Here is a 43,938-nt window from a genome sequence, read left to right as displayed (position 1 = left end):
GGTGCCGACGTTGACGTGCGGCTTGGTCCGTTCGAATTTACCTTTTGCCATTTTGAACTCCTAATGATTTGATTAGATTGCTCAGGCACACGCCCGACGGTCTGGTTTGAATTGCTTCTGTGCTGCCTGCTGCGAATTCTGGTGCCCTTGACGTGGATCGAACACGTGGCCTCTCCCTTACCAAGGGAGTGCTCTACCACTGAGCTACAAGGGCTGTAATTTGTTGCATGCGATGCATCAAGCATCTGAACGGAAACTGGAGCGGGTGAAGGGAATCGAACCCTCGTCGTAAGCTTGGAAGGCTTCTGCTCTACCATTGAGCTACACCCGCGAGGTATCGTTCACTTTTCTTCACTTGCTTTTTGCTACTACCCAGTTTTCCTTGCAAAAACTTGGTGGAGGGGGCTGGATTCGAACCAGCGTACTCATAGAGAACAGATTTACAGTCTGTCGCCTTTAACCACTCGGCCACCCCTCCGCGGGAACCGCAGAGTATGAAGCATCTACTCACAACTGTCAACCTTATTTACTGATGCCTGACTGCTGCATTTGCGTATAAAGAAGAAGTTGGCTGCTTCGGGGCGTGATTATAAGCTCCCGATTTGAGAATGTGCAAGGGTTGGCGCGAAAAAGTCGACTTTTTTCGCATTTTTTTTATCCGGCCTACCTGCAAGCCGCATTTTTCCGTCATTCGCCCCGCATTTTCCTGTTTACCTGGCGTCAGGCGGATGCATCCAGGAGTTGCCCAGGGGCTTATATTTGCGCAACAACTGCTGATGCAGGCCCGACAGCACGGGCAATTTGGGGTTGCGCGGGTCCAAACGGCGTACGCCGGCGATAAATGTCAACGCCTGCTGCCCCATGCGCTCATCCCAGCCCTCGTGCTCCAGGCATTTCAGCACGGCCACGGCCGCATTGAAGACTACTTGCGGATTATCGGGCAGGCGCGTGACGGCCTCGCCCATCAGGTCGACGGCGCCGCGGAAATCGCCCTCTCCCGCCCGGGCCGCGCCGGCCGCCACCATATCGGCCACTTCCTGGCGGCTTTGCCGCGCCAGCGCCTTGGCCAGCTCCTCGCGCCCCGCCTGTTCGAACACGGCCATGGCGCGCGTCATGGCGGCACTGTCGGGTGCGTTGCGCATGACTTCGCGCATCACCTCGGCCGCGCCATCCTCGCGTCCATGCGCCAGACAGTGGCGCGCCAGTTCCGTTTTCAGCATGTTCGAGCCGCCCACGCTGTGGCGGTTGGCGGCCAGCGCCGCGTCCAGCGATTGCTGCAGGCGCTCTTCGTTGCCCGTATGCGCATGCAGCATGGCGCTGCACAGGGCGCTGCACAGTTCCGCATTCTTTTGCCCGCCCATCGACTTGTCGAGGTCGCGGATCACGGCGCCCGCCTGCAATGGGTCGCCCTTGCGGACCAGGGTCTGCACGAGGCGCACATGGTCTTCCGGATCGCGGAATTCCGAATACTTGGCCTTGCTGACGACCAGTTTCAGGGATTTTTCCGCCATGTCGATATCGTCGGCCGCCAGCGCCGCCTCGCCCAGGCGGCGCAAGCGGCGCACGGCGTGCGGCGACAGGGCCACCGCTTCGCTCAGGGCTGCCTGCGCCAGTTCCGGCTTGCCTTGCGCCAAGTGCGTGCGCGCCAGCCAGTCATAGGCGTCGAGAAAACGCTTGTTGTTTTCCAGCAGCCCTTCCAACATGCCCTGCGCCGCTTCGTATTCGCCCAGCAGGAACTGCGTCTTGGCCTGCCCCAGGCGCGCCCAGCCGATGGACTTGCTCTCGTACAGGGCCGCGTAGATCGGCTCGGCGTCGGCCGCCTCGCCCAGCAGCAAATGCAGTTCCGCGCGCAGGCGCAGGAAATCCGTGGCGTAGCGGGGATACAGGCTGGCGCCCTCGGCGCAGGCAGCAATCGCCGCGCGCTCATTGCCCACGTCGATCAGTTCATACACGGGCACGAAGGCGTTGCGCTTGTCCAGCGCGCGGCCGATGCGCTCGAGCATGTTGTCAGCGGTGAATGGCTTGAGGATGTAATCGGTGGGCAACAGCTCGACGGCGCTGACCACCTTGGCGAAGCTGCCTTCGCCCGTGACCATGAAGAACATGGTCGATGCGTGCATCAACTTGTGGTGGCGCAAGTCTTCCAGCATCTGCTGGCCATCCTGCCCGCCGTCGAGGTCGTATTCGCACAGGATCAGATCATACGATTTGCTGCCCAGCATGCGGATCGCCTGACCCGAGCTGGCCGCGTCGTCGATCTTCGCCAGGCCGCACAGGTTGAGCATATTGTGCAGGCTGGCGCGCATGCCCGGATGCGGTTCGATGATCAGTGCGCTGAGGCCCTTGAGTTCTTTCATGTCGTGATGTCCGAAAACTCCGCGGCGCGCCACACTGGTGCGTGGCGCCGGCCAGCATGAGGCTGCCGAGTATATGACGGCGCCGCGCGCAAGGGAATGGCGGCGTGCCGAAAAGCGCCAACGAAGTTGCAACTCAAGCGGTGGCGCGCTCCGGATGCCACAGTTGCGGTTCGTTGTCGATCAGGTCCAGCAGCGCCGTCACCACTTCCGGATCGAACTGGCTGCCGCTGCGCTGCTCGATGTATTCGCGCACCTGCGGATATGGCCACGGCTCCTTGTAGGGCCGCTCATGCAGCAAGGCATCGAAGACGTCGACCACGGCAACGATGCGCGCGGCCACGGGAATGTCACGCCCCTTCAGGCCATTCGGGTAGCCGGCGCCATCGAAGTGTTCGTGGTGGCCGCCGGCGATCTGCGCGCCATACGTCAGGTAGCTGACGCCGTCGACCATGTTGGCGGCCCGCTCGAGGATGGTACGCCCGACGCTGGCATGCAGCTGCATCTGCGTGCGCTCCTCGTCCGTATGCTTGCCTGGTTTTAATAGCACGGCGTCCGGCGTGGCCACCTTGCCCACGTCGTGCAGGATGCTGGCCAGGCCGATCATGTCGAGCAGCTGCGGGCTGAGCTCGTCGGCATACACGCCGCGCTGCTGCATGCGCTGGGCGATGGCGTCGGACAAGAGCTGCACGCGCCGCACGTGGCCACCCGTGTCGCTGTCGCGGAACTCGGCCAGGTCGGCCAGCGCCACGACGGTCGCTTCCTGCGCCTTGCGCAGCTGGCCGAACATGTACAGGTTGTCGAACGCGGCGGCGATGCGTTGGCAAAACACTTCCAGCAGATCGCGCTGGATCTGCGCCAGCGGCCACGGCGGCGTGACGGAGATGGCCAGTTCGCGGTTGCCTTCCGTGTGGATGAACAACACATTGGCGGGATGCTCGAACTGGCTGCGCTTTTCCGCGAACGCCTTGTCGATGGTGGGCGTGAGCGCGTGATCTGCCGGCATGGCTTCGGACTCGGCCAGCACGGCATACGTGCCCGTGGCCGCCACCACTTCGGGACGCCCGGCGCCGCCCTGCATCAGGCACAGCACGCCATCGGCGCCCACGTCGAGGATGGCGCTGACCTGGTTCAGCACGCCGGAAGCGAATTCGCGCAGCGAATGAATCTGGTACAGATTGGTGGCGCCGGCGAGGATCTTGCCCAGGCCGATGCGGCTGCGCTCGAGCATCATCAGGCTCTCGTAGGCGCGCAGGGCCGAAATGACGGTGGTAAACAGCTTTTGCGTCGTCAGTTCCGTCTTGGCCTTGTAATCGTTGATGTCGTATTCGATGATGACGCGCTGCTCGGGCGCCTGGCCCGGCTGGCCCGTGCGCAGCACGACGCGCACAATGGAGTTGTTCAGGTCGGCGCGGATGCGCTTGGCGAGGATCAGGCCCGCGTCATCCGTTTCCATCACCACGTCGAGCAGCACCAGCGCGATATCGGGCGTGTCGCGCAGGATCTCGTACCCTTCGCGGCCGCTGTAGGCGGAAAACAGTTCCAGTTCACGGCCCTTGAAACTGACATTGCGCAGCGCCAGCCGCGTGACGGCATGCACATCGACGTCGTCATCGACGATCAGCACACGCCACAGGCGCTGGTCGGGCGCGGCCAGCCCGGAGGGACTGGCCACCGGCTCATCTTCGTCGAGCAGCCAGTTATCATCTGCATCGGCTTTGAGGTCGGTCATGAATACTCCTAAGGGATAAGTTCGATGTGGACGCTGCGTTGACGCATATCAAGCATAATCAGATTAGATGCTGCTTACAACAGGATTCTGCGTACCGCCCTCTCCCGCCGCAGGCGCTGGCGCCGGTATCGACGCGCCGCTGCGCGGGGCGCCGCCGCAATTGTCCTGGCCGGGCCCGACGGCCTGGTAGCGCACTTCGTACTTGCCCGCGCTGAGCTGCTCCACCGTCAGCTTGTCATTGGCCAGGATGTACAGATAGCGCACATTCGAACGCCGCTCCTGGTCATACAGCTTGACGAAGACGGGGGCCGTGTTGCTGCTGTTGTCGATGGTCAAGCTCAGTTCATCACCCTTGTTACCGATCGGGAAGCCATCGACATAGCCGGACCGCGCCGGCCAAGGCTCGCCATTCGGCGCCACCAGCGCTGCCGATTCGGCCTGGCTGGCGCCATCGCAGACGGGCCGGCTGGCTTTCAGGCTCAGCTGCGCCACGGCCAGCACGCGGATCTCGGGCGCCTTCGCTTGCGCAGGCTCGGCCGCATACGGCTTGCCTACCGCCCAGCTATCGATGGCCACGGCCTCGTTTTTTGCCGGCGACGTGGCGGCGCTGTCCGCCGTTGCCGTGTCCGGGTGCGCCCTGGCGCCATCGCGGGCCAGCCCGCTCCAGGCCGATGCCAGCGCGGCAGGCACGGGCTGCGAGGTATCGAGCATCAGCAAGGCGCCCAGCCAGCCCAGCAGCAGGCAAACAAGCAGACTCAACCACCAGCGCCAGTTGCGCCAGACAGGTTGCAAGCCGCGCCGCGGCTTGCCCTTCGGCGGCGGCACATCCTGCGCCCAGGCGTGCTCATGCGGCTGGGCATGGCCTTTCGCGCGGCCATCGCGGGTCTTGCCTTCTTCGTGGTGGGTGCTTTCCAGCCATTCGATTTCCCACTCCTCGGCGGCGATCCACTCGTCGTGTTCCTTGCGGCGTTGTGGATCGGACAAGGTGCCGTAGGCACTGTTGAGAATCGCCATGATGCGGGCGGCCTTTTCGTCGCCGGGATTCTTGTCGGGATGGTATTTCTGGCTGAGGGCTTTGTACGCGGCACGTATGACTTCCTGCGGCGCCAGGCGCGCCACTTTCAGGTTGTCATAGTGTGTATGTATCTTTCCCATCGTTCTATCTTGAAATCGGTGCGCGGCGACGGGTTCTTGCAGGATGGAACCGTGCTGTGTCGGTCATCATATACGATATGACAAGATAATAACCACCGGCGGACAGGAAATTGCAGGGCGGAACTGCCCCGCCTTGATATTGCCGGCGCTTACAGGCGGTGACTGCGGTCACTCGACAACAGCGCTTCCGGCAACGCCACCTGGTGCCCCACCACCAGCACCTTGAACAATTCCCCCATCTCGGCCGGCGACACCAGCTTTTGTACGGCGCTGGCCTGCGGCAAGTACGTTTTGACCTGCTCGGGGTCGGTGCGCAGCAGCAAGTCGCCGATACCGGAGCCCAGCAGGAAGGACGCCTGGTTCATATAGGCAAGCACGTCAAGGCCCGCGTCCTGCGCCGCCACCGCCATGGCCGTAAAATCCACGTGGGCCGTGATGTCCTGCAAGCCGGGCAGATAAAACGGTTCCGCGTGGGCGTGATGGCGGTAGTGGCACATCAAGGTGCCCGTGGCGCGCAAGTCCAGGTAATACTCGTGCGCAGGAAAACCGTAATCGAACAGCACGGCCGCGCCACCCTTGCCATTCGTCAGCATCTGCGCCAGCGAGCGCATGAAGCCGCAGGCCACGCCGTGGATCTCGCTGACATAACCGACCGGCAAGTCATCGGCATCGGGCACCTGGGCGGCGATCTGCGCGGCCACATCGGCGCCGGCCAGGCGCTCGACAAACACGAACTGGCCGTCGGCAATGCTGACATCGAGTTCGCACCAGCCGGCCGGCGTCTTGCTGATCAGGTTGACGGGCATGGCGTCGAGCACTTCATTGCCGAACACGGCGCCTTCGAAACTGTCGGGGAAACCGTCGAGCCATACCACCTGCGGGAAGGCGGCCAGCGCCAGCTCCTGGCGCGCGCGCAATTCGCCGGACAATTCGACGATCGCATACTGTTCGATCGCGATGCCGGTCTGCGCCGCTTCCGTCAGGATATCGAAGGCCAGCTTGCCCGTGCCGGCGCCGAATTCGAGGATGCGCGGGGCCGTTTGCGCCATAATAGCGGCTGCCACATGGGCCAGGGTGGCGCCGAACAGGGGCGAAATCTCCGGCGCAGTTGTAAAATCGCCATCTTTTCCCAGCTTCGCGGCACCGCCGCTGTAATAGCCGAGGTCAGGCGCGTACAGCGCCAGCTCCATGAAGCGGACAAAGGGAATGGCGCCGTCATTGCGCGCGATTTCGGCGGCAATCTGGTGCTGCAAGGCATGGGACGCGGCCAGCGCGTCGCTATCGGGTGCGGGAAGAGACATTCCCGCATTGTAGCGAATCGGCGGCGCATGCCGCCAGTGTGGCGTCCACCGAATATCTCAACCATAGCAAAGACATGACAGAAGCAACGACAACGCCATTCGACAGCACTCCCCGCGTCGCCCTCGTCACGGGCGCGGCGCGCCGCATCGGCCGCGCCATCGCGCTGGGCCTGGCGCGCGACGGCTGGGATATCGCCGTCCATTACCGCGACTCGCGCGACGAAGCCCTCAGTCTGGTGGCGGAAATCACGGCGCTGGGCCGCCGCGCGCAAGCGTTCCCCTGCGACCTGGCGCAGGAAGTGGCCGTGCGCCAGCTGCTGCCGCAGGCACAGGCGGCGCTGGGGCCAGTAACTTGCGTGGTCAACAACGCATCGTTGTTTGCATACGACAATGCGGGCGATTTTTCCTTCACCGCGCTCGACGCCCACATGCACGCCAACCTGGCCGCCCCCATCCTGCTGGCGCAAGCGCTGTACCAGGCCACCCCAAGCGGCGGGCAAGCCGTGGTCATCAACTTGCTGGATCAAAAACTGTACAATCTCAATCCTGATTTTTTGTCGTACACCCTGTCCAAGGCGGCGCTGCTGTCGGCGACCACCATGCTGGCCCAGGCGCTGGCGCCGAAAGTGCGCGTGGTGGGCATTGCCCCTGGCATCACCATGGTCTCCGGCGAACAGACGGAAGCGAACTTTGCCAAGGCACATGAAAACACGCCGCTGGGACGCTCCAGCACGCCCGAGGATGTGGCCGACAGCGTCTGTTACGTGGCCGGCGCGCGCGCGCTGACGGGTACGACCCTGCTCGTCGATGGCGGCCAGCATTTGATCGGTTTGCCGCGCGACGTCATGTTTTTGACCAAATAATCAGCAGCCACACCAAACAACCAGCATTCCAGCATCCCCTAAAAGGTAAAACTATGTCGTCCGCCCTGTCCCACCCTCGCCTGGCCGATTGCCGCCGGCTGTTCCTGCGCAATTACGAAGTCCTCATCAACATCGGCGTCTACGACTTCGAGAAAAAGGGCGAACAGCGCGTCCTCATCAACGTCGACCTGTACATTCCCCTGGCCCTGTCGACGCCGAAGGATGATCAGCTGGAAGAGGTGGTCGACTACGACTTCATGCGCGAAACCATCGCCAAGCGCATGGCTCAAGGCCATGTGCAACTGCAGGAAAGTCTGGTCGACGACGTGCTCGCCGCCATGCTGGCGCACCCGCGCGTGCGCGCTGCGCGCGTGTCGAGCATGAAACCGGACGTGTATCCCGACTGCGAAGGCGTGGGCGTGGAAGTATTCAAGATCAAGGATGAAGCATGAGTAATATGAACGACACCGCAGTCATGGAAACGACGACCACGGCCGTGGAATTCCCGGCCAACGTGGAAGCGCAGAAACTGGCGCGCAAGAAGGCGGAAAAGATCGCCCTGGAAAACAACAAGCTGCACAAGCGCCTGTGCCGCCTGGTGGGACAAGCCATCGGCGACTTCAACATGATCGAAGACGGCGACAAGGTGATGGTCTGCCTGTCCGGCGGCAAGGATAGCTACGCGCTGCTGGACATTTTGATGACCTTGCGCGAACGCGCGCCGATTCACTTCGACATCGTCGCCGTCAACCTGGACCAGAAGCAGCCGAACTTCCCGCCGGAAATCCTGCCCGCCTACCTGACGGAACTGGGCGTGGCTTTCCACATCGAAAACCAGGATACCTACAGCATCGTCAAGCGTTTGATCCCGGAAGGCAAGACGACTTGTTCGCTGTGCTCGCGCCTGCGCCGCGGCATCCTGTACCGCGTGGCCGACGAGCTGGGCGCCAACAAGATCGCCCTGGGCCACCACCGCGACGACATCCTGGAAACGTTCTTCCTGAATATGTTCTTCGGCGGCAAGCTGAAAGGCATGCCGGCCAAGCTGCAATCGGACGACGGCAAGCACATCGTCATCCGCCCGATGGCCTACGTGAAGGAAGAGGACACGCAGCGCTACGCGGAAGTCAAGGGCTTCCCCATCATTCCATGCGACCTGTGCGGTTCGCAGGAAAACCTGCAGCGCAAGCAGATCAAGGGCCTGATGCGCGAATGGGACAAGAAATTCCCCGGCCGCGTGGAAAGCATCTTCTCGGCCCTGTCGAACGTGGCGCCGTCGCATTTGATGGACCCGAAACTGTTCGGCTTCAAGGATTTGAAAGCGGACGGCGTGGCCAGCCCCATGGGCGACATCGCTTTCGATGAAGAGCCGTGCTCGACGCCGACGACGTTCGGCACGATCCCGCTGCAAGCGCTGTAAGCCGCTGTTGTAAACTCCTGCCGTTTCGCCGCCACCGCCCAGGTGGCGGCATCCCCCTCTTTCCCCCTGCGTCCATTTGATGTACCGTAGTCAGCTCTGCCGGTACGCGATGTGTCACGCACGCATTCCTGCCCGGCGGTCAGCACGCATTCTTCCGACAACCTCACTGGAATGAACCATGACGCCATCCGCGCTCAAGCGCCCCCTGCTGTTCTCCCTGCTGGCCTTCAGCCTCGCCACCGCCTCTGCCGCCCCTGCTCCTTCCGACCGCCAAGCGGACCGCTGGGATTTGACGGCGCTGTATCAAAACGACGCCGCGTTCGACGCCGACGCGAAAAAGCTGTCGGCCCAGCTGCAGCAACTGGGCGCCTGCAAGGGGCAATTGGGCGCTCGCCTGAAAAGCTGCCTGGACCTGTACGCCGAGGCGCGCAAGCGCGTCAACACGCTCACCACCTATGCGGCGCAATATTACGACCAGGATACGGGCGACAGCAAGGGCAACCAGCTGAACCAGCGCGCCGCCCTGCTGGGCAACGACTTCAGCCAGGCGACGACCTTTTTGCAGCCGGAAATCCTCGCCCTGGGCAGCAAGCGCATCGACGCCATGCTGGCGAAAGACAAGGGCTTGCAGCTGTACCGCTTTCAATTGAGTAACATGCTGCGCAGCGCGCCGCATACGCTGGACGCGGCAGGCGAACAACTGGTGGCGCAATTCGGCCTGGCGACTGGCTCGGCCGCCAGCGTCTACCGCACCCTGGCCAATGCGGAAATCCCGTGGCCAACAGTCAAATTATCGGACGGCAAGGAAGTGCGCCTCGACCAGGCGGCCTATACCAAGTACCGCGACGACGACAATCGCGCGGACCGCAAGCTGGTGTTCGACGCCTTTTTCGGCAAGTGGAAGGAATATGAACGCACGTTCGGCGAAACCCTGTACGGCCAGTTGAAGACGGACGCCGCCTACGCGAAGGTGCGCCGCTACGCCGACTCGCAAAGCGCCGCGCTCGACGCCGACAATTTGCCGCCGGCCGTCTACCAGACCCTAATCGCGCAAACCAACGCCAACCTGCCCACCTTGCACCGCTACTTCAAGCTGCGCGCGCGCATGCTGGGCATCAAGGACCTGGCCTACTACGACATCTATGCGCCGCTGCTGAAAAGCGACCGCAGCTTCCCGCTGGCCGAAGGCAAGCAGATGATGCTCGACTCCGCCGCGCCGCTGGGCCCCGACTACGTCAAGTCGCTCACTGCCGCCGTGGACGCGCGCTGGATGGATGTGTATCCGCGCCCGCGCAAGGTGGCGGGCGCCTACATGAATGGCGACGCGTACGACGTGCATCCGTTCGTGCTGCTCAATTACACGGACAATTACGAAGCCGTCAGCACCCTGACGCACGAATGGGGCCACGCCATGCATTCGGTGCTGGCCAACAAGGCGCAGCCGTCGATCTATGCGCCCTACAGCATCTTCGTTGCGGAAATCGCTTCGACGACGAACGAGGCGCTGCTGCTCGACGCGCGCCTGAAGCAGGCAAAGGATGACGACGAGCGACTGCTGTACCTGGGCGCGGCGCTGGAAAACCTGCGCGGCACCTTCTTCCGCCAGGCCATGTTCGCCGAATTCGAGGCGGCCATCCACGGCAAGGTGGACAAGGGAGAATCGCTGACGGGCGAAGAGATCACGGCCATCTACGCGGGCATCCTCAAGCGCTACCACGGCGAAGCGCAGGGTGTCATGAGCATCGACCCCGCCTACGCGCTGGAATGGGCCTACGTGCCGCACTTCTATCACGGCTACTATGTGTTCCAGTACGCCACCTCGATCGCGGCGGCGCAGGATTTCGCGCAGCGCATCCTCGACAAGGAACCGGGCGCGCTGGCCGCCTACCTGAAGATGCTCGGTGCGGGCGGCTCGGCCTATCCGTACGAGCTGGTGAAGGCAGCCGGCGTCGACCTGGCCTCGCCGAAACCGTACCAGGCGCTGGTGGCCCGCATGAACGGCATCATGGACCAGATCGAGGCGATTGAGAGCCGCCGGGGCAAATAGAGCTGAGGCCAACCGTAGGTCGGCTTAGCGCAAAGCGCGTAAGCCGACACCACCAATAACGCCAACAAATGGTGTCGGATTACGCGGCTTCGCCGCTAATCCGACCTACCGTTTTCCACTTCCGCCGCCGCAAACGCCGCCGCATCGCTCTCGAACATGTCTTCCAGCTCCTCGCGCGCCTGGCGCGTGAGGGACATGACTTTTTGCTGGTCCTGGAAGTGCGGCGCCACTTCCAGCAAGGTCTTGAGGTTATGCCGGCCAAAGATGCCGGCCGCGCGCTGCGCCCGCTCCGCGCTGAAGCCCACCTGCTGCAAGGTCTGCTCGCCCAGCAGCAGGGCGGCGGCAAACGTCTCGCGCTCGATCAGGGTCACGCCCCGCTTCATCAATTCATAGTAATGCGTGACGTTGCGCGCGCGCGCCAGAATCGTCAGTTCGGGCAGGCGCAGGCGCACGGCGTCGACCAGCGCCAGGCTGTCGTCCACGTTGTCGATGGCGATCACCAGCGCCCTGGCTTTTTCGATACCGGCCGCCACCAGTAAATCCACGCGCGTGGCGTCGCCATAAAACACTTTGAAGCCGAATTTGCGCAGCAGGTCGATCTGGTCCGGATCGTGATCGAGCACCGTCACGCCGATCTTGTTGGCCGCCAGCAGGCGGCCGATGATCTGGCCGAAGCGCCCAAAGCCGGCGATGACGATGGGGTTGTCCTGCGCCTCGATATGGTCGTCGGGACGGCGCTTCTTTTCGCCTTGCAGGCGCGGCGCGACGAATTTATCATGCGCCAGCAGCAGCAAGGGCGTGGCCACCATCGACAGGGTCACCACCACGACCAGCAGTGCGGCCGTCTCCGGCGCAAACACGTGCGCGGCCTCGGCGGCGGCAAACACGACGAAGGCGAATTCGCCGCCCTGCGACAGCAGCAGCGCAAAAAACAGCTGCTGGCCGCGGGGAATGTCGACGAACTTCGACAGCAGGTACAGCAAGGCGATCTTGACCACCAGCAGGCCCGCCACCAGGGCCAGGATCAGCAAGGGCTGGGCGCGCAGCACGCCGAAATCGACGGACATGCCCACGGCAATGAAGAACAGGCCCAGGAGCAGCCCCTTGAACGGCTCCAGATCGCTGATCAGCTCATGCCGATATTCTGAATCGGCCAGCAGCACGCCGGCCATGAAGGTACCCAGCGCCATCGACAGGCCCACCGATTCCATCAGCACGCAAATGGCGATCACCAGCAGCAGGGCGAAAGCCGTGAAAATTTCGCGCAAGTCCGTCCGGGCGATGAAGCGCAGGATGGGGTTGACGAGGAAGCGCCCGCCGATCACCAGCGCCGCCAGCACGGCGGCCAGCTTGGCCACGCGCAGCCAGCCCGGTTCGCCGCTATGCGTGACGAGGCCGCCCAGCAGCGGCACCAGCGCGATCATGGGAATGGCGGCGATATCCTGGAACAGCAAAATCGAAAAGCCGGCGGAACCGGCCGGCGTGCTCATTAATTTACGTTCACCCAGGGTGGCCAGCACGATGGCCGTCGACGACAGCGACAGCCCCAGCGCGCCGACCAGCGCCGTGCGCCAGTCCACGCCGAAGGCCATGGCCACGGCGCACAGTCCCGCGCTGACGACGCCCACCTGCGCCCCGCCCCAGCCGAAGATCGGCCGGCGCAGCAGCCACAATCGCTTCGGTTCGAGCTCCAGGCCGATCAGGAACAGCAGCAGCACCACGCCGAATTCGGAAAAGCTGAGGATCACCTCGACATTCTTGATCAGGCCCAGGCCCCACGGTCCGATGACGACGCCGGCCACCAAGTAGCCCAGCACGGCGCCCATGCCCAGGCGCTTGGCCAGCGGCACCATGATGATGGCGGCGACCAGGTAAAACAGTATGTTGATGAGAAAGCTGTGGTGTTCCATGCGGATTCCGGAAAAACGTGATTGGAATCGCAATCATGCCTGAAGTGGCGCGCCAGCGGGGATCAGGGCTGCGGAGAGTCGATGCGCGCACGTATCTCGTCGACATTTACGCGTTTGAGGTAGCTTTCGATATTTTTCCACACGGCGTGATAGCCGTAACCGCCGTTTTTCAACTCGTCGATCGCCTTCTCGCGCGGCCAGCCCTGGTACAGCATGCGGTACATGGCGGCCATCATGCCCGTGCGGTCGGCGCCGTGCAGGCAATGCAGCAGCACGGGGCCCTGCTGCTCTGCCGCGCGGATGCTGCGCATGGTGTCGATCACGTGCTTGTCGCGGATGGCCCAGGTATTGATGGGGATGCGCACGGCGCGGATGCCGCTGCCCTCGAGTACCTGCGTATCGGAGTGGAAGGAGCGCAGGCTGATCACCGTCTTCACGCCCAGCGCCTGCAGCTGGGCCACGTCGCTGCTATCGAGCCTGGCGCTGCGGTACAGGACGGGCGTGACCTGGTGCAGATTCGACACCTGCGGCAGCGGCGTGGCCCACTCGGCATTGCGCTGCGGCGGCAGGGGCGCCTGCGCGCCGGCGGAACCGGCCGCCAGGGCCAGGGACAACAGCAGGAGATGCGGCAAAGTCATGACTTCCTCTTGTATGAAAACCACAGCAGTACGCCGGCCAGCAGCAGCGACACCCAGTAGTCGGTCGGCGCCCACCACAGCCAGTGCTTGTGCCAGGCGATGTGGGCCGGATTGAAGTGCGCCACGCCATAGGCGGGATTGAGCACAAACCACAGATAATCCTCGATGATCCAGAACAGCATGATGCAGCCGATGGCGCGGCACTCGAGGCGCAGCGACCATTGCGCCAGGAAGATCATGGGGAAGTGGAAGAACAGGGCGATGAAGGGAAAGACCCAGGCATGGTAGCCCGTCATCGGCCGCCCGCCCCAGAAGATATCGAGCAGCCAATGGCTTTCGATACGCCAGGTGGGCAGGTTGGCGGCCCAGCCGGCCGCGCCTTCGATCTGGATTTCCACCTGCGCGAAAAATAATCCCAGCAGCGCCACCCAGGCCAGGGTCAGGGCGATCTGCCAGGGTTTTGCCACGGCGCCCGTCAAGCCAGCACCTGCGCCAGTACCTCCAGAGCGGCGCGCGGACGCCCCAGGGCCAGCGCCTTTGCGCGCATGGCTTGCAACTGCTCGGGATGATCGAGCAACAGGCGCACGCGGTATTCCAGGGTGACGGCGTCGAATGCCTTCAAGGCCACGCCCTGCTCCAGCAGATAGTCGGCATTGCGCTCTTCCTGTCCGGGAATCGGCGAGTTGACGATCATGGGCAAGCCCAGCGCCAGGCATTCGGACGTGGTCAAGCCGCCCGGCTTGGTGATCACGAGGTCGGCGCACGCCATCAGGCGCTCGACTTCGCTGGTAAAGCCTTGCGCCAGCAGGCGGCCCGGATACTGGCCGGCCAGCGCCTGCAGCGCCGCCAGCGCGGCCGCGTTTTTCCCCGCCAGCACGATCAGCTGGAAGTCGCCCGGCAGCGCCAGCAGTCGCGCGGCCACGGTTTCAAGGCTGCCCAGGCCCGCCCCGCCGCCCATCAGCAAAATCGTCGTGCGCTGCGGGTCGAGACCGAACGCCTGCGCGCACTGCACGCGTTCGGGCAGCTGCGCAAACGCGGGCATGATGGGAATGCCCGTCACGTGGATGCGCTCGGCGGGAATGCCTTCGTGGCGCATGCGGAACGCCACTTCGTCGGTGGCGGCGAAATAACCTTCCATCTGCTCGTGCACCCACATGCGGTGCAAGTCGAAATCCGTGACTTGCACCCACACGGGGCAAGCCAGCTGGTGCTGGCGCAGCGCGCGCGACAGCAGTTCGGCCGGCAGAAAATGCGTGCAGATGATGGCGTCGGGCTGGAAGGCGGCGATCTGCGTCATCAGCGCGCGCGTGTTGAGACGCTCGACGGCGCGGCGCAAGCGCTGCATCGAGCTGTCGCGCGGCGCGTCGTGGGTGGCGTGGTACAGATAGCCCCACAGCGCGGGCGCCTTGTTGACCAGCTTGATATAAAAATCCGTGTACAGCTTGCGGAAGGCCGGCGTCACAAAATCCATCACGTCAAGATGCAGGGCCAGCGCCGCGGGACCGCCATCGCCATCGTGCGCCGCATGCGCTTCGATGGCTTGCGCCGCGCGCATGTGGCCGGCGCCGGCCGAGACGCTCAGGAGAAGAATTTTTTTTGTCATGGAAAACCGATGCGTGGAACGGGTTGGCGCGGACGCGGAAAATTTATTGGCAGGATAACATTGCCGCAAGCTTTACGGCTTGATCTGGCCGTGCGCGCGTGCAGGCCGGCGCTAGCCAGTCACGGGGATGGGCAAGGCCGACACTTTCCAGCTGCCTTTGAGCTTGCGCTCGATCAAGGCAGGCAAGGCGCTGGCGCCGGGCGCGCCTTTCTTCGTGTACGCCACCGGCACCAGCAAATAAATGGTGACCTTGTCATCGTCGGCAATGTCGTCTTCCTCCGGCTCGGGATTCCAGTGCTTGTCGATGGCCAGCAGCGCATCGACGCCGTCCGGCCACGCCAGGTCCGCCAGGTGCGGATCGTCGCGCCGCAGCAACTCGCCCGCCGCCAGGCTGGCCTGGTCGAGCGTGCGCCGTCCCAGGCGCGCCAGCAGCGCCACGGGAAAGCGCCACGGGCTGTGCTCGGCGAAGCCGTTGACGGTCAGCGGCCAGCGGGCCGGCAGGCAGATGGCCAGTTCCGTCATCGGCGATTGCCGGAACAGGCCGGTGCTAAACAACAGCTTGAAATCGCGCTTGCCGCCGATGCAGCTGATGCCCAGCGAAAAACGCGCATCGCCGCTGTCCGGGCTGAACACGGCCGGCAGCACCCAGCCGGCGCTGTTGTGCATGAAGGTGCGGATAGCTTCCTGCGGCGACGCGGCGGCCTGCTGCGGCACGTCGAGTATGCTGACCCCGCCGGCGGCAGAGAGCAATCGGGCGATCGCGGGAAAGCCCCAGCCGGTGGCGATATCGACCGGTGCCTGGTTCCAGCGCGTATGCAGGCGATTCGGATTGGCGCCCCGCTGCAGCAGCAATGCGACCACGTCCTCGTGGCCGCCAACACAGGCGCTGTCCAGCGGCGACAGTATATTGTCCGGCAAGCCATCGACGGCAGCGCCCTGCTCGAGCAGCCAGCGGCAGGTATCGAGGTGGCCATGGCTTGCCGCCGCATCCAGCGGCGTAAGGTTACGGTAACCGGGCAAGGGCAGGTCGACGTCCATGCCCAGCGACACGAGCAATGCGCAGACCTCGCGGCTGCCGCCGGCCGCGGCCAGATGCAGCAGCGATTCGCCGTCATCCATGTTGTAGCGGCGCAAGGTCAACAGCAGCGGCGTGGCCTCGAGCAGGCTGCGCACCTGCTCCACCTGATTCTCGCCGACGGCGCCGCAGAGGCGAAAAAACGCCTCGCGGTGCTGATTGTAGAGTGTCTTGTTGACCATGCATGTTCTCTGCTCGTGGTGGCGGCGCCATCATCGAGCGGAGAATAGCATTTTCTTCCGATTAATCTGCGCGATTTGACAACTTCGGTGTGCGCGCAGGCGGCGATGCCAGGCCGGCCGGCGCGGCATCCGTGCGCAGCACTGGATACAGGTTCAGGCGCTCATCCCAGGAAGCGTGGCGGCGGGCGAAGAATTCCAGGCGCGCGGCCGGGCTTTTGGCAAACGCGGGATCGCTGGCCAGCTTTGCGTGGAACTGCGCCGCCAGCGCCGGATCGGCCGCCAGCTGCGCGCGCGCCACGTCTTCGGCCACGTATTCTTCCATGTATTCCTTGCGCTCGAAGGCCGTATTGAAACTGCCCCAGGCCAGCAGCGAATCGGGCGCGCGCGGCTCGAGCAGGGCCACGACCAGGCGCGCCTTGGCCTGGTTGACGGGCACGTACAGCGCGCCCGCACCGACCACCCGCTCCTCTTTCTGCCACTCGCCCTGCACGGCCGCCGTCTGGCGTCCCTCGAACGACTGCGCCCCGAATTTGACGGCCGTTGCGCGGAAGGTTTCGACCGGCAGCTTGCCCGGCGCGGTAGCTAATACCTGGTAGGACACGCCATGCTGGCGCAGCTTGGCCGCCACCATCTGCGCCTGCGCGGCGGGCACCAGGTAGCCGGCCTTGGGCGCGGCCTGCTGCAGGTCGGGCACGATCTCGTCGCGCAGGGGCACGTTCCAGATCTGCGGCGTGGTTTCGTCGTAGCGCGTCATCAGCGCGCCCGACACTTCGGATGGCGTGCGCGTGTAGGCGTAGCCGCGAAACGCGATCATGCGGCTCTTGTCCGTCGTTTTATACGTGAGCGGCAAGGTGGTGCCGGCCAGCTGCGCGGCGCGCGCGTCCGCCTCGAGCGCAGTTTGCCGCCACTGCGCGCCATGCTGCGCCACTTGCGACAGCAGCGAGACGATGGTGTTGCGCGTGATGCGCACGCGGGTCGGATAGTCTTTCCAGGAATGGGTTTCCACCAGCATGCCGAAGCGGTTGCGCAGCTGGAAATAGCCATGCGAGAAGCGCGGATTCGGCGCCGAATCGACAAAGCCCGATTGCGGATTGTCGTTCTCGGCAAACGAAATATAGAACGGTTTCGGGTCCGAACCCTGCTTGGCCAGGTCGGCCAGGACATTATCGCGCAAGGCCGCTCCGGCCACGCGCAGGGCCGCATCGCCCGCATGCACGGGTTCGACCTGGATCGAGATATCGGGTTCGAACTGGGCGCCATCGGTGACGTGCAGGTCGACATAAGCCAGCGGATCCCAGGCGTTCACCAGCGCCAGCATGTGCTGCATCTCGGGCGTATCGGCCTTCATGTATTCGCGGTTCAGGTTGTAATTTTGCGCCGTGCTGCGCCAGCCCATTTCCACGGGACCGCGCTGGTTCGGGCGGTTCCACTGGCCAAAGCGCTCGTGACCGTCAACGTTAAACACGGGCACGAAGAGCAGCACCTGTTTATCGAGCGCGCCGGGCGCCGCCTTGCCTTCCAGGACTTCGCGCAGCGCCAGGAAGCCCGCATCCTTGCCATCGATTTCACCCGCATGGATGCCGCCTTGCACCAGCAGCACGGGCAGCTTGCGGCGCGCCGCTTCGGCCGGCGTCAGTGCGCCCGTATTGCTGACGGCCAGCGCCAGCATGGGACGGTTTTCCGGCGTGCGGCCAAATTCCACGCAGCGCACCTGCTGCGGATAGCGCGCCTGGAACTGGCGGCACAAGGCTTCCACTTCCGCGTAGCGGCCCGTGGTCAAAAAACCCGAGCGCTCGGCCACCGTCGTCAGGGTGGGAGCGGCATGTAGAGGGGCAGAAAACAGGGACAACAAGGCGGCGGACAGCAGGGCGTGGCGTAGCATGGGTCAAACTCCATCGAGAGAGAACAAGCGGGCAATTATAGGGGTGGTGGCGCGTGTAAAACTGCGCCGGAAAATAAAAAAGCCGGAACAGCGTCTGCTGCTCCGGCCTTGCTCTGTCAAGCGTGAATTACGAACCGAAATGGTAGTTGAATTCGACCCAACCCTGGCGTCCCTGCGGGCTGTAGCTGCCCACCGGGTAGTACGGCCAGCCGCCGCTGTCGTCGCGCTTGATCTTGTCGAACACGTTGTTGACGATCAGCGACAGGGTGGCGCGGTCGTTGATGCGGTACACGGTGCTGATGTTGGCCAGCGCCGTCGGCGTCAGGTAGCCGGTACCGCCGCCGTTCGGGATCTTGCTGTAGCGGCTGACCAGCAAGGTGTTCGACCAGTCGCCAGCAGCCCAATTGACGCTCAGATTCAGCTTGTCGCGCCAATCCGTATTGTTCAGCGATTTGAGTTCGTCGATCTCTTCGTCGCCGGCAAATTGCTGCGATTTATTGCTCAGCACCTTGGCGTAATTGGCCTTGAAGGCGAAGCGGCCATAGTCCGCCGTGCGCAGCAAATACTTGACGCTGATGTCGATGCCGCTGCTGCTCTGCTTGGCCGCGTTGATCGGATTGACGGTGATGGTCTTGATCTCGCCGGCGCGGTTCAGGGCATTGGCCGCGAAACGCTCGACGCGGCCCAAGGTATCGGCGCAGGTAGGCGAGTTGATGTCGAACTTGCCCAGGCGGCAATCGGCTTCGTCGCGCAGGATCTTGTCGGCGCTCAGGTTCGTCACCAGGTCGTCGATCTTGATGTTCCAGTAATCGACGGAGACGTCGAAATTGGAACTTGGCGACCAGACGGCGCCCACGCCGAAGGACTTGCCTTTTTCCGACTGCAGGTCGCGGCTGCCATTCTGCACATAGTCGGCGCCCGGCGACTTGTTTGCGAATTCGCACTTGTCGATGCTCTGGCCGGCGGCGCCGCAGCGGTAGTAATCGGTGGTGCTCGAGTAGTAACCGGTGCCGCGCGCCTTGTAGATGTAGTTCATGTCCGGCGCGCGGAAGCTGGTGGCGTAGTTGGCGCGGAACAGCAGCTCCGGCGCGGGACGCAGTTCCAGGCCGCCGTTGTAGGTGAACTTGCCTTCATGGCGGCCGGCAAAGCTGTAGCGGTCGTAACGGCCGGCCAGGGTACCGGTCAGCTTCTCGTGCAGCGGCAGGTTGATCTCGGCGCCCAGCGCATAGCGGGTACGCGTGCCGGCCGTGATATCGGACTTGGTGGCGACGTTGAAGTAGCCGTCGTTCAGGCGCGCATCGGGCACATTGCTGAAGCCCTGCTTGCCCAATTCGGCGATGGTGGCGATCTTCGCCAGGCCAGCGGGCAGCTGGAACAGGTCGCCATTCGTCGCCAGGCTCAGGGTATTCGTCCAGGCCTTGTCGTCGCTGTCGGAATTGCCCGTGATGCTGTCGAACTCGGCCGCCGTCACGCGGCGCGACAAACGGGCCGGGTCCGGTGCGTAGATTGGCACGCCGGCGGTGTCGGTACCCAGTTTCGGGCCCAGGAAGAAGCTGTCGATATTGCCCAGCGCGCGCGGGGTATGGCTTTCGCTCTTGTACACCGAGGCGTTGTAGTTCGCTTCATACTGCCAGGAGGACGTGCCGGGAATGCGGCCCTTGGCGCCCAGCGAGATGGCGGTGGCCAGGTCGTCCCACTTGCGGTTGTAGCGCTCCACGCCGCCCATTTCCTCGGGCGAGATATAGCGCGTCCACGCTTCGTAGCGATTCGTGTTCTGGTTGCGGAAATAGCTGCTGCCCGTCGACGACGACGTCCACGTCGGGCCGCGCGTATTGTTCTCGGTCGAGTTCTTGCCGATCAGGAAGTCGGCGAACAGGGTCGTTTCCGGCGACAGCTCATAGTTGGCGCTGCCGAAGACGTTCTGGCTGCGGTTCTTGGTTTGCGTGGTCCAGTAAGTGGGACCGACTTTCGGGCTGGCGCAATAGCTGCCGTTCTTCGCCTGGTACTTGACGACGCTGCCGCCGAACAGGTCGCCGAACTGGTTGCAGGTGTCGCCCAGGTCCACGTAGCTGCCGGAGGTACCCGCCTGCACCACGCGGCGCGAGGCGATATTCGTCGGCGTGCCCGAGCGGGTGGCCATGAAATCGCGCTGTAGGCTCGACAGCGGATCGCGCTGGCTCAGCTCCACGCTGAACAAGGTATGCAGCTTGTCGAAATTGCCGCCGCCCGTCAGCTGCACGCGCTGGTTGCCGGCGCCGCCACGCGTGGTGCCGCCCGCCTTGACGTTGATATCGAAACCTTCCGTCTGCTTTTTCAGGATCACGTTGACCACGCCGGCGATGGCGTCGGAACCATAGATGGCCGAGGCGCCGCCGTTGAGGATCTCGATGCGGTCGACAATGCTCGACGGGATATTCGCCAGGTTGGTGAAGTTGACCGTGCCTTCGTAGGCGACGGGGAAGTCGGCCAGGCGGCGGCCATTGAGCAGGATCAGGGTGTGGTTCGGGCCGAGGCCGCGCAGGCTGATGGTATTGGCCGACGGCGTGAACGTGTTGCCAAAGTCCTCGCCTTGCGTAAAGCCGCTGTTCTGTACCTGATTGGTCAGCGCATCGAAGACGTTCTTGTACCCTTGCTTGGTGATTTCATCCCCCGTCAGGATGGTGACGGACGATGGTCCTTCCAGGCTGGCGCGCGGGATCCGCGAACCGGTGACCACGACGGCTGGCGGGGTGGCCGCCGGCTGCTGATCCGCTGCGGGCGCTTGCGTTTGCGCGTGCGCCTGCCATGCGGAACCGCCCAGGATGGCCAGTACGGCGACGGTGAGCGGTGGTAACTTGAATTGTATAGGCATCTTTGCGCTTCTCAAGGTTAGGGAGAAGGCGAAAGATATCAAAATGCCAGTAATTACAAAACGAATGGATTCATCTTTCTATATACCAAAATTGTTATATAGAAAGATTTCTGAGCAGAAAGCTCCCCCTCCTTCACCCGGGAAGGGCAGCACAATGGGGCTTTAGCGTTTCAAGACAGCAATTTCCTTGTAGGCAGGACGCAGCAGCCGCGCAGCCATGTCGGCCGGACTCTCGATAGAACTCAACAGCCTGATCGCGCCCGTGGCCGGGCTACAGCTGCCGCTGCTGCGGTAGCGCAGCGCCGCCGCCAGCATGCCTTCGGCCGGATCGCCCAGCTGGTTCTGATAATCGTCCATTACCTCGCAGGTCGGCGCCATGCCATCGGCAAAGTCGCCAAAGCCCTTGGCGTTGACGCCCTGGAACTGCACGGCGAAATACGTGGTGCCGCAATTGGGCGTGGGATAGAAACCGTAAGGCTTGCCGCACGTCGTGCCGCCGATCAGGTTGACCTGCACATCCACGCCGCGCAAGCCGTTGATGATCGCTTCGCTGGCCGAGCAGGTATTGCCCGTCGTCAGCAAGGTCACGCGCTTGAGGCCCAGCGAAGGCAGCGGTGTGCCCTTGGGCAGGGGATTCGGCCCGGCAAAGCCCTGGCTTTGCGCATGGAATGGCACGGGCGCTTCCGGCCGCGTCTTGTCATTGGCCAGCACCTGCTCGAAAGTCTTGCCGGTGGTAACTTGCGGACCGGAAATCATGTAGGCAAGCTCGCTGGCGACATCGAGGTAGCCGCCGCCGTTGTAGCGCACGTCAAGCACCAGGTCGCTGATGCCGGCCGCCTGGAAGCGGCGCATGGTCTCGACCAACTGGCGTTCGGCCACGTTGTTATGCGTATTGAAGGTCAGGTAGCCCACCTTGCCCGTGGGTGTGTCGATGATGCGCTCGTTTTGCACGGCGCTCGTATTGACTTCCACCGCCTGCAGGCGCGCGGAGATGGGTATTCCGTTGCGGCTGAACGCCAGCGTGTGCGTGCCTTGCGCTTGCGGGAACAAGCCATCGTTGATGATCTTCACGCTGGCAGCGTCAGGGGCATTGATGAAATCGACGCCATCGACCGCTTGCAGCTCATCGCCGCGCCGCAAGCCCGCCAGTGCCGCCGGCGAGCCTGGCTCGATGATCGTGACCACGGCCTTGCGCGGCGGCGTGGTGCGCGTCAGCGCCAGCAGCATGCCGTAGCCCAGTTCCACGCCATTGAGCGAGGCTTCCCATTCGGCCGTCGTATACGTGAAGTGGAACTGGTCCTTCGGCTTGCCGGACGCCGTCGTGGCAGTCGTTTTGAGCACATCGAAATACGCCTTCGCCGTGGCAAAGCTTTGCGGCAGGTAGGTGGTCGGCACTTCGCGGTACCACAGATACGTTTCATCGATCCAGCTGCGCACCCACGTCTGCTCATTGAGCAAGGTGCCCGGCTTGTCGATGCTGCTGCCGCTGCGCGGCGCCTCGCAACGGTTCGCGACCGTGGAGGAAGCGACCAGCGCCGTGGGACCCGTCGGCCCGGTTGGCGTCACGGGCGGCACGACGGGCGCGCTGTCGCTGCTGCCGCCTCCTCCGCCGCCGCAGGCACTCAACACGAATCCGAGGGAAACAACGAGGCAACGCAGGCGCAGGGAATGCATGGGAAACTTTCCAAGAAGAAATTATCGAAAAATTATAATGCGTTTTGCCAGCAAGCGTTGTTTTCTTTGATACAAAAAAATGGCGCCCGCAGGCGCCATTGCTACAGCGTGGAGTTCACCCCATCACGCCATGGTGGCCGCCACGGGCGCTGCCACGACGGGCGGCAGCGGCGTCGGCGCGTTGAAGGCGATCAACAGACTCGCTTCCTTCTCTTTCGCCGCCTTCAAATGACGCTCCTTCACGTGGCCATAGCCGCGGATGTCTTCCGGGATGCTGGCGATGGCCACGGCTTGCGCCAGCTTGGCCGTCGTCAGTTTCGGCAGCAAGCCGCCCACCGTCGCGCGGTATTCAAGAATCAGCGCGCGCTCCATCTTGCGCTCGGCCGTGTGGCCGAAGATGTCGAACGCCGTGCCGCGCAAGCCCTTGAACTTGGCCAGCACGCCGAACGCCTTCATCATCCACGGGCCGAATTCCTTCTTCACCAGATGGCCTTGGGCATCCGTTTTCGCCATGATCGGCGGCGCCAAGTGGAACTTGAGCTTGATGTCGCCTTCGAACATGGCGGCGATCTTCGCCTGGAAGGCGCCGTCCGTGTACAGGCGCGCCACTTCGTACTCGTCCTTGTAGGCCATCAGCTTGTAGAAGTAGCGGGCCACGGCTTCCGTCAGACGCAAGTGCGGGCCATTCAGGGCGCTTTCGGCGGCGCGTACCTGGCCGACGAAATCGATGTACTGCTGCGCATAGGCGCGGTCCTGGTAGGCAGTCAGCAGGGCCACCCGTTTTTCGATGATGTCGTCGAGCGTGTCGATGCGCTTGAATTCCACCACCTTGGCTGGTGTCGTCATGCGCACCAGGCTGGCCGCGTCATGCGCACCGGCGCGACCCCAATTGAAGGCCGCCTTGTTGAACGCCACCGAGACGTTGTTCAAATCGATGGCCTTCATGATGGCCGCTTCGCTGAGTGGCACCTTGCCCTTTTGCCAGGCGTAGCCGAGCATGAACATGTTCGTGGCGATCGAGTCGCCCATCAGCGCTGTGGCGATCTGGCCCGCGTCGATGAAGTCCACGTGATCGCTGCCGCAAGCCTTTTCAATTTCCATGCGTGCGGAAGCGCCGGGGAATTGCCAGTCCGGGTTTTTCACGAAGGCGGCCGTCGACGAGCTGGTCGAGTTGATCATGGCCCAGCTGCGGCCTTCTCCCATGCGCGACAAGGCATCGCGGCTGGCCGTGACGATCAGATCGCAGCCGATCACCAGGTCGGCCGCGCCCGTGCCGACGCGCGTCGAGTGGATATCTTCCTGGCGGTCCGCCAGGCGCACGTGCGACATGACAGGGCCGCCCTTTTGCGCCAGGCCGCTCATGTCCAGCACGGAACAGCCCTTGCCTTCCACATGCGCCGCCATGGCGAGGATCTGGCCGACCGTGACGACGCCCGTGCCGCCGATGCCGGTCACTAAAATGCCGAACGGCTCGGCCGTCGAAGGAATCTGCGGCGTCGGCAAGGCCGGCGCGGCCGGCGCATCCTTGTCGGCGGCAGCTGCCTTTTTCGGCTTTTTCAAGCCGCCGCCTTCCACCGTCACGAAACTGGGGCAGAAACCCGTCGTGCACGAGAAATCCTTGTTGCAGGACGACTGGTTGATCTGGCGCTTGCGCCCCAGTTCCGTTTCCAGCGGTTCCACCGACAGGCAGTTCGATTGCACGGAGCAGTCGCCGCAGCCTTCGCAGACGGCTTCGTTGATGACGGCGCGCTTGGCCGGGTCCGGGTATTCATTGCGTTTCCGGCGGCGGCGTTTTTCCGAGGCACAGGTCTGGTCGTAGATCATGGCCGACACACCGGGCATGTCGCGCAGTTCGCGCTGCACGTCCATCAGTTCCGAACGGTGGCGCACGGTGACGCCTTCCGCCCAGGCGTAATCGGACGGGTATTTTTCCGGTTCGTCGGTCACGACGATGATGGGGCCGACGCCTTCGGCGGCGATCTGGCGAGAGATAATGGCCGGCGATAATGGGCCGTCGAATTCCTGGCCGCCCGTCATGGCCACCGCATCGTTGAACAGAATCTTGTAGGTGATGTTCACCTTGGCCGAGACGGCAGCGCGGATCGCCAGGATGCCCGAGTGGAAATACGTGCCGTCACCCAAGTTGGTAAACACGTGCTTTTCATTCGTGAACGGCGCCTGGCCGACCCAGGTCACGCCTTCGGCGCCCATGTGGGTAAACGTCGACGTTTCGCGGTCCATCCACAGCACCATGTAATGGCAGCCGATGCCGGCCAGCGCGCGCGAGCCTTCCGGCACCTTGGTGGAACTGTTGTGCGGGCAGCCGGAGCAGAAGAATGGCGTGCGGTCCTTTTGCGGATCGGGTTTCACGCTGATCGCTTTGAGCACATTCTCTTTGGCTTCCAGGTAGGCGATGCGTTCCTTCACGCGCTGCTCGACCGGGTGGCCCGCGTAGTAGCGCGAAATGCGGCTGGCAATGGCACGGGCGATCATGGCCGGGTTCAGTTCATACGTGGCCGGCAGCAGCCAGTCGCCGTGGCCGGTGCCCTTCTGGTTGCTCCATTCGCCCGTGTCGTCGAACTTGCCGACCACGCGCGGACGTTCGCCGTCTTTGAGGTTGTAGAGTTCTTCCTTCAGCGCGTATTCGAGGATTTGCCGCTTTTCTTCCACTACGAGGATTTCGTCGAGACCCTTGGCGAATTCGTGCACACCGTCCGCTTCCAGCGGCCAGGTCATGCCGATCTTGTACAGGCGGATGCCGATGTCGGACGCCGTCTGCTCGTCGATGCCCAGGTCGGCCAGCGCCTGGCGCGTGTCCAGGTAGGACTTGCCGGCCGTGATGATGCCGATGCGCGCCTTCGGGCTGTCCCAGATGATTTTATTGAGCTTGTTGGCACGCGCATAGGCCAGCGCCGCATACCATTTGTAGCTGTTCATGCGCACTTCCTGCTCCAGCACCGTATCGGGCCAGCGGATGTTCAAGCCGCCGGCCGGCATCTCGAAATCGGTCGGCAAGGTGATCTGCACACGGTCCGGGTCGAAATCCACGGCGGCGCCCGACTCGATGATGTCGGTCACGCATTTCATCGACACCCACAGGCCCGTGTAGCGGCTCATGGCCCACGCATGCAAGCCGTAGTCGATATATTCCTGCACCGACGACGGGTACAGCACGGGAATGCCGCAGGCGTTCAGGATATGGTCGGACTGGTGCGCCGTGGACGAGGATTTCGCCGCATGGTCGTCGCCGGCCAGCACCAGCACGCCGCCATGCTTGGCGGAACCAGCATTGTTCGCGTGCTTGAAGACGTCGCCGCAGCGGTCGACGCCGGGGCCCTTGCCGTACCACATGCCGAACACGCCATCGTATTTCGCGTCTTCGAACAGATTCGTTTGCTGCGTGCCCCAGACGGCCGTGGCGGCCAGGTCTTCGTTCAGGCCCGGATGGAATTTGACGTGGTGTTCATCGAGATATTTTTTTGCCTTGATCGCCGTCATGTCGACGGACGTCACAGGCGAACCGCGGTAGCCGGTGATGTAGCCGGCCGTATTCAGGCCCGCTTTCAGGTCGCGCTCGCGCTGCAGCATGGGCAGGCGAATCAGCGCTTGCGTACCCGTCATGAAGGCGCGGCCACGCTCCAAAGTGTATTTGTCGTTCAGGGAAATCTCGGACGCGTGCGCGCCCGGCTCAAGACTCGAGCCCTTGATTGGTGCATTCATTACTTGTCTCCATTATTCTCTGTGCTACGCGTGCAAAGTCGGTTGAACTCACACGTACCGGCCGCGCCTTGTGGGCAATGCCGGTGCGGAAAAATGACTTGTTTGTCGTAGACTACCACAGGAAGGCGCGCAGTTCTTTGCTGCACTGCACTCCCGTGTTTGTACTTTTTCTGCTTTTTAGTGCTTCTTTTTGCGGGCATGTCGGGTTACGCCATTCTGGCTAACCCGACCTACATTACTGGCCCCAGCCGTAGGTCGGCTTAGCCGGAACGGCGTAAGCCGACAAACACCACCAGCTTACGCCGCGCTCGTATCTTTCAATACGCCGCGCTTGATCTGGTCCAGCTCGATCGACTCGAACAGCGCGCGGAAGTTGCCTTCGCCGAAGCCCTGGTCGCCCTTGCGTTGGATGATCTCGAAGAAGATCGGGCCGATCACCGTCTGCGTGAAGATTTGCAGCAGCAACTCGCGTTCGGTTTCCGTGCTGTGGCCATCGATCAGGATGCGCAAACGGCGCAGTTCTTCCAGCTGCTCGCCATGGTTCGGCAGGCGGCGGTTGACCAGCTCATAGTAAGTTTCAATCGTGTCCTGGAAATCGATACCCGTATCGCGCATGCCTTGCACGGAAGAGTAGATATCGTCCGTGCCCAGCGCGATGTGCTGGATGCCTTCGCCGTGGTACTGGTCCAGGTATTCGGCGATCTGCGACTTGTCGTCCGACGATTCATTGATCGGGATGCGGATCTTGCCGCACGGCGAAGTCATGGCTTTCGACTTCAGACCAGTATGCTTGCCTTCGATGTCGAAGTAGCGCACTTCGCGGAAGTTGAACAGGTTTTCATAGAAACCGGCCCACTCCTTCATGCGGCCACGGTGCACATTGTGCGTCAGGTGGTCGATATAGGTCAGGCCATGGCCGACCGGGTTGGCGACGGCGCCGGGAATGGCGACGAAATCGACGTCATAGATGCTGATGTCGCCGATGCCGCCTGGTGCGGCCGCGTCCGGCTTGTCGGCGCCCTTGCCGCGCCAGCGGTCGACGAAGTACAGCAGCGAATCGCCCACGCCCTTGATGGCGGGGATATTCAGCTCCATCGGACCGGTTTTATTGTCAAAACCCCATGCGCCCAGTTCCAGCGCGCGGCGGTAGACGAAAGCGGCATCGTCGACGCGGATGGCGATGGCGCACACGGACGGGCCGTGATGGCGGGCAAAACGCTGCGCGAACGAATCTTGTTCGGCATTGATGATGAAATTGATGTCGCCCTGACGGTACAGGGTCACATCCTTGTGGCGGTGGCGCGCGATGGCCGTGAATCCCATGTTCTCGAACAGCTTGCCCAATGCTTTTGGGTCTGGTGCTGCATACTCGACGAACTCGAAACCATCGGTACCCATCGGGTTATCCCAAGGCTGAAATTGCATGATGTCTCCTCCAAGAAGTAGCGCACAGTATAGGCGCGGTCTGTGGGCATTAAATGCCAAAGATCTCCCGAACAATCATGATTTGCGCAATAATATTGCGTGAAACAAGAACCACCGGAGGAAGCATGAGCAAAATTACGCTGGATAAAACGGATCGCAAGATCCTCGCCGTCCTGCAGGCCGATGGCCGCCTGTCGAATCAGGATGTGGCCGAGCAGGTCAGCCTGTCGCCGTCGCCATGCTTGCGCCGCGTCAAACGGCTGGAAGAAGCGGGCGTGATCCGCCAGTACGTGGCCCTGCTGGACCCGGAAAAGATCGGCCTGGGGCTATTGGCCTACGTTAATGTGCGGCTGGAAAAGCACAGTGACGCCTCCGCCCATGCCCACAGCACGGCGCGCGTGCTGGCGCCGAATCTGGTGACAAACACGTCGCCGCGCGCCGACTTCGCCGTGGCCGTGGCGCAATGGCCGGAAGTGGTGGCCTGCTACGCGATGACGGGTGAAATGGATTATCTGCTGCGCGTACACGTGGAAGACATGGAGCACTTTTCGCGCTTCATGATGGCGACCCTGCTGCGCCACCCGGCCGTACTGGACGTGAAATCGAGCTTCGCCTTGCAGCGCATCAAGGATACGACGGCCCTGCCCTTACTGTGACGGCGGTGACGGCGGCCCGGGCTTCTTCTTGCGGCCCGGCAAACGCTCGAACAATTTGCTGGCGGCGCGCGCATTCGCCTTGAACGTGTAGTCGAACATGGCGAACTGCTCCTGCACGGCTTCCTGCAACATGCTGCCCGGATTCGGCGGCAACAGTTTTAGATAGGCATCGGCTTCGCCATAGTCGCGCTGGATTTCCATACCCGCCTTCTTGGCGATATGCATCATCGTCTTGTTGGACGACAGACAATGCATGTACAGGGTATCGACGTCGTTGTTGCGGCAGTGAATTGCCGCCCGCTCGAACAGTTTCGACCCGACCCCCATGCCGCGCATGGATTTCGACACGGACACGCCAAACTCGGCCACCTGCTCCTTGTCCGTCACGACGCTTTTCGCCGGCGACTTGTCCTTCGGCGCGAACGCCAGATGCCCCACGCCCACCAGCTTGAACAGGCTGTTATAGACGCCGTAGACCATGTCGCGCGAGAAATCCATCTTTTGCACGTACTGGGCGACGAGCTCATCGGGCAAGGCGCTGCCGAAGCGCAGCAGCCGGTCGCTTTTCTCCAGCGACAGGAAATGCTTCATCATGCGGCGCCGGTCGCGCTCATGCAATTGCTTGACGAGCACGGTCGGGCGGCCGCCGCTACGGCTAAGCCAGCGGCGAAACGGGTTCTGGAACAATTTTGGCAGGGTCATGGCAGTTCCGTGCTGCTGATCGCGTTCGTGACGGCCTCGACCCGCGCCGCATGGATGAGCTCGGGAATGCGCTTTGGTTCGTGTGCGCAAGCTTGTGCCAACGCACCCGCATCGACGCCGCGCACGGCCGCCAGCATGGCTTGCAGCCAGGCGGACTGCGGGAATGCCGGATCCTGGGCTTGCACATTGCAGGCGATGGCGTCCAGCATCTGCACGAAGCGCTGCGGCTTGCGCAGTCCGTCGCAGCGTTCGCACAAGCGCACCAGTTCCCCGGCGTTCAAGGCCAGCGCACCGGCGACGGCGACCTGCTCGCGCGCCGCCATCACGGCCAGCTCGCGGCAATCGTTGGGCACGCGCAGGCGCTCGCTGAGCGCATTGATCTGCCCAAGTGGCACGGCCAACATCAGCACGGCAAAGCGCACGCACAGTGCATGGCCTGCGCCCGCCGCGCTGTCGATCACATGCAGCAAATGTTCGTTGATTGTCAACTCCGGCAGGATGCGCGCCAAGGCGCCGCACTCGTGCAACACCGTCAACATGCGCGACGGGTGGCTTTCCATCAAGCCCTTGGCCACTTCCTGCCATACGCGCTCGGCCACCAGCGCGTCGACTTCGCCGTCCAGCACCATTTGACGCATGAGGGCCATGGTGGCCGGTGCCACCGTAAACCCGTCGAAGCGGGCGGCAAAGCGGGCCAGGCGCAAGATGCGCACGGGGTCTTCGCCAAACGCATCGGAGACGTGGCGAAACACTTTGTTCTGGATATCCTCGATGCCGCCGAACGGGTCCGTCAGGCTGCCATCTTCGGCTTGCGCGATGGCGTTGATGGTCAAATCGCGGCGCACCAGGTCGTCTTCCAGGGTGACGTCGGGCGCCGTGTGGAAGACAAAGCCCCGGTAGCCGGGGGCCGTCTTGCGTTCCGTCCGCGCCAGCGCGTACTCTTCCTGCGTCTTCGGGTGCAGGAAGACGGGAAAATCCTTGCCGACGGGCCGGAAGCCCTGGCGCAGCATGTCGTCCGGCGTGGCGCCGACGACGACGTAATCGCGGTCTTTCACGGGCAAGCCCAGCAGTTGGTCGCGCACCGCGCCACCGACCGTGTATATCTTCATAACGCTCTTTTCTTAGTCAGGCAATTCCGCGTCGTGCTTGGGCGCCGTTTCCGTTTCCGCCAGCGCTTCCGCGATCCAGCGGGCCACGGCCTGGTGCGCCTGCACGCGCTCGCAATATGCGTTCAGCGCCGGCGCCAGGCTCACGCCATAGGTACGGAAGCGCATGACGACGGGCGCGAAATACGCATCGGCGATGGAAAAGTCGCCAAACAGGAACTGGTGATGGCCAAAGCGCGATAAACACTCTTCCCAGATTTCGCTGATGCGGCCAATATCGGCCTGCGCGGCGGCCGTGCGGCCCCGTCCCGGCAACTTCGCCTTGATATTCATCGACATGTCCGTGCGCAAGCCCGTGAAACCGGAATGCATTTCCGCGCAGACACAACGCGCCATGGCGCGCGCGGCCACGTCTTGCGGCCACATGTGCTTATCGGGAAACTGCTCGGCCAGGTATTCGCAGATGGCCAGGCTGTCCCAGATCGTGATTTCGCCCGCCAGCAGCACGGGGACCCGGCCGCAGGCCGAATACTCGGCAATTTTCGTCGCCGTATCGCTTTGATCGAGCAGCACGCGCACTTCCTGGAACGGGATGCCGAACGCCGTCATGGCCACCCACGGTCGCATCGACCACGATGAGTAATTCTTGTTGCCGATGATGAGGGTCAGGCCCGGCTCGCGCGCGGCGGCCAGGGTTTGCGTCAGGCTGGGATCAAGGATGGTCGTTTGCATGGTCGGCTATCTTTAGTTGGATGATGGCAAGTCGGCCGCGATGGCGCTGTTTTTCGGTCCGACGGTACCCAGGCGCGCCTTCAGTGACTGCGGGCTCTTCTCGAACAGGGCCGCGTAATACGTGGCGTTGGCCATCACGTTTTTCACGTAGCCGCGCGTTTCCGTGTACGGAATGATCTCGGCAAAGACGGCGCCTTCCAGCGGACGGGTCATGGTGGCGCGCCAGATGCGCAAGCGCCCCGGTCCCGCGTTGTAGGCGGCGCTGGCCAGCACTTGCGAACCGTCGAGACCGCCAAGCACCATGTTCAGGTAATTCGTGCCCAGCAAGACGTTGGTGCGCACGTCGCTCAAGGTTTCCGTGACGAAATCCGTCAAACCGATCTTCTTGGCGACATACCGGGCCGTCGATGGCATCACCTGCATCAGGCCGGACGCGCCCACGTGCGACTGCGCATCCATGATGAAGCGCGATTCCTGGCGGATCAGGCCGTACACCCAGGCTTTGTCGAGACCCAGGGTTTGCGTGGCCGGATGCATGACGTCGTCGTGCGGCGTCGGATAGCGCTGCGTGTAGTCCACTTCCAGGCGCGTGCGGTCCGAGGTGTTGACCATGCGGTCGAGCACATTGTTCTGGCGCGCAAATTCCGCAGCCGCCAGATGTTGCCGATCCGTCATCGAACGCAATTCCCAGTTCCACTCGCGCGTGCCTTCGAAGCGCAAGCGCATGTTGAAGAATTTCAAGGCGCGTTGCAAGCCCGGATTGGCGGCCATGGCGGCGATTTCCGCCGGCGTGATGGGCTGGCCCGGCGGCGGCAACACCAGGTGGTTGCCCAGCTCTTCATTGGCCAGCAAGCCGTAGAAATTCGATTGATCAGCAATCGTGCGGTACAGGGCATCCGCCTGCGCGTTCGGACGGCCCGGTGTTTCCGCCTGCTGTGCGCGCGCCAGCCAGTACACCCAGGCGGGGTCGGCACGCAGGGACGCCGGCATGGCCTGGATGGCGGCCTTGACCAGCGGCCAGTTACCTTCGCGCAAGGCGATACGTGCCTTCCACTGCATCTGCTCCTGGGTCAATGGCGCGCCATTGGTTTTTTGCCAATATTCGAATGCTTCCGGCGCCAGCGAATACGACGCTTGCAGGGCCAGGCTGGCCCAGCCGATGGCCTGTTCCTGCGCCGTCAGCTGCGCACTGGCCTTTTGCAGGGCCACCACGCCCAGCTTCAAGGTGCTTTTCGCCATGCGGCCGACAGCCACCAAGTACATCTCGTGGTCGGCGCGACTTAGACCGGGTCCCTTGGCCAGCACCAGCGCCGGCAAATCGATCGCTTGCGCCATCTTCGCGTCGGACGCGCCCAGCAGCAGCGCGATGCGGCGCGCCGGGCCTGTGGCGTTGGTCTGGCCCGCCAGACGGATCTGCGCCCACAGGTCGTTCGTGTCGAACTGGCCGTTTTGCGCCAATGCCGCGATCAGGCTGCCGCACGCTTCGCCATAGCCGGGCGGAGACACGAGCAGGTTGCGCGCCTCGGCCGCCACGTTCTGCCCCTTGGCCGCGCGCGACATCAGCGCGTAGCACTTGAGCTGGGTGTCGTCGTCGAGGGCGAATTGCGGATATTGCTCATCGAACACGACCCAGTCCCGCTTGCGGCCCAGCTCCAGCAGCCAGTCGTTGCGGAAACGGTCGGCGATGGCGCTGCCCTTGTAGCGGTTCAGGTAATCGCGAAATTGCGCCTCGGTCAGCAGTTTGATGCGCGGTTTCAGCCGATAATAGTCAACATACGATGGAATCTGGTAATTCGTCAGGCGCCCCGCATAAAAGTCGGCTTTTTCGACGTCATCCTTGCGCGCGGCGTCGCGCAGCAGCAGGAAGGCATCGTCCTCGCTGCGCGTGTCGGGGGCGGCTGGGGATACGGTGGTCGATACCTGGGCCAGGGCGGCCAGGGGAGACAAGGCCGATGCAACACACAGCATCGTGCCGGCAATCCATTTCAGTGGGGAAATCAATGTACGACTCTCAATCTTAACTTGATGGTGATATGAATAGCGACCCTAGAATAACATGCGATCCGGCTACACGGCCACCCATTGCGCCACAGGAAAAAGCCGGCTTGCGCAAAGCCTTGCTGGCGGCCCGGCGCGCCCTGCCCGACACCACGCGCGCAGGGTGGGACGCGGTCATCGCGCAGCGCCTGCTGGACTGGTGCGCGCAGGAAAACGTCAAGGAGCTGGGCGTGTACTGGCCCCTGCATGGCGAGCCGGACTTGCACGGCGCGTACGTGCAACTGGCCGCGCGCGGCGTGGCGCTCAGTCTGCCCGTGGTGCTGGAAAAACATGCGCCGCTGGCATTCAGTGACTGGACGCCCGGCGAGCCCATGGTCAAGGATGGCATGGGCGTGGCCGTGCCGGCCCGTTTGCGCCTGCGCCCGGCACCTGCCACCCTGCTCGTGCCCTGCCTGGGATTCAATGAGGAACGTTACCGGCTCGGCTATGGCGGCGGCTATTACGACCGCACCCTGGAACATGCGCCGCGGCCCCGTACCTTGGGCGTGGCATACGGCTGCTTGAAAGCATCATTTGCCAGCGGCACATACGACATCGCCCTCGATCACGTCGTGACGGAGGGCGATCTGTACTGACGAGTCAGGACGGTTTATTTCACCAGGCGCTGCCACAATGCGGTCGTGGGCGCCGCCTGGTTCATGCTATAGAAATGCAAGCCTGGCGCGCCGCCTTCCAGCAAACGCTCGCACAAGCCCGTCACCACGTCCAGGCCGAAGGCCTTGATGGACGCGCTGTCGTCGCCGAAGCTGGCCAGTTTCAGACGCACCCAGCGTGGAATTTCCGCGCCGCACATGTCCGAAAAGCGCATCAGCTGCGTGTAGTTCGTGATCGGCATGATGCCGGCCACGATGGGCACGTTGATGCCCATCTTCTGCGTCTGCTCGACAAACTGGAAATACGCGTCGGCATTGTAGAAGTACTGGGTGATGGCGGCATTGGCGCCAGCCTGCACCTTGCGCGCGAACGCGTTCAAGTCGTCCTGCGGCGAACGGGCTTGCGGGTGCACTTCCGGATAGGCGGCCACTTCGATATGAAAATGGTCGCCCGTCTCGGCGCGGATGAATTCCACCAGCTCGTTGGCGTAACGGAACTCGCCCGAAGCGCCATAGCCGCTCGGCAAGTCGCCGCGCAAGGCGACGATACGCTTCACGCCGGCCGCCTTGAAGTCGGCCAGCACGGCGCGGATCGATTCGCGCGAACCGCCCACGCAAGACAGGTGCGGTGCGGCCTGTTCGCCGGCCGCCAGGATCTCGCGCACGGTGTCCAGCGTACCCTGCTGCGTGGTGCCACCGGCGCCAAAGGTCACCGAGAAATACTTCGGATGCAACTCAGACAACTTGACCCGCGTGGCGCGCAGCTTTTCCGCCCCTTCCGGGGTTTTCGGCGGGAAAAACTCAATACTGAAATTATGCTTTTCCATCGTCATTACTCAAAAGTAAGGTCGACAGGGCCCAGGAAATGATGCTGTACAAAATGGCGCCGCCCACGGCAGACCAGAAACTGGCGACATGGAAACCATCGATCACCTGTGCCACGAGCCAGAACAGGAAGCCGTTGATGATCAGAATGAACAGGCCCAGCGACAGGAACGTCACGGGCAGGGTCAGCAGGATCAGCAAAGGACGGATCAGCGCATTGACCAGCCCCAGCACGGCAGCGGCCAGCAGCGCGGTCCAGCCACTGCTCATCGTCACCGAATGCATCAGGTAAGGGACGGCAAACAGGGCTGCCGCATTGATAAACCAAATCAGTAGCAAGCGCATTTCTCTAGCCTGTCAAAAGTAGGGTCAGGCCGGCGGCAGGCGCCGGCCCTCAGAGGGTAAGTTACAGCCCCAGACTACCGATTAATAGCGGTAATGATCTGGCTTGTAGGGGCCTTCCGTGCGCACGCCAATGTAGTCGGCTTGCTCTTGCGTCAGTTCCGTCAGCTGCGCATTCAACTTTTTGAGTTGCAAACGGGCGACTTTTTCGTCCAGGTGTTTGGGCAGGGTGTACACGCCGACCGGGTAGTTGGCCGTGTTTGCATACAGTTCGATCTGGGCGATCGTCTGGTTGGCGAACGACGAGCTCATCACGTACGACGGGTGGCCCGTGCCGCAACCGAGGTTGACCAGGCGGCCTTCGGCCAGCAGGATGATGCGGCGGCCCGACGGGAAGATGATGTGGTCGACTTGCGGCTTGATGTTTTCCCACTCGTATTGTTTCAACGAAGCGACGTCGATTTCATTGTCGAAGTGACCAATGTTGCAGACGATGGCCTGGTCTTTCATGCGCGTCAGGTGATCGTGCGTGAGGATGTGATAGTTGCCCGTGCAGGTGACAAAGATGTCGCCGTGTTCGCAGGCGTAATCCATGGTCACGACGCGGTAGCCTTCCATCGCCGCCTGCAGTGCGCAGATCGGATCGACTTCCGTCACCCATACTTGCGCCGACAGGGCGCGCATGGCTTGGGCCGAACCCTTGCCGACATCACCGTAACCGGCGATGACGGCGACTTTGCCGGCGATCATCACGTCGGTGGCGCGCTTGATGCCGTCGACCAGGGATTCGCGGCAGCCGTACAGGTTGTCGAATTTCGATTTCGTGACGGAATCGTTCACGTTGATCGCAGGGAAAGCCAGCTTGCCTTCCTTGTGCATCTGGTACAAGCGGTGCACGCCGGTCGTCGTTTCTTCCGTCACGCCGAGGATTTCCGGCAGACGCTTCGAGTACCAGGTCGGATCGGCCAGCAAGTGTTTCTTGATCGAGTTGAACAGGCAGATTTCTTCGTCCGAACCGGGGTTGGCCAGCACCGACAGGTCGGTTTCAGCGCGCACGCCCAGGTGCAGCAGCAGGGTGGCGTCGCCGCCATCGTCGAGGATCATGTTCGAGTAGACAGCCTTGCCGTCCACGCTAGGCCATTCGAAGATGCGGTGCGTGTATTCCCAGTAGTCGTCCAGCGACTCGCCCTTGACGGCGAACACGGGCGTGCCAGCGGCAGCGATGGCGGCAGCGGCGTGATCTTGCGTGGAGTAAATGTTGCACGATGCCCAACGCACTTGCGCGCCCAGTGCTTCCAGGGTCTGGATCAGCACGGCGGTCTGGATGGTCATGTGGATGGAACCGGTGATGCGCGCGCCTTTCAGAGGCTGCGCTGCCGCGAATTCTTCGCGGATGGCCATCAGGCCAGGCATTTCCGTTTCAGCAATCTTGATTTCTTTGTCGCCCCATGCGGCCAAGGTGATATCGGCGATGGTGTAGTCGTGTTGCGATTTGAGTACGGCGTTCATCACGCCCTCCTTTCAGTTGAAAAAGGTACGTGAGCGCAGTTGCAGGATATTCCGAGCCTGGCGAATTTCTTCGTCGCAACGCTCCTCGGACGGGGGATTTTAACATTGTCAAGGCCGCCGCGCCAGCCTGTTCGCCACGTATTGCCATGTAACAACACATAAAAAAAGCGCCCGCAGCCAGCAGGCCGGGGCGCTTTTCTTGCAAATATGACTAGATTACTTCAGGCCGGCAGCGTCGCGCAGCAGGGCGACCTTGTCCGTGCGTTCCCACGTGAATTCCGGCTCTTCGCGGCCGAAATGGCCGTAGGCGGCGCTCTTCTGGTAGATCGGGCGCAGCAGGTCGAGCATTTGCACGATGCCTTTTGGACGCAAATCAAAGTGCGCCAGCACCAGCTTGGCGATTTCCGCGTCAGGAATCACGCCCGTGCCTTCCGTGTAGACGGTGATGTTGATCGGCTTGGCCACGCCGATGGCGTAGCTGACCTGCACCTGGCATTGGCGCGCCAGGCCGGCCGCGACGATGTTTTTCGCCACGTAGCGGGCCGCGTACGCTGCCGAACGGTCGACTTTCGATGGGTCCTTGCCCGAGAACGCGCCGCCGCCGTGCGGGGCTGCGCCACCGTAGGTGTCGACGATGATCTTGCGGCCGGTCAAGCCGCAATCGCCTTGCGGACCGCCGATGACGAAACGGCCCGTCGGGTTGACGAGGAATTTGGTCTCCGTCAGCCATTCGCGCGGCAGGATCGGCTTGATGATTTCCTCGATGACGGCTTCTTCGATCTGCTTGTGCGAGATTTCCGGCGCATGCTGGGTCGACAGCACGACCGTGTGCACGCCGACGGGACGGCCATCGACGTAGCGCAGGGTCACTTGCGATTTCGCATCCGGACGCAGCCATGGCAAACGGCCATCCTTGCGCAGCTGCGACTGGCGCTCGACCAGGCGGTGCGCATAGTGGATGGCGGCAGGCATCAGCTCGGCCGTTTCATCGCAGGCATAACCGAACATCAAGCCCTGATCGCCAGCGCCTTGATCCAGGTCAATACCCGCGCCTTCATCGACGCCTTGCGCGATGTCCGGCGACTGCTTGTCATAGGCCACCAGCACGGCGCAACCCTTGTAGTCGATGCCGTATTCCGTGTTGTCGTAGCCGATGCGTTTGATGGTTTCGCGCGCAACTTGAATATAATCCACATTGGCGTGCGTGGTAATCTCGCCAGCCAGCACCACCAGACCCGTGTTGCACAGGGTTTCTGCAGCCACGCGGGCGGCCGGATCCTGGGTCAGGATGGCGTCAAGGATGGCGTCGGAAATTTGATCGGCAACCTTGTCGGGATGGCCTTCCGAAACGGATTCGGAAGTGAAGAGATAGTCGTTTGACATTGCAAGCTCCTGTTTACTATGTGAATGTTCTGTCGCAGTAAAGAGGATTTTGCCTGCGACGCTTTAGCGATATTTATATTCCGCTTCGCAAGTTGTCTATTAACTCAGCGGTTACTGCATACGTGGTATTTTACGCTTCTTAAAAAATTTTGGCACAGCAACACGCCATTCCTGGAAACCGCTTATACATGTTAGTCCCAATTTTCCGCTTCTTGTCCATCTTTCCCCTGCCCGTCCTGCATGGCCTGGGCGCTGCGCTCGGCTGGGTGATTTACGCCATTTCCCCGTCCTACCGCCGCCGCATGCGCGAGAACATGCAGGGTGCGGGGTTTTCGCAACACTTGCACACGGCCGTGGCCGAAGCGGGCAAGAGCGTGCTGGAACTGCCCTTCATCTGGTGCGCGCCGGCCGAGCGCGTGGCGCGCCATGCGACGGTGGAAAACTGGGAACTGGTGGAAAAAGCCCTGCAGCACGGCCGCGGCATCGTCTTCCTCACGCCGCACCTAGGCTGCTTTGAAATCGTCGCCCAGCAAATCGCGCTGCGCACGCCGCTCACCGTGATGTACCGCCCGCCCAAGCGCGCCGCCTTGAAACCGCTGATCGAAGGGGCCCGTGCGCGCGAAAACCTGATGCTGGCGCCGGCCAATATGTCGGGCGTGCGCATCTTTGCCAAATGCCTGAAAAAGGGCCAGCCCATCGGCCTGCTGCCCGACCAGGTGCCGCAGGAAGGCGAAGGCGTGTGGGCCGATTTCTTCGGCCGCCCCGCCTACACCATGACCCTGCCGGCCAAGTTGGCGCAGATGGGCGGCGCCGAAGTCATCATCACCTACGCGGAACGCCTGCCGGGCGGGCGCGGCTATGTCGTGCATTTCGTGCCGTTCACCGAGTCGCTCGACAGCACTTCGGCCGAGCAGGCGCGCACCATCAATGCGGCCATGGAGCAATTGATCGCGCGCAGCCCGGCGCAATACCTGTGGAGCTACAACCGCTATAAAGTACCGCGCGGCGCACCGCCGCCCACTCCCGCGATACCCGATACCGCCGGGGAGCAGGCATGAGACTGCTGATCGCCTTCATGTGGCTGCTGCACTGGCTGCCTTTACCCATCCTCGGCCGCTTCGGCGTGGCCGTCGGCAGCGTGCTCTTCATCGCCATGCCCACACGGCGCAGGATCGCCCTGACGAATCTGCGCCTGTGCATGCCGGAATTGACGGAGCAACAGCGCGTGGCCCTGGCGCGCCAGCATTTCCAGGCGTATTCGCGCAGCGTGTGGGAGCGCAGCATCCTGTGGTGGTCGTCGGAAGCGCGCCTGAACCGCCTGATCAAGAAGGTACCCGCCTTCCCGGGCCAGCAGATCGCGGCCAAGCCCACCATCCTGCTGTGCCCGCACTTTGTCTGCCTCGACGTGGCCGGCGCCGCCACGGCCATGGAAATTTCCGCCTCGTCGATGTACGTGCAGCAAAAGAACGCCGCCTTCGACCAGGCCTTGCGCAACGGCCGTTCGCGCTTCAAGCCGCCCAAGCTGTTTACGCGCCAGGACGGCATCAAAACGATTCTGCGCGCGCTGCGCGACGGTTTGCCGTATTTCATGCTGCCGGACATGGATTTCGGCGAGAAGGATGCGGAATTCGTCCCCTTCTTCGGCGTGCCCGCCGCCACCCTGACGGCCACGGCGCGCCTGGCGCTGGCCGCCAAGGCGCAGGTCATTCCCGTCATCGCCACCTTCCTGCCCAACTACCAGGGCTGGCAAGTGACATACTATCCGGCGTGGGACGATTATCCGGGCGACGACATCACGGCCGCCACGCGCCGCATGAACGAGTTCATCGAGGAGCGCGTGCGCGAAGCGCCGGCCGAGTATTTCTGGACGCATAAACGCTTCAAGACGCGCCCGGAAGGCGAAGCGTCGTTCTATAACCAGCACAAGTGATACGGCAGACCATGAAACTCCACTTTACCAAGATGCATGGCGCCGGCAATGACTTCATCGTCATCGACGCCATCAACCAGGATATCGATTTCACGCCAGCCCAGTGGCAGCGCCTGGCCGACCGCCGTTTCGGCATTGGCGCCGACCAGATCCTCGTGGTGGAAAAGCCGCGCCTGCCCGGCTGCGACTTCCGCTACCGCATCTATAACAACGATGGCGGCGAAGTCGAGCAATGCGGCAACGGTGCGCGCGCCTTCGTCAAATTCGTCAGCGAAAAAGGCTTATCCGACAAGGCCAGCATCCGCGTGGAAACCATGGCCGGCGTCATCGCGCCGCGCCTGGAACTCGACGGCAGCATCACGGTCGACATGGGCGCGCCCGTGCTCGAACCCGCGCTGGTGCCGTTCGATGCGGCGGGACTGGACGGCGTGACGGAGGGCAGTGATCTGCTGTGGCCGCTGGACCTGGCGCTGCCGGGCAACGATACAACCGTGCTGGTGTCCGTCGTGTCGATGGGCAATCCGCATGCCGTGCAAGTGGTCGACGATGTCGATGCGCAAGACCTGGAAACGACGGGCCCGCGCATCGAGCACCACCCGCGCTTTCCCCGCAGAGTCAACGCCGGCTACATGCAGATCGTCAACCGCCAGCACGTGAAACTGCGCGTGTACGAGCGGGGCGCGGGCGAAACCCTGGCGTGCGGCACGGGCGCCTGCGCCGCCGCCGTGGCCGGCATCCGTCGCGGCTTGCTCGATTCCCCCGTGCGCATCAGCGCGCGCGGCGGCGAACTGTCGATCGCCTGGCAAGGCCCCGGCCATCCCGTGCTGATGACGGGCCCGGCCGTGACCGTGTTCGAAGGCACGATCGAGCTGTAATCAACGCTGCATCATGCCGCTAGGAACTGCTGATCCTGCGCGACATCAAGCTCGGCCAGGTAGCACTTCAGGCGGTACAGGCGCTGCCGGTAATTGCCTTCTGGACCATCGATGCCGCAATCGACGCGCTCGAACAGGCGCACCACCTGGTCGAGCAGCTGGCGCTCCTGCGCCGTGCGGATCAGCACCAGGCGCCGCTTGCCGCGCCCATGCGTGGCGCTGATATCGATCAGCAAACAATGCCCCTGGTCGGCCGCGTGGATATCGAGCAGCAGCGCCTCGGCACGCGACAGATGAAAGCAGCGCGCCAGCGCCAGGCGCGCCGCCAGCAGGGGATGGTTCTGGCCCAGCTGGCGCAAATGCCCATCGGCGTGCATGGCGGCACACTGGCCCCAGTCGCCGGGCTCGCCTTGCGGCGCGATTTTCGCCAGCGCCGCTTCCGCTTCACTGCTGCCTTGCGCCTGCGCCTGCAGCAGCCAGTACGCAGCCCGCACATCGTTGTTGACGCCGTCGCGGCGGTTACGCCAGGCATGCATGCCGCACTCGAGCTGGGCCGGGCCATGCCCCAGGTCGGCGGCACGCTCCAGGCAGAAATGGGCCTCGACCACATTGCGCTGGGAAAATTCCGGTTTCGTATAAATGCGCGACAACACGAACCAGGCTTCGGCCAGTCCCTGCTCGCCAGCCTGCGTCAGCCAGCGCACGGCACGCTTGAAATTGGCCGCGCCATTGCGCGTGGCCAGGCGCCGGCCATGCGCATCCATGCGCGCATAGCCGAGCCCCAGCTCCAGTTGCGCCGTGCGGTCGCCGCCATGCGCTGCCAGCTCGCAGCACTGCCAGCCCTCGGCATCGCCGCCAGGCGCCAATGCCTGGGCACAACGCGACAGCAACAGCACCTGCTGCGCGTCGAGGGCGATCGTGCGCGTACCGGCCGCAGCCTGGCGCTGCAACAGCTCGCGCGCCAGCGGCAAGCCTTTCGACAGGAAGCCCGCATGGTTGCCCTGGCTCCACGCCTGCTCCAGCCAGGCGTGCAGCGGCGTGTCGCCATCGATGGCTTGCCCGCCAGCGGCGCTGGTGTCGGGCCCCGGTGTTGCGGACGATTTTTCTTGCAGGGATAACAACCATTGCGCATCGGGCAAACCGGCGCGCACGGCGGCGTCGAGCGCCACGCGCGCCTTGGCGCGCAAGGCCTCACTGCTGCTGGCGGCATTGCCCAGCACCAGTTGCGCCAGCACCAGGCCCGCCTGCACCAGACCCGCATCGAACGCTTGCGCGTAATAGGGGATCAGCGCCTTGGCTGCCGGTTGCGCCACTTCGAAAGGCACGTGGGTGCCTATCAGCAAGCACGCTTCCTCGCTATCTTCCTGGGCCGCCCGCGCCAGCCAGTGCAAGGCGGTCGGCAAGCTTTGCGGCACCCCCTGGCCAAACAGATACACCCGTCCCAACGCCAGCTGGCAAGCTACATCGCCAGCACGTGCGCCCTTGATCAATCCTAATGTTTCGCGATTTGCCATCGATTCTCGATATTGAGTCAATGATTCTAATAATAGTAAGCCGTCTCCAGGCCCATCAGTGCAGGCCTTCCCTTAGTGTAACGTCCTTGTGTCATAAATCCGCCAAAGCGGACTCAAGAACTTGATTCAACGCAACAATGTCCTGGCCCGGACATGCCAAGATTGCAAGGCGCCGCTACGGTGGCGATGGGAGAACGCTGGCCATCGGCGCACGAGTGGCAAAAATCGCGCGTTACAAAAATACAACAGGGGCATGCAGTTATGCCGCTTTTCACCAATCTTTTCACGCACATTTGACCAATCCCGCACGTCTTGCGCGCCGACGAATTAAGGTTCATTCATCGAAACGCGACAGTTAGCGCATTTCAATCTGCTCGGATCTCGGACGGAACTCACTTTTAATAGGGAATAAGACATGAAAAAATCACTCGTTGCCCTCGCACTCTTCGGCGCCTTTGCCGCAACCGCACAAGCGCAGTCGTCCGTCCAAATCTACGGCACGATCGATGCAGGCCTGGGTAAAGCGACTGGTTCGACCACCGCCGTCACCAAGCGCGACAACAACAAACTGGGCTTCAAGGGTACGGAAGATCTGGGCAATGGCTTGAAAGCTATTTTCCAACTGGAAATTCGCTATGAGTCCGACACCGGCACCGTAGAAAACACGTCGGGCGCCAATTCGCGTCCGCTGTTCCAGGGTCAAAGCCGCGTCGGCCTGCAAGGCGACTTCGGTACCGTACGCCTGGGCCGTGGCCTGACCGCTTTCCAGGAAACGAGCACCGGTTTCGAACCATGGTCGGGCATGCCTACGCCAGCCGGTTTCCAGACCGACCTGACCGTTGCCGGCTACACCAGCGATCCGCTGAGCGCACCAGGCAACTCGCGTAACCGCTTCTCGAATGCCGTGTTCTACAACTCGCCAGTCATCAGCGGCTTCCAGTTCAACGCCACCGTGGCCGCCAAGGAAGCGAACAACAACGCCGCCGTTGCAGCCACCGTGCGCAACCTGACGACGAACGCCACCGGCAACTTCGCCCTGCCAGCCAATGTGGCGCCAGCGTCGAACCCGTACTCGGTGTCGGCAACCTACAACAACGCCCAGTTCGCCGCCATGGCTGCCTACGAGCGTAACGGCCTGCAAGCCAAGCTGTGGTCGGTCGGCGCATCGTTCAACCCGATCGCGGAATTGAAACTGATGGCATCGTACCAGCATCAGGATGACGGCAATTTCAAAATCGTCAATACCGACACCAAATCGTGGGTGCTGGGCGCCAACTATGACGTCGGCCCAGGCAAGATCCGCGCTGGCTACGGTCAAAAAACGCCGGACGGCGTCGCCAAGACCAAGCAGGCATCGCTGGGCTACGACTACAATCTGTCGAAGCGTACCTACCTGTACGCAGATATTTCGAACAAGAAGTCGGCTAGCGTCACCAACTACAACAACACCACCTCGGTCAACTACATCGGCCTGGGCTTACATCACAACTTCTAATGCCACGCAATCACCCTTCGTGGGTGATTGCTGAGCAAGGAATGCAAAGCGGCATGGGCAACCATGCCGCTTTTTTCATGGGCGCGCGGAAAATGCACGGGCGCCGCGCCCTTTGCGCCTAAGCCGCCGCACTCTCGGTTAGAATGAAGCGTTCAACTTTCACTGACAGACATTCTCAATGACCGCCACACTCGATTCCAGCACCGTCGCCCAGTACCTGAGCGAGCATCCGAATTTCTTCGAAGAGCATACCGCCCTGCTCGGCGAGGTCAAGCTGAGCAGCCCGCTGACGGGACGCACCATCTCGCTGCAGGAGCGGCAGATGGAAGTGATGCGCGACAAGTACAAGGCGCTCGAGCTGCGCATGTCCAAGCTGAGCCGCGTGG

General features: G+C 62.8%; 34 protein-coding genes, 3 tRNA genes and 1 riboswitch (1 of these 38 cut by a window edge). Of the genes, 11 read left to right on the top strand and 26 right to left on the bottom strand.

All coding sequences use genetic code 11. The features are described from left to right. Positions 1 to 139 precede the first annotated feature (139 nt). From VM94_RS02700 to VM94_RS02670, 7 genes are all read right to left on the bottom strand, one after another. Positions 140 to 214, bottom strand: a tRNA-Thr gene (locus tag VM94_RS02700). Positions 215 to 257: 43 nt separating this feature from the next. Then, a tRNA-Gly gene (locus VM94_RS02695) sits at positions 258 to 331 on the bottom strand. A gap of 62 nt (positions 332 to 393) precedes the next feature. Next, positions 394 to 478 (bottom strand) — tRNA-Tyr (locus VM94_RS02690). A 232-nt stretch (positions 479 to 710) separates the two neighbouring features. Beyond that, positions 711 to 2,357, bottom strand: coding sequence for a tetratricopeptide repeat-containing response regulator (locus VM94_RS02685; RefSeq protein WP_046682037.1), 1,647 nt, complete (start codon positions 2,355 to 2,357; stop codon positions 711 to 713). Between the two features lie 133 nt (positions 2,358 to 2,490). After that, positions 2,491 to 4,086, bottom strand: coding sequence for a DUF3369 domain-containing protein (locus tag VM94_RS02680; RefSeq protein WP_046682036.1), 1,596 nt, complete (start codon positions 4,084 to 4,086; stop codon positions 2,491 to 2,493). 63 nt (positions 4,087 to 4,149) lie between these two features. Further along, the gene (locus VM94_RS02675) at positions 4,150 to 5,241 is read right to left on the bottom strand and encodes a J domain-containing protein (protein WP_046682035.1); all 1,092 of its coding nucleotides are present in this window, start codon (positions 5,239 to 5,241) and stop codon (positions 4,150 to 4,152) included. A 149-nt stretch (positions 5,242 to 5,390) separates the two neighbouring features. Continuing rightward, positions 5,391 to 6,542 (bottom strand): class I SAM-dependent methyltransferase, encoded by a 1,152-nt coding sequence (locus VM94_RS02670; protein WP_046682034.1) that lies wholly within the window; start codon positions 6,540 to 6,542, stop codon positions 5,391 to 5,393. Between the two features lie 74 nt (positions 6,543 to 6,616). On the opposite strand from VM94_RS02670, the gene VM94_RS02665 reads away from it, so the two are divergent. The 4 genes from VM94_RS02665 (at position 6,617) to pepF (ending at position 10,872) form a co-directional block, all read left to right on the top strand. Beyond that, positions 6,617 to 7,405, top strand: coding sequence for an SDR family oxidoreductase (locus VM94_RS02665; RefSeq protein ID WP_046682079.1), 789 nt, complete (start codon positions 6,617 to 6,619; stop codon positions 7,403 to 7,405). Between the two features lie 53 nt (positions 7,406 to 7,458). Continuing rightward, a complete protein-coding gene (locus tag VM94_RS02660) occupies positions 7,459 to 7,857 on the top strand; it encodes a dihydroneopterin aldolase (RefSeq protein WP_046682033.1) in 399 nt (132 codons plus the stop codon). A 5-nt stretch (positions 7,858 to 7,862) separates the two neighbouring features. Further along, complete coding sequence (gene ttcA / locus VM94_RS02655) at positions 7,863 to 8,825, top strand: tRNA 2-thiocytidine(32) synthetase TtcA (RefSeq protein ID WP_046682032.1); 963 nt, start codon at positions 7,863 to 7,865, stop codon at positions 8,823 to 8,825. A gap of 178 nt (positions 8,826 to 9,003) precedes the next feature. Next, positions 9,004 to 10,872, top strand: coding sequence for an oligoendopeptidase F (gene pepF, locus VM94_RS02650; protein ID WP_046682031.1), 1,869 nt, complete (start codon positions 9,004 to 9,006; stop codon positions 10,870 to 10,872). Positions 10,873 to 10,967: 95 nt separating this feature from the next. On the opposite strand, the gene kefC is transcribed toward pepF, so the two are convergent. From kefC to hppD, 10 genes are all read right to left on the bottom strand, one after another. Then, a complete protein-coding gene (gene kefC / locus VM94_RS02645) occupies positions 10,968 to 12,782 on the bottom strand; it encodes a glutathione-regulated potassium-efflux system protein KefC (RefSeq protein ID WP_046682030.1) in 1,815 nt (604 codons plus the stop codon). 62 nt (positions 12,783 to 12,844) lie between these two features. Then, positions 12,845 to 13,420 carry a dual specificity protein phosphatase family protein gene (locus tag VM94_RS02640; RefSeq protein ID WP_082127516.1) on the bottom strand — a complete coding sequence of 192 codons (576 nt, stop codon included), beginning with the start codon at positions 13,418 to 13,420 and terminating at the stop codon, positions 12,845 to 12,847. Beyond that, positions 13,417 to 13,887, bottom strand: a complete 471-nt coding sequence (locus VM94_RS02635) for a hypothetical protein (protein ID WP_230540300.1) — start codon at positions 13,885 to 13,887, stop codon at positions 13,417 to 13,419. The genes VM94_RS02640 and VM94_RS02635 overlap by 4 nt, the downstream gene beginning before the upstream one ends. Before the next feature lie 8 nt (positions 13,888 to 13,895). Continuing rightward, positions 13,896 to 15,023 carry an MGDG synthase family glycosyltransferase gene (locus tag VM94_RS02630; protein ID WP_046682029.1) on the bottom strand — a complete coding sequence of 376 codons (1,128 nt, stop codon included), beginning with the start codon at positions 15,021 to 15,023 and terminating at the stop codon, positions 13,896 to 13,898. 111 nt (positions 15,024 to 15,134) lie between these two features. Continuing rightward, positions 15,135 to 16,280, bottom strand: a complete 1,146-nt coding sequence (locus tag VM94_RS02625) for an ankyrin repeat domain-containing protein (protein WP_046682028.1) — start codon at positions 16,278 to 16,280, stop codon at positions 15,135 to 15,137. Positions 16,281 to 16,341: 61 nt separating this feature from the next. Beyond that, on the bottom strand, positions 16,342 to 18,162 hold the full coding sequence (locus tag VM94_RS02620) for a M14 family metallopeptidase (protein WP_046682027.1): 1,821 nt from the start codon (positions 18,160 to 18,162) through the stop codon (positions 16,342 to 16,344). A gap of 127 nt (positions 18,163 to 18,289) precedes the next feature. After that, positions 18,290 to 21,013 carry a TonB-dependent receptor plug domain-containing protein gene (locus VM94_RS02615; protein ID WP_046682026.1) on the bottom strand — a complete coding sequence of 908 codons (2,724 nt, stop codon included), beginning with the start codon at positions 21,011 to 21,013 and terminating at the stop codon, positions 18,290 to 18,292. A 162-nt stretch (positions 21,014 to 21,175) separates the two neighbouring features. After that, positions 21,176 to 22,687, bottom strand: coding sequence for a S41 family peptidase (locus VM94_RS02610; RefSeq protein ID WP_046682025.1), 1,512 nt, complete (start codon positions 22,685 to 22,687; stop codon positions 21,176 to 21,178). 123 nt (positions 22,688 to 22,810) lie between these two features. Beyond that, a complete protein-coding gene (locus VM94_RS02605) occupies positions 22,811 to 26,407 on the bottom strand; it encodes an indolepyruvate ferredoxin oxidoreductase family protein (protein ID WP_046682024.1) in 3,597 nt (1,198 codons plus the stop codon). Positions 26,408 to 26,704: 297 nt separating this feature from the next. After that, on the bottom strand, positions 26,705 to 27,832 hold the full coding sequence (gene hppD / locus VM94_RS02600) for a 4-hydroxyphenylpyruvate dioxygenase (RefSeq protein WP_046682023.1): 1,128 nt from the start codon (positions 27,830 to 27,832) through the stop codon (positions 26,705 to 26,707). Positions 27,833 to 27,957: 125 nt separating this feature from the next. Here hppD and VM94_RS02595 point away from each other — a divergent pair, with 125 nt between their 5' ends. Beyond that, complete coding sequence (locus VM94_RS02595) at positions 27,958 to 28,488, top strand: Lrp/AsnC family transcriptional regulator (protein ID WP_035823904.1); 531 nt, start codon at positions 27,958 to 27,960, stop codon at positions 28,486 to 28,488. Here VM94_RS02595 and VM94_RS02590 read toward each other — a convergent pair. The 4 genes from VM94_RS02590 to VM94_RS02575 are packed head-to-tail and all read right to left on the bottom strand — an operon-like array spanning position 28,480 to position 33,029. Next, on the bottom strand, positions 28,480 to 29,190 hold the full coding sequence (locus VM94_RS02590; protein WP_046682022.1) for a GNAT family N-acetyltransferase: 711 nt from the start codon (positions 29,188 to 29,190) through the stop codon (positions 28,480 to 28,482). The two genes, VM94_RS02595 and VM94_RS02590, sit on opposite strands and share 9 nt — an antisense overlap. Further along, complete coding sequence (locus tag VM94_RS02585) at positions 29,187 to 30,299, bottom strand: hypothetical protein (protein ID WP_046682021.1); 1,113 nt, start codon at positions 30,297 to 30,299, stop codon at positions 29,187 to 29,189. Before VM94_RS02585 ends, VM94_RS02590 begins: the two co-directional genes overlap by 4 nt. Positions 30,300 to 30,311: 12 nt before the next feature. Beyond that, a complete protein-coding gene (locus VM94_RS02580) occupies positions 30,312 to 31,028 on the bottom strand; it encodes a glutathione S-transferase family protein (protein WP_046682020.1) in 717 nt (238 codons plus the stop codon). Between the two features lie 12 nt (positions 31,029 to 31,040). Further along, the gene (locus VM94_RS02575; protein WP_046682019.1) at positions 31,041 to 33,029 is read right to left on the bottom strand and encodes a lytic transglycosylase domain-containing protein; all 1,989 of its coding nucleotides are present in this window, start codon (positions 33,027 to 33,029) and stop codon (positions 31,041 to 31,043) included. A gap of 104 nt (positions 33,030 to 33,133) precedes the next feature. Here VM94_RS02575 and VM94_RS02570 point away from each other — a divergent pair, with 104 nt between their 5' ends. Then, entirely contained in the window at positions 33,134 to 33,661 is a 528-nt protein-coding gene (locus VM94_RS02570; RefSeq protein ID WP_046682018.1) for a 5-formyltetrahydrofolate cyclo-ligase, read from the top strand. A gap of 14 nt (positions 33,662 to 33,675) precedes the next feature. Here VM94_RS02570 and metF read toward each other — a convergent pair whose 3' ends face one another. From metF to metK, 4 genes are all read right to left on the bottom strand, one after another. Beyond that, the gene (gene metF, locus VM94_RS02565; RefSeq protein WP_034753084.1) at positions 33,676 to 34,506 is read right to left on the bottom strand and encodes a methylenetetrahydrofolate reductase [NAD(P)H]; all 831 of its coding nucleotides are present in this window, start codon (positions 34,504 to 34,506) and stop codon (positions 33,676 to 33,678) included. Beyond that, positions 34,493 to 34,849, bottom strand: a complete 357-nt coding sequence (locus VM94_RS02560; RefSeq protein ID WP_034783534.1) for a phage holin family protein — start codon at positions 34,847 to 34,849, stop codon at positions 34,493 to 34,495. Before VM94_RS02560 ends, metF begins: the two co-directional genes overlap by 14 nt. 81 nt (positions 34,850 to 34,930) lie before the next feature. After that, positions 34,931 to 36,355 carry an adenosylhomocysteinase gene (gene ahcY, locus VM94_RS02555; RefSeq protein ID WP_046682017.1) on the bottom strand — a complete coding sequence of 475 codons (1,425 nt, stop codon included), beginning with the start codon at positions 36,353 to 36,355 and terminating at the stop codon, positions 34,931 to 34,933. Between the two features lie 24 nt (positions 36,356 to 36,379). Next, a riboswitch (S-adenosyl-L-homocysteine riboswitch) is annotated at positions 36,380 to 36,448 on the bottom strand. Between the two features lie 123 nt (positions 36,449 to 36,571). Continuing rightward, on the bottom strand, positions 36,572 to 37,738 hold the full coding sequence (gene metK / locus VM94_RS02550) for a methionine adenosyltransferase (RefSeq protein ID WP_034783537.1): 1,167 nt from the start codon (positions 37,736 to 37,738) through the stop codon (positions 36,572 to 36,574). Between the two features lie 188 nt (positions 37,739 to 37,926). Here metK and VM94_RS02545 point away from each other — a divergent pair, with 188 nt between their 5' ends. Genes VM94_RS02545 through dapF form a run of 3 tightly spaced genes read left to right on the top strand, consistent with a single transcriptional unit; the run spans position 37,927 to position 40,543 of the window. Beyond that, on the top strand, positions 37,927 to 38,796 hold the full coding sequence (locus VM94_RS02545; protein ID WP_046682016.1) for a lysophospholipid acyltransferase family protein: 870 nt from the start codon (positions 37,927 to 37,929) through the stop codon (positions 38,794 to 38,796). Further along, positions 38,793 to 39,668 (top strand): LpxL/LpxP family acyltransferase, encoded by an 876-nt coding sequence (locus tag VM94_RS02540; protein WP_046682015.1) that lies wholly within the window; start codon positions 38,793 to 38,795, stop codon positions 39,666 to 39,668. Before VM94_RS02545 ends, VM94_RS02540 begins: the two co-directional genes overlap by 4 nt. Positions 39,669 to 39,679: 11 nt before the next feature. Continuing rightward, positions 39,680 to 40,543 (top strand): diaminopimelate epimerase, encoded by an 864-nt coding sequence (dapF, locus tag VM94_RS02535; protein ID WP_046682014.1) that lies wholly within the window; start codon positions 39,680 to 39,682, stop codon positions 40,541 to 40,543. A gap of 11 nt (positions 40,544 to 40,554) precedes the next feature. Here the strand turns inward: dapF and VM94_RS02530 are convergent, their stop codons facing one another. Then, complete coding sequence (locus VM94_RS02530; protein ID WP_046682013.1) at positions 40,555 to 42,057, bottom strand: tetratricopeptide repeat protein; 1,503 nt, start codon at positions 42,055 to 42,057, stop codon at positions 40,555 to 40,557. Positions 42,058 to 42,472: 415 nt separating this feature from the next. On the opposite strand from VM94_RS02530, the gene VM94_RS02525 reads away from it, so the two are divergent. Both VM94_RS02525 and VM94_RS02520 read left to right on the top strand, forming a co-directional pair. Beyond that, positions 42,473 to 43,552, top strand: coding sequence for a porin (locus VM94_RS02525; protein WP_046682012.1), 1,080 nt, complete (start codon positions 42,473 to 42,475; stop codon positions 43,550 to 43,552). 178 nt (positions 43,553 to 43,730) lie between these two features. Next, positions 43,731 to 43,938: the start of a DUF484 family protein gene (locus VM94_RS02520; RefSeq protein WP_035823876.1), read on the top strand. It continues 470 nt past the right edge of the window; only the first 208 of its 678 coding nucleotides appear in the window; it begins with the start codon at positions 43,731 to 43,733; its stop codon lies off the right edge, out of view.

Origin of the sequence: Janthinobacterium sp. KBS0711, from assembly GCF_000988085.1 — a bacterium.
Classification (GTDB): Bacteria; Pseudomonadota; Gammaproteobacteria; order Burkholderiales; family Burkholderiaceae_D; genus Janthinobacterium; species Janthinobacterium lividum_E.
Note: the sequence above shows the minus strand (reverse complement) of the source record. Positions and strands in the feature narration are given on the sequence as shown.

What these genes read in the sequence shown, in the direction of transcription:
- VM94_RS02685 (WP_046682037.1), bottom strand. Translation starts at nt 2,357, where the DNA reads ATGAAAGAACTCAAGGGCCTCAGCGCACTGATCATCGAACCGCATCCG.
- VM94_RS02680 (WP_046682036.1), bottom strand. Translation starts at nt 4,086, where the DNA reads ATGACCGACCTCAAAGCCGATGCAGATGATAACTGGCTGCTCGACGAA.
- VM94_RS02675 (WP_046682035.1), bottom strand. Translation starts at nt 5,241, where the DNA reads ATGGGAAAGATACATACACACTATGACAACCTGAAAGTGGCGCGCCTG.
- VM94_RS02670 (WP_046682034.1), bottom strand. Translation starts at nt 6,542, where the DNA reads ATGTCTCTTCCCGCACCCGATAGCGACGCGCTGGCCGCGTCCCATGCC.
- VM94_RS02665 (WP_046682079.1), top strand. Translation starts at nt 6,617, where the DNA reads ATGACAGAAGCAACGACAACGCCATTCGACAGCACTCCCCGCGTCGCC.
- VM94_RS02660 (WP_046682033.1), top strand. Translation starts at nt 7,459, where the DNA reads ATGTCGTCCGCCCTGTCCCACCCTCGCCTGGCCGATTGCCGCCGGCTG.
- ttcA (WP_046682032.1), top strand. Translation starts at nt 7,863, where the DNA reads ATGAACGACACCGCAGTCATGGAAACGACGACCACGGCCGTGGAATTC.
- pepF (WP_046682031.1), top strand. Translation starts at nt 9,004, where the DNA reads ATGACGCCATCCGCGCTCAAGCGCCCCCTGCTGTTCTCCCTGCTGGCC.
- kefC (WP_046682030.1), bottom strand. Translation starts at nt 12,782, where the DNA reads ATGGAACACCACAGCTTTCTCATCAACATACTGTTTTACCTGGTCGCC.
- VM94_RS02640 (WP_082127516.1), bottom strand. Translation starts at nt 13,420, where the DNA reads ATGACTTTGCCGCATCTCCTGCTGTTGTCCCTGGCCCTGGCGGCCGGT.
- VM94_RS02630 (WP_046682029.1), bottom strand. Translation starts at nt 15,023, where the DNA reads ATGACAAAAAAAATTCTTCTCCTGAGCGTCTCGGCCGGCGCCGGCCAC.
- VM94_RS02625 (WP_046682028.1), bottom strand. Translation starts at nt 16,280, where the DNA reads ATGGTCAACAAGACACTCTACAATCAGCACCGCGAGGCGTTTTTTCGC.
- VM94_RS02620 (WP_046682027.1), bottom strand. Translation starts at nt 18,162, where the DNA reads ATGCTACGCCACGCCCTGCTGTCCGCCGCCTTGTTGTCCCTGTTTTCT.
- VM94_RS02615 (WP_046682026.1), bottom strand. Translation starts at nt 21,013, where the DNA reads ATGCCTATACAATTCAAGTTACCACCGCTCACCGTCGCCGTACTGGCC.
- VM94_RS02610 (WP_046682025.1), bottom strand. Translation starts at nt 22,687, where the DNA reads ATGCATTCCCTGCGCCTGCGTTGCCTCGTTGTTTCCCTCGGATTCGTG.
- VM94_RS02605 (WP_046682024.1), bottom strand. Translation starts at nt 26,407, where the DNA reads ATGAATGCACCAATCAAGGGCTCGAGTCTTGAGCCGGGCGCGCACGCG.
- hppD (WP_046682023.1), bottom strand. Translation starts at nt 27,832, where the DNA reads ATGCAATTTCAGCCTTGGGATAACCCGATGGGTACCGATGGTTTCGAG.
- VM94_RS02595 (WP_035823904.1), top strand. Translation starts at nt 27,958, where the DNA reads ATGAGCAAAATTACGCTGGATAAAACGGATCGCAAGATCCTCGCCGTC.
- VM94_RS02590 (WP_046682022.1), bottom strand. Translation starts at nt 29,190, where the DNA reads ATGACCCTGCCAAAATTGTTCCAGAACCCGTTTCGCCGCTGGCTTAGC.
- VM94_RS02585 (WP_046682021.1), bottom strand. Translation starts at nt 30,299, where the DNA reads ATGAAGATATACACGGTCGGTGGCGCGGTGCGCGACCAACTGCTGGGC.
- VM94_RS02580 (WP_046682020.1), bottom strand. Translation starts at nt 31,028, where the DNA reads ATGCAAACGACCATCCTTGATCCCAGCCTGACGCAAACCCTGGCCGCC.
- metF (WP_034753084.1), bottom strand. Translation starts at nt 34,506, where the DNA reads ATGGAAAAGCATAATTTCAGTATTGAGTTTTTCCCGCCGAAAACCCCG.
- VM94_RS02560 (WP_034783534.1), bottom strand. Translation starts at nt 34,849, where the DNA reads ATGCGCTTGCTACTGATTTGGTTTATCAATGCGGCAGCCCTGTTTGCC.
- ahcY (WP_046682017.1), bottom strand. Translation starts at nt 36,355, where the DNA reads ATGAACGCCGTACTCAAATCGCAACACGACTACACCATCGCCGATATC.
- metK (WP_034783537.1), bottom strand. Translation starts at nt 37,738, where the DNA reads ATGTCAAACGACTATCTCTTCACTTCCGAATCCGTTTCGGAAGGCCAT.
- VM94_RS02545 (WP_046682016.1), top strand. Translation starts at nt 37,927, where the DNA reads ATGTTAGTCCCAATTTTCCGCTTCTTGTCCATCTTTCCCCTGCCCGTC.
- VM94_RS02540 (WP_046682015.1), top strand. Translation starts at nt 38,793, where the DNA reads ATGAGACTGCTGATCGCCTTCATGTGGCTGCTGCACTGGCTGCCTTTA.
- dapF (WP_046682014.1), top strand. Translation starts at nt 39,680, where the DNA reads ATGAAACTCCACTTTACCAAGATGCATGGCGCCGGCAATGACTTCATC.
- VM94_RS02530 (WP_046682013.1), bottom strand. Translation starts at nt 42,057, where the DNA reads ATGGCAAATCGCGAAACATTAGGATTGATCAAGGGCGCACGTGCTGGC.
- VM94_RS02525 (WP_046682012.1), top strand. Translation starts at nt 42,473, where the DNA reads ATGAAAAAATCACTCGTTGCCCTCGCACTCTTCGGCGCCTTTGCCGCA.